The sequence below is a fragment of the Escherichia sp. KTE172 genome, from assembly GCF_000408845.1.
Lineage (GTDB): Bacteria > Pseudomonadota > Gammaproteobacteria > Enterobacterales > Enterobacteriaceae > Escherichia > Escherichia coli.
The window spans coordinates 463,604-517,866 of record NZ_KE137316.1 but is presented as its reverse complement, the minus strand read 5'-3'; the positions used below and the strand labels follow the sequence as shown (position 1 = coordinate 517,866).

The window sequence follows — 54,263 nt, the reverse complement described above, 5'->3', positions numbered from 1 at the left end:
CGCAGTCTCTGCAGCAAAGGCGGCAGAAGACAGACCCATAGCAGCGGCAACAACCAGAGCTAATACTTTTTTCATTGTCATACCCTCAATTTGTTTTTTCATTTAACCCCACTGCGGGGCCGTTGAAATAACTATATCCCTGGGAATGGCAGACTTCCGTGAGTGGTTGGTTTCAGCGTGTAACGATATGTACAAACGCTGAATAAATTACAGCGTTGATAATAACGTATTGTGACTTAAGGGAAATTTAGCTACCAATAATAGTAGTCTTGATCAGGTTAACTATTTTACTACTTACAAAGCGGTAGAATAACTGCGCATCAGTAATAAATGACACACAGCAAAATGAATCCGTTTATTTGGGTACTTATAGTCCTGATGACGCTAGATGCGCTGCGGGAATTGGCTGGCGCTTCGTCTATTTTAGGATGGCTATTAACGTTGGTTTGAGCAGGCAATAAGTCCGGATGGGTATTTACCGCAGTCCGGACTTATTTTTCAGGCGTGCAGACGACGATGCAAACGCGTCCCGACCAGCAGAGCAATGACCAGCATCAGAGCAATAAATGCGCCGACGCCGTTCCAGCCATAGTTATGCCAGAAAACACCACCCAGCGTCCCGGCAATACTCGACCCCAGATAGTAACTGAACAGATACAGCGAGGAGGCCTGGCCTTTAGCGCGTTTTGCGCGGGGGCCGATCCAGCTGCTGGCAACGGAGTGGGCTGCGAAGAATCCGGCTGAGAAGAATAACATTCCGGCAAAGATCAGCCACAGCGAGCTAAATAAGGTCATCAGTAAACCAAACAGCATAACCCCCGTCGAAAACAACATCACCGGACCGCGCCCATAGCGGGTGGTCATTGTTCCGGCTTTGGGTGAGCTCCATGTACCGGTCAAATAAGCCAGCGATAATAAGCCAACCACGGCCTGGCTGACATGCCAGGGGGAGAGCATCAACCGATAGCCGATGTAATTAAACAGCGTGACGAACGACCCCATCAGCAAAAAGCCTTCTGCGAACAATAACGGTAATCCCCGGTCACGCCAGTGCAGACGAAAGTTGATAAACAACGTCTTAGGTCGCAGCGAAGTCGGGCGAAAATGGCGTGATTCAGGGAGGATTTTCCAGAACATTAACGCCGAGGCCAGCGCGAAACAACCGATTGCCGCCAGCGCAATTCGCCAGTTGAAAAAGTCCGTGAAGACACCGCTAATTAAGCGTCCGCTCATGCCGCCAATTGAGTTGCCGCTGATATACAACCCCATCGAAAAGGCCACGAAACTGGGGTGGATTTCCTCGCTAAGATAAGTCATGCCAACAGCTGCCACGCCACTTAACGAAAGCCCAATCAAGGCGCGCATAATCAAAATGCCGTGCCAGCTGGTCATCATTGTCGAAAGTAACGTACAAATGGAGGCCAACAGTAGCGCCGTGACCATCACTGGTTTGCGACCAATGGCATCGGATAGCGGGCCAGTAAACAGCAAACCGATAGCCAACATCGCCGTTGAAATGGACAGTGAAATACTACTGTTAGCAGGCGTTAAGCCAAACTCCTGCGAAAGCACCGGAAGGATAGGTTGCACACAATAGAGAAGTGCGAAGGTTGCCAGTCCGGCAGAGAAAAGCGCCAGGGTGACACGCATAAATTGCGGCGTACCGCGTTTAATAAATTGATTTGGCTGAGAAATGCTTTGCTTGTCAGTGTCGCTTGCCGGAGCTCCATCAACAGTTGTAGTACGGCTCACTTGAAATCCTTGCTAAATATGCCTGTGGATCAGGCTTATGAATAGATTAGGAAAATCGAATTGTTCTGTCTAATATATTAATAATCTCAAATAAGATGTTTTAAATATGAATATTGAACTTCGTCATCTGCGTTACTTTGTTGCGGTTGCAGAAGAGCTGCATTTCGGGCGCGCCGCTGCCCGCCTGAATATTTCGCAACCACCGCTAAGTCAACAGATTCAGGCGCTGGAGCAACAAATTGGTGCCCGACTGCTGGCACGGACCAATCGCAGTGTATTGCTGACGGCAGCAGGAAAACAGTTTCTTGTAGATAGTCGGCAAATCTTGTCTATGGTGGATGATGCTGCCGCTCGCGCTGAAAGGCTGCATCAGGGCGAAGCGGGGGAGTTGCGCATTGGTTTTACTTCGTCCGCTCCTTTTATTCGGGCGGTGTCCGATACGTTATCGCTGTTTCGCCGTGATTATCCCGATGTCCATTTACAAACCCGCGAAATGAACACTCGCGAGCAAATCGCTCCGCTCATTGAAGGAACGCTGGATATGGGATTGCTGCGTAACACAGCGTTACCGGAGACGCTTGAACACGCAGTCATCGTCCATGAACCGCTTATGGCGATGATCCCGCACGATCATCCCCTGGCAAATAACCCGAGTGTAACGCTGGCTGAACTGGCGAAAGAACCCTTTGTCTTTTTTGATCCGCACGTAGGGACAGGGCTGTATGACGATATTCTCGGGCTGATGCGACGTTACAATTTGACGCCCGTCATCACTCAGGAGGTGGGTGAGGCAATGACCATCATCGGTCTGGTTTCCGCTGGTCTGGGTGTTTCAATTTTGCCTGCGTCATTTAAACGTGTTCAGCTCAACGAAATGCGCTGGGTGCCGATTGCTGAAGAGGATGCGGTTTCTGAAATGTGGTTGGTCTGGCCGAAACACCATGAACAAAGTCCGGCTGCGCGTAACTTTCGTATTCATCTGCTGAATGCTCTCAGGTGAGGGAAATTTCAGCGAAAAAGCCCGAAAAATGTGCTGTTAATCACATGCCTAAGTAAAAATTTGACGACACGTATTGAAGTGCTTCACCATAGCCTACAGATTATTTCGGAGCGCGAAAATATAGGGAGTATGCGGTGGTTGCTGAAAATCAGCCTGGGCACATTGATCAAATAAAGCAGACCAACGCGGGCGCGGTTTATCGCCTGATTGATCAGCTTGGTCCAGTCTCGCGTATCGATCTTTCCCGTCTGGCGCAGCTGGCTCCTGCCAGTATCACTAAAATTGTCCGTGAGATGCTCGAAGCACACCTGGTGCAAGAGCTGGAAATCAAAGAAGCGGGGAACCGTGGCCGTCCGGCAGTGGGGCTGGTGGTTGAAACTGAAGCCTGGCACTATCTTTCTCTGCGCATTAGTCGCGGGGAGATTTTCCTTGCTCTGCGCGATCTGAGCAGCAAACTGGTGGTGGAGGAGGCGCAGGAACTGGCGTTAAAAGATGACTCACCATTGCTGGATCGTATCATTTCCCATATCGATCAGTTTTTTATCCGCCACCAGAAAAAACTTGAGCGTCTGACTTCGATTGCCATTACCTTGCCGGGAATTATTGATACGGAAAATGGTATTGTACATCGCATGCCGTTCTACGAGGATGTAAAAGAGATGCCGCTCGGCGAGGCGCTGGAGCAGCATACCGGCGTACCGGTTTATATTCAGCATGATATCAGCGCATGGACGATGGCTGAGGCCTTGTTTGGTGCCTCACGCGGGGCGCGCGATGTGATTCAGGTGGTTATCGATCACAACGTGGGGGCGGGCGTCATTACCGATGGTCATCTGCTACACGCAGGCAGCAGTAGCCTTGTGGAAATAGGTCACACGCAGGTCGACCCGTATGGGAAACGCTGTTATTGCGGGAATCACGGCTGCCTCGAAACCATCGCCAGTGTGGACAGTATTCTTGAGCTGGCACAGCTGCGTCTCAATCAATCCATGAGCTCGATGTTACATGGACAACCGTTAACCGTGGACTCATTGTGTCAGGCGGCATTGCGCGGCGATCTGCTGGCAAAAGACATCATTACCGGGGTGGGCGCGCATGTAGGGCGCATTCTTGCCATCATGGTGAATTTATTTAACCCACAAAAAATACTGATTGGCTCACCGTTAAGTAAAGCGGCAGATATCCTCTTCCCGGTCATCTCAGATAGCATCCGTCAGCAGGCCCTTCCTGCGTATAGTCAGCACATTAGCGTTGAGAGTACTCAGTTTTCTAACCAGGGCACGATGGCAGGGGCTGCGCTGGTAAAAGACGCGATGTATAACGGTTCTTTGTTGATTCGTCTGTTGCAGGGTTAACATTTTTTAACTGTTCTACCAAAATTTGCGCTATCTCAATTTGGGCCAGGAAAGCATAACTTAGACTTTCAAGGTTAATTATTTTCCTGGTTTATATTTGTGAAGCATAACGGTGGAGTTAGTGATGCTGAAGCGTTTCTTTATTACCGGTACAGACACTTCTGTAGGGAAAACGGTGGTTTCCCGCGCATTGCTACAAGCGTTAGCCTCCCAGGGAAAAACGGTTGCGGGATATAAACCCGTAGCGAAGGGGAGCAAAGAGACACCCGAAGGGCTGCGTAATAAAGATGCCCTGGTGTTGCAGAGTGTTTCAACCATCGAACTGCCTTATGAAGCAGTTAATCCTATCGCGTTAAGCGAAGAAGAAAGTAGCGTGGCGCACAGTTGCCCAATCAATTACACCCTCATTTCAAACGGCCTGGCAAACCTGACCGATAAAGTCGATCATGTCGTGGTAGAAGGGACTGGCGGCTGGCGCAGTCTGATGAATGATTTGCGTCCGCTCTCTGAATGGGTGGTGCAGGAACAACTGCCGGTGTTGATGGTTGTCGGTATTCAGGAAGGTTGCATTAACCATGCACTGCTAACAGCTCAGGCGATCGCCAACGACGGGCTACCGCTCATTGGCTGGGTGGCTAACCGAATCAATCCAGGACTGGCGCATTATGCGGAAATCATTGATGTGCTCGGTAAAAAACTTCCGGCACCGCTCATTGGTGAACTGCCTTATCTGCCGCGCGCCGAACAGCGTGAACTGGGGCAATACATCCGCTTAGCTATGCTTCGCAGTGTGCTGGCGGTAGATAGAGTCACGGTGTAACGTCCGCGAAATTACCGACGCAATTACGCAGGCAATCAATAAACCGGGGAGTAGCTGATACTCCCCGGTCATTTCACATATCATCAACGTCGACATAATCGGCGCGTGCGTGGTTGCCGCCAACAGTGTCGCCATCCCGGTCAATCCGAGTAAAAGCGTAATTTCTTCGCCATCAGGGAACCATAATCCCAGGCTACGACCATACAACATGCCAATGGCAAGACCGATAAATAGCGTCGGTGTAAAGACACCACCGGGCGCGCCAGAACCACTACTCGCCAGCACGGCAAACAGTTTACAGAGGAAGATCCCGGCAATGATCATTAACAGTGGCGGAGCGGTTAAAAAGGATTGTACGGTGCTATAGCCGTTGCCCCACACTGCAGGTGTGAACAGGGAAAGCAGACCCACGATCAACCCGCCCAGTGCCAGTTGCCAGGGCGGCGCAAGCTTGAGACTTACAAATTCACGATGACAGGCGTTCATCAACGTTAACAACAGTGGTCCGCACAGACCTGCCAGCACACCTGTACTGATAATCAGCGCATAGTCACGAGCCTGAACCGTCACTGAGAGTTGTACACTGTAGAGTAACGCGTCGCTATGATTAATCAGATTGCTAACCAGCAATGCCACGACGGCGGAAATAATCACCGGGCCGAGAGAGGCCAACATCATAGTGCCAAACAGCACTTCGGCTATAAATAAACTGCCAGCAAGCGGGGCGCGATAGGCCGCAGCCATTCCCGCCGCAGCTCCACAGGCGATCCATAATTTCCACTCCTGGCGTGGCGTAAAACGTTGGGCAAAACAGGAGGCGGCAAGGGCAGCTAAAAGAATCATCGCACCTTCGCGACCAATTGCACTGCCGCTGGTTACTACCAGCAGAGAGGCAAGGGATTTAACCAGGCTTGCTGCGTAATCAAACTGCCCATCGGTTTGCAACGCTTCCATGTAATCGGTCGGCGCATGAGGGCGTTGCTGGGTAAATTTCTGCCAGCCCATCAGCAACAAACCCGCCGCCAGTCCGCCGAGCGCCGGAGTTAGCAGCCGTCGCCAGGGGGAAAGATTTGTCGCTGCATTGACCAGACTGCCCGAGTCATTATTGAGGAACAACCACTCCAGTAGCAGCATTGCATGACGAAACCCGGCAACGGCAAAGGCCGCAAGAATACCGACGACTGTTGCGATAAGCAGACGGCGGAACATAGTGCGCAGATCCGGATAGATGTGTAGATGATGCATGAGCAGAAATGGGCAATGAAATACGGGCGACTATTTTGCGGCAAAAGAAGCCAGACGCAAAAGCAGTGCGTGCTTTAAGAGATAAAAAACGTGACACTGTAACCTATTATTGCCGAATTGCGCCTAATCGACACCATCCGGCAATATTACGGTGATCCTATCGAAAGAGTGGTTTAACCGCGACAGGAATTAACAGTTGTGATTGCCATTGCGCCAGCGTTAAGCGAGCCAGTTCACCCAGTGCACGGTAGAAAGGGTGTTCTGCTTTTTCGATAAAAACGTCAAGAAAACGTGTTGACCACGGAAAAAGGTGCCATGCCAGCAATTCTTCGCATTCTGTCTGGCGACCATTCTCCGCCAACCACGCAGCCATCAACAGCAGTGAACCAAAATGATCTTCCGGTTCGTTTTGCTTCATTTCAAACTGAATGCCTTTCTCGCGCATCCACTGACGAAGTGCCAATGTTGAATCGCCAAACAGCACAGATTCGCGATCCAGCCAGACCGACCCCCACGGCGGTGATGGCAGAGCCCACGGACCGACAAACAAACGCTGCCAGGCCTGGGCGCGAGTCTCTTCACTCTGTGCCTGAAAAGCCGTCACCAGCGGCGCTAATGACGCTTCTGGTAGAGGCCACTGAGTTTCCCAGCCGTCACGGGTGAGTACCGCAACCAGAGGTGCGGCTTCCGCACTCTCTGGAGCGTAATAAAACAGCGCGCCCAACACGCGCGCCGCGACAGAAAAATTATCTTGCTGTGAAAAATGGGTCATTCCTAACATCCTGAAATGTGCGGGTTGCCCCGCACCAATTTGTTAACCTGCAATAGCCATTCCTACCGTCATGTGCAGGCCATAAAAGAGCACACGCCCGATCATCTCACCGCCAAGTATGAGGATTAGCCCCAGAACAAGTCCGGCAACGTGAGGTTCACGGCGACGAATGAGCGGACAAAGCCAGCATCCTAGACCTGCGCATAACAATACCACACGCCAGACCTGTAAGGAGGCGTAATCTGGTACCAGTGCGCTGGCTTGTTGTACGGATGAGTGAATAGACGCCAGAGACAAACCTTGCAGCACAATCACCCCGGCACAAGCGATCAGCGCCAGAACGCTAATGATGGCAAAGGGTGTGGTATTAAATGTAATGCGGGCTGCCCGCAGAATTGCGGCAGCAAGTATTGGACCGCTCAACAATACTGTCAGGAAGAAAGCCAGCGTAGTGTAACCGTTATGCCAGGTTGGCACTGTGTCGATTTGATACACGCAGGTCATCATCCAGACGAAAATGACGCCGAGCGCCATGCTGACAAGTAACCAGAGTTTCCCCAACGCTTGCGGCATCTTACCGATGACTGCCACCAGCCACCATAATCCGCCAACGGCAAAAAATATGGAACCGGCAGCAATCTCGTTACTCAGACCAGAAGCTCCGATTCGATTCAGCGAGTTAAACGCTCGCAGTGGCGATCCCAGGTGCATGACAGAGGCAATAAACCCGATGCCCATCAACAGCCAGAGGAAAAACATGCCACGGACAATACGCTGACGGTCTGCGTCATTATTGGCGGCGAACCAGCCAATTCCGCTAACAATCAGCGCGCCTACTACGCATTGACCCAATACGGTAAAGATAACCAGTGGCCATTCATGCCATCCATTTCCCATTTTACACTTCCTCCGGATTAGCCAGATAACCAGTGGTATCGCCGGTCGGGCGGCTGTTGGCGTTAGGTTTGATAACGATATTGGGTTTTGTGAAATGCGCGCGCGGTAGTGGCGCGACGGCAGCCAGAGTGCCGTGCTTCTGGCGCAGCTCTTCAATTGGACCGAACTCAAGTGCACGCAGCGGGCAGGATTCGACACATATGGGTTGTTTCCCCTCGGCGACGCGCGAATAACAACCATCGCACTTCGTCATGTGTCCTTTTTCAGCATTGTACTGTGGCGCGCCGTACGGACAAGCCATGTGGCAGTAGCGGCAGCCGATACAAACATCTTCATCAACCACCACAAAGCCATCTTCACGCTTATGCATTGCGCCGCTGGGGCAGACTTTTGTACATGCGGGGTCATCGCAATGGTTACAGGAGATGGAGAGATAATAAGCGAACACGTTCTGGTGCCAGACGCCATTATCTTCCTGCCAGTCGCCGCCAGCATATTCATAAATACGGCGGAAACTGACTTCCGGGCCAAGATCTTTAAAATCTTTGCACGCCAGTTCGCAGGTTTTACAGCCAGTACAGCGGCTGGAATCGATAAAAAATCCATATTGTGTGGTCATGGGCTACTCCTTAAACCTTTTCGATCTGGACAAGATTGCTGTGCGACGGGTTTCCCTTTGCCAGCGGTGAAGGGCGGTGAGAGGTCAGAATATTGATACTGCCGCCGTGATCGACCCGGTCACCAAACATATCCGCTTTAAGCCACGCACCTTGCCCGATGGCGGTAACGCCAGGCAGAATACGCGGAGTCACTTTTGCGGCAATCAGCATTTCTCCATTATTGTTAAATACCCGCACGGTATCGCCATGACGGATACCGCGTGCCTGAGCATCAATAGGGTTGATCCACACCTCTTGTGGGCAGGCCTGCTGTAACACATCAATATTGCCGTAGCTGGAGTGGGTACGCGCTTTGTAGTGGAAGCCCGTTAACTGCAGTGGATAGGTTTTCCGCAGGGGATCGTCCCAGCCATCAAAACCTGGGGTATACGCAGGAAGGGGATGAATAATTTCATCTTTTTTCAATTCCCAGGTATCCGCAATCGTCGCCAGTCGTTCAGAATAAATTTCGATTTTCCCCGAAGGTGTTTTCAACGGGTTTGCCTGTGGATCTTCACGGAATGCGCGGAAAGCGACGTAGTGTTCTTCCGGGCATTTTTTCTTAAAGATCCCGGTCGTTTTCATCTCCTCGTAGTCGGGCATCTCAGGGTTACGTTCCTTCGTTTTCGCATGGAGATATTTGATCCATTCATGCTGACTGCGACCTTCAGTAAAGGTTTGATAAACGTCTGGTCCTAAGCGTTTGGCAACTTCACTCAGCATCCAGTAGATGGGTTTGCGTTCAAATTTTGCTGAGGTTGCGGGTTGGGCGAGGATCACATAGCCCATATTCCCGGCAGATTCGTGAGAGATAAGGTCTTCTTGCTCTGTTGGCATCAGGTCGGGCAACAGGATATCGCAATACTTAGCCGAGGCAGTCATGAAGTGGTCAATGCCAACAATCATCTCGCACTTGCTGTCATCCTGAAGCACCTCATGGGTGTGATTGATGTCGCCATGTTGATTGATCAATGTGTTACTGGCGTAGCACCATAAAAACTTGATGGGGACATCCAGTTTTTCTTTTCCACGAACACCATCACGGGTCGCGGTCATTTCCGTACCGTGGTCGATGGCATCTGTCCATGTAAAGACGGAAATCTGCGTTTTAACAGGATTCTCAAGCATCGGGAACCATTCTACCCCCAGATCCCAGCTACCTTCGCGTACACCTGAGTTGCCGCCGTTTATGCCGACGTTACCGGTGAGAACGGAAAGCATGGCAATAGCGCGGGACGTTTGTTCGCCGTTGGAGTGTCGTTGTGGCCCCCAACCCTGACAAATATAAGCAGGTTTTGCTGAACCGATCTCTCGTGCCAAATGGATAATTTTTTCTGCCGGTATGCTGGTGATTTTTGCTGCCCATTCCGGCGTTTTAGCTATGCCGTCAGGCCCTTCGCCCAGAATATAGGCTTTATAATGCGCGTTACGTGGTGCGTTGGCGGGCAGCGTTTTTTCATCGTAACCAACACAATATTTGTCGAGAAATGGCTGATCGACCATGTTTTCAGTAATCAGTACCCAGGCAATCGCACAGGCCAGTGCTCCATCGGTGCCAGGGCGAATGGGCAGCCATTCATCTTCACGTCCGGCAGCTGTGTCGTTATAACGTGGATCGATGACGATCATGCGTGCATTTGAACGTTCTCGGGCTTGCTCGACGTAGTAAGTGACACCACCGCCGCTCATCCGAGTTTCTGCCGGGTTATTTCCGAACATAACGACCAGTTTCGTATTGGCGATATCATCCGGGCTGTTGCCATCATTGGCACCGAACATATAACTCATTGCGGCACTGATCTGTGCGGTACTGTAGCTGCCATAGCGACTGAGAAAACCACCGCAAGAGTTCATCAGACGGTACGGGACGTTTGAGTTGGTGATGTTTCCGCCATCTACGCCTGTTCCATAGAGAACATGTACAGCCTCATTGCCGTAATCTTTTAGGATCCGCCGAAGATTATCACTGATGGTATCCAGGGCTTCGTCCCAACTTATCCGTTCAAATTTACCTTCACCGCGCTTGCCGACACGCTTCATGGGATATTTCAACCTATCAGGATGATTCATCCGTCGACGGATAGAGCGTCCGCGTAAACACGCCCGAACCTGATGATTACCGTAGACGTCGTCACCTGTCGTATCAGACTCCACCCAGTACACGGTGTCATCTTTCACATGCAAACGTAACAGACAGCGGCTCCCGCAGTTAACGGTGCAGGAACTCCAGACCGCTTTCTCTTCTACCGGTACCTCTGCCGCTCGGACCATTTGGGAAAATGGCAGAGTGAAAGCACTGCTTGCCAGCGCGAGACTGCCAAGTGCGGAGGTTTTCATCAGACTTCTACGGCTGATTTCAGCCTTCATGAGCGCCTCTGTGGTATGGATTTTCATCATTACTCACTTATTGCTTTTCAAACAAAATGTCATGTCAGAATTTATGGTTGTAGTGGGTTATATTTTTTCGATCTCGACCAGATTAGTGTGCTGCGGGTTTCCCTTCGCCAGTGGTGAAGGGCGCAGAGTGGTTAGCGTATTCACACAGCCGCCATGGTCGATTTTATCGCCAGACATATTGGCCTCGTGCCAGGCTCCCTGGCCCATAGCGCTAACCCCAGGGAGAATGCGTGGTGTCACTTTGGCTGGTAGCCGAACTTCGCCACGATGGTTAAACACCCGCACCATATCGCCGTTGGCAATCCCACGTTTCTGTGCATCTATAGGGTTGATCCACACTTCCTGACGGCAGGCTGCCTTCAGGACATCAATGTTGCCGTAGGTCGAGTGAGTACGGGATTTGTAATGGAAACCAAACAGTTGCAGTGGAAAGGTACTACGTTCAGGGGAGTCCCAGCCTTCAAAGGTTGAGGCATAAACCGGCAGTGGGCTTATCACTTCATCTTTTTCCAGTTCCCAGGTACGGGCAATTTCCGCCAGCTTGCTGGAGTAAATTTCAATCTTACCGGAAGGCGTTTTAAGTGGATTTGCCTCGGGGTCGTCACGAAATGCTTTGTAGGCGACAAAATGACCATTGGGATCTTTACGCTTATAGATACCCATTTTTTTTAATTCGTCGTAAGACGGTAACGCCGGATCTTTGGCAAGCATTTTGGCGTACAGATGTTGTAACCATTGTTCCTGAGTGCGACCTTCAGTGAACTTTTGATAGACTTCAGGTCCAAGACGTTTCGCGACTTCACTCAGGATCCAGTAAATCGGTTTGCGTTCGAATTTTTCGCTGGTGACAGGCTGGAGGAAAATGAGATATCCCATGTTACCGGCGTAGTCGTTAGGAATAATATCTTCCTGCTCAACGGTCATCAGGTCTGGCAGCAGAATGTCGGCATATTTTGCCGATGAGGTCATAAAGTTTTCGATGACCACAATCATTTCGCATTTCGATTCGTCCTGCAGAATTTCATGCGTTTTGTTGATGTCAGAATGCTGATTAACGAGGGTATTTCCCGCGTAGTTCCAGATGAACTTAATGGGCACATCCAGTTTATCTTTGCCCCGGACACCGTCGCGGATTGCCGTCATTTGCGGGCCATGATCGATAGCATCTGTCCAGCTGAAGCAGGAGATTGACGTTTTGACCGGATTATCCAGCACCGGTAGGCGTTCTATGGTAATGGTATAGGTCGATTCACGCGCGCCACTATTTCCGCCGCTGATGCCGACATTGCCCGTCAGAATAGGCAACATCGCAATAGCGCGTGCAGTCAGCTCGCCGTTTGCCTGGCGTTGCGGTCCCCAGCCCTGGCAGATATAAGCGGGTTTTGCTGTGCCAATTTCACGCGCCAGTTTGATGATACGGTCCACCGGGATACCGGTAATTTGCGAAGCCCACTGCGGCGTTTTCGCTGTTTTGTCGTCTCCTTCACCAAGAATATAGGCTTTATAGTGACCATTTTTTGGTGCATCTGCGGGTAAGGTTTTTTCGTCATAGCCGACGCAGTATTTATCGAGAAAAGGTTGATCAACGAGATTTTCGTTAATCAATACCCAGGCAATACCCGCAACCAGCGCGGCATCGGTGCCCGGGCGAATAGGTAGCCATTCGTCTTCACGACCAGCAGCTGTATCGGTATATCGCGGATCGATAACAATCATTTTTGCGTTCGATTTCTCGCGCGCTTTTTCAAGAAGATAAGTGATGCCACCGCCGCTCATGCGGGTTTCTGCCGGGTTGTTACCAAACATCACGACCAGCTTGCTGTTTTCAATATCCGTGGTGCTGTTGCCATCATTACTGCCGTAGGTGTAGGGCATGGCACAGGAAATTTGCGCGGTGCTGTAGGAGCCATACTGGTTGAGTGAACCGCCGTAGCAGTTCATCAGGCGTTTGACCGCCGAGGCGGATGGCGAAGAGCGGGTCATATTGCCGCCAACGATCCCTGAAGAGTACTGAATATATACAGCCTCATTGCCATATTGTTCGACGGTTTTTTTCAGGCTACTGGCGATAGTATCCAGGGCTTCATCCCAGCTAATCCGTTCGAATTTGCCTTCGCCGCGTTTGCCCACGCGTTTCATTGGGTAATTCAAGCGATCGGGATGATTAATACGCCGACGGATGGAGCGACCGCGCAAACAGGCACGTACTTGATGATTGCCATACTCGTCGTTGCCGGTGTTGTCAGTTTCCACCCAGGTCACTTCATTATCTTTAACATGCAGACGAAGTGCACAGCGGCTACCACAGTTGACGGAACAGGCACCCCAGACCACTTTCTCGCTGGCCTGCTGTACCGCTGCCGCTGCACTGCGCAGGGTGAACGGTAAAGAAAAACCGCCTGCAGCCAGCGCCAGAGAACCTATCGCGGTAGATTTAACGAGTGTTCTGCGGCTGATGCCCACCATTTGTTCATTTTTGGACATAACTCACTCCCTGATCTTTATCGTTATATAAAAGTTTATATATTGAATATTTAGCGCGCTAACAATAGAGGGAGTCTACCCATTTTGGGTTAAGAATTATTAATCCATATCAATAGAAGGGTATGAGTAATAAGGTGGGATTATGTTGTATGTTCAAATCGCCGGATGTGTCGTATCCGGCGTTCAGTCGATAATGTGTTACTGCGGTTCGGCAGGCGCGCCATCCTGGGTAGACTGCGCGGGAGCAGAGACGTTACCGCTGGTGGTGCGGGTGTAGAGAATTTTATGCGTATCATTAGCGCAATGCCCGACGACCTGGGAATCAGGCTGATCAACCTGGTCATTGGGTACAATACTTAACGTGAAGCTGCTTTCGGGTACGCCATTATTGATAATGCGCTGTGATATATCGCTCTGTATGCGCTCACAGGATCCCGGCGCGGCGAGTACCGCGGGTGAGGCGAGGGCGAGCAGAAGCGCGGCACAGCAGGTTGAGAGTTTCATCATAAGCTCCTTACGCGAAGATAACTTCTTTAAGCATAGCATTTAACGTGTAAAGTACTGTATTTGCTACTATGATTGAGAATCATCTCTACTCTCTGGTGACTGTTGTGAAATACAAATTACTGCCATGCTTACTCGCGATATTCCTCACAGGATGTGACCGAACAGAGGTAACACTTTCATTTACCCCTGAGATGGCCAGTTTCTCTAATGAATTCGATTTTGATCCGCTGCGTGGTCCGGTAAAAGATTTCACTCAGACATTAATGGATGAGCAAGGTGAAGTGACGAAACGTGTTTCGGGGACTTTGTCGGAAGAAGGCTGTTTTGATTCACTCGAATTACTGGATCTGGAAAATAATACCGTGGTTGCCCTGGTACTGGACGCCAATTATTACCGTGATGCCCAGACACTGGAGAAAAGAGTTCGTTTGCAGGGAAAATGCCAGCTAGCAGAATTACCTTCTGCCGGGGTGAGTTGGGAAACCGATGATAATGGCTTTGTGATTAAAGCCAGCAGCAAACAGATGCAGATGGAATATCGCTATGATGATCAGGGGTATCCGCTGGGTAAAACCACGAAAAGTCACGACAAAACATTATCTGTTAGCGCCACGCCATCAACGGACCCGATCAAAAAATTAGATTACACAGCGGTTACTATACTGAATAATCAAAGAGTTGGTAATGTAAAACAGAGCTGTGAATATGACAGTCACGCCAATCCGGTGGACTGTCAGCTAATCATTGTTGATGAAGGAGTAAAACCCGCCATCGAACGGGTTTACACCATCAAAAATACTATCGATTATTATTAATGCTATTGTGCGGTCGGCTTCAGGAGAGTCTGACCCGGTGTTTTGTGCTCTGCCAGATACTGATGCTGGAATATGCACATGCGAATGGCATTCCGATATTGACCATTAATAAAGAACTCATGCATCAATTCACCTTCAACCGTAAAGCCAAGCTTGCGGTAAATGTGTATCGCTTTTTCATTCTCTTTATCGACGATCAGATACAGCTTATAGAGATTGAGAACGGTGAAGCCATAGTCCATTGCTAATTTTGCGGCACGCGTTGCCAGACCTTTCCCCTGATATTCCGGGGAGATAATTATCTGAAATTCTGCGCGGCGATGAACATGGTTAATTTCCACCAGCTCCACCAGACCGGCTTTTTCGCCGTCACATTCCACCACAAAGCGCCGTTCGCTCTGATCGTGAATATGCTTATCGTACAGATCAGAGAGTTCAACAAAGGCTTCGTAGGGTTCCTCAAACCAGTAACGCATCACACTGGCGTTATTGTCGAGTTGATGTACATAGCGTAAATCTTCACGCTCCAGCGGGCGTAGCTTAACACTGTGGGCGCTTGGCATAACGTGTCCTTACATTCCTTAAATCAATAACAGGTTAGGGGGTAATAACGCGGCCAGTTCGACGGTCCAGGCAGCGCAAAGTATTTGGCTCCCAGTAGGCATTGATGTTGGCGCTTTGCTCACATTTATCGCGGTTATCAAAAGCGGCGTCGGCTTTATCCCACTCTTTTTCAGTGCGTTTATTCACTTTCTGGCGCAGATTGCGCGTGTCATTCCATTGCTCTTTTTCCATAGCGGCGTGCTGGCGGCTTTGCGCACTGTCGCCAGACTCAATCACCAGTTTGTTAGTTTCGGCATGAACAGTTGTGCTCAATGCCAGTGCGCAAGGCAGCAGAAAAGCGAGCAGGCCAATTCGTTTGCTGAGAGTAATTTTCATAATTCATTCCCTGTATGAATGATTAAAGGTGATTCTACACCATCCACTGCGAACGCAAAACGTACCAGGAGGATGTTTATATTGATGATATTATGTCGTCCTATAACTATACATGATGTCAATAAGTGACAAAGATGATTAAAACAACGTTACTATTTTTTGCTACTGCGCTGTGTGAAATTATTGGATGCTTTCTGCCCTGGTTGTGGTTAAAACGAAACGCCAGTATCTGGCTGTTGCTTCCGGCGGGGATTTCTCTGGCACTGTTTGTCTGGTTGTTAACGTTGCATCCTGCGGCGAGTGGGCGTGTTTACGCGGCTTATGGTGGCGTTTATGTCTGCACGGCGTTGATGTGGCTGCGCGTTGTGGATGGCGTGAAACTGAGTCTTTATGACTGGACGGGGGCGTTGATTGCGCTTTGCGGCATGTTGATCATTGTTGCGGGCTGGGGGCGCGCGTAAGGACATAAATCCATTTTATCAATAAGATACAAGGAAGTGTCAGCTGACAAAAGGTATTCTATTTCATCTTTTGTCAACCATTCACGGCGCAAATATACGCCTTTTTTTGTGATCACTCCGGCTTTTTTCGATCTTCATACTTGTATGGTAGTAGCTCAGTTGCGTAGATTTCATGCATCACGACAAGCGATGCAAGGAATCGAACATGAAGATCGTAAAGGCTGAAGTTTTTGTTACCTGTCCGGGGCGTAATTTCGTCACATTAAAAATCACCACTGAGGACGGTATTACGGGCCTTGGGGATGCCACCCTCAATGGACGTGAGCTTTCCGTGGCCTCTTATTTGCAGGATCACCTTTGTCCGCAGCTTATTGGTCGCGATGCACACCGTATCGAAGATATCTGGCAGTTTTTCTATAAAGGTGCTTACTGGCGTCGCGGTCCGGTGACGATGTCGGCCATTTCAGCGGTTGATATGGCGCTGTGGGATATTAAAGCCAAAGCTGCCAACATGCCGCTTTACCAGTTACTCGGCGGCGCGTCTCGTGAAGGGGTGATGGTTTATTGCCATACCACCGGTCACAGTATTGATGAAGCTCTGGATGATTATGCCCGTCATCAGGAGCTGGGATTCAAAGCCATCCGCGTGCAGTGCGGAATCCCTGGTATGAAAACCACCTACGGCATGTCGAAAGGCAAAGGTCTGGCTTATGAACCCGCAACCAAAGGACAGTGGCCGGAAGAGCAGTTGTGGTCGACGGAGAAATACCTCGATTTCATGCCGAAATTGTTTGACGCGGTACGTAACAAGTTTGGTTTTAATGAACATTTGCTGCATGACATGCACCATCGCTTAACGCCTATTGAAGCGGCGCGCTTTGGTAAAAGCATTGAAGATTATCGCATGTTCTGGATGGAAGACCCGACGCCTGCGGAAAACCAGGAATGCTTCCGTCTCATTCGCCAACATACCGTCACACCCATCGCGGTGGGTGAAGTCTTCAACAGCATCTGGGACTGCAAGCAACTGATTGAAGAGCAACTTATCGATTATATCCGCACCACGCTGACCCATGCAGGCGGAATTACCGGTATGCGCCGGATTGCCGATTTTGCTTCGTTGTATCAGGTACGTACTGGCTCACACGGTCCTTCCGATTTGTCACCAGTCTGCATGGCTGCGGCGCTGCACTTTGATCTGTGGGTCCCCAATTTCGGTGTCCAGGAATACATGGGTTATTCCGAACAAATGCTTGAAGTCTTCCCGCACAACTGGACTTTCGATAACGGCTATATGCATCCGGGAGACAAACCGGGTCTTGGCATCGAATTCGATGAAAAGCTGGCGGCGAAATATCCCTATGAACCTGCTTATCTGCCAGTCGCACGTCTGGAAGATGGCACGCTGTGGAACTGGTAAGGAGTAAGATAATGAAAAGCATTTTAATTGAAAAACCGAATCAACTGGCAATTATCGAACGCGAAATACCCACCCCGTCAGCGGGTGAAGTACGAGTAAAAGTGAAACTTGCCGGAATTTGTGGTTCAGATAGCCATATTTATCGTGGGCATAATCCTTTTGCGAAATATCCGCGCGTCATTGGTCATGAATTCTTTGGCGTCATTGATGCAGTGGGTGAAGGCGTGGAAAGCGCCAGAGTCGGTGAACGCGTTGCTGTCGATCCGGTGGTCAGCTGTGGGCATTGCTATCCGTGCTCTATAGGTAAGCCGAACGTTTGTACGACACTGGCTGTATTAGGTGTGCACGCTGACGGTGGTTTCAGTGAATATGCCGTGGTGCCGGCAAAAAATGCGTGGAAAATTCCTGAAGCAGTGGCCGATCAATATGCGGTGATGATCGAACCTTTTACCATTGCGGCTAACGTTACCGGTCATGGTCAACCGACTGAAAATGATACCGTTCTGGTTTACGGTGCCGGTCCAATCGGCCTGACGATCGTTCAGGTATTAAAAGGCGTCTATAACGTTAAGAATGTGATTGTTGCCGATCGCATTGATGAACGACTGGAAAAAGCGAAAGAGAGCGGGGCAGACTGGGCGATTAATAACAGCCAGACACCGCTTGGCGAGATTTTCGCTGAAAAAGGCATAAAGCCGACATTAATTATCGATGCGGCTTGTCATCCTTCAATCCTGAAAGAAGCCGTAACGCTGGCTTCTCCAGCGGCACGTATTGTATTGATGGGCTTCTCCAGTGAACCGTCTGAAGTGATTCAGCAAGGAATTACCGGAAAAGAACTCTCTATTTTCTCTTCACGCTTAAATGCAAATAAATTCCCGGTCGTTATCGACTGGTTAAGTAAAGGGTTAATTAAACCAGAAAAACTAATTACCCATACGTTTGATTTCCAGCATGTTGCTGATGCCATTAGTTTATTTGAACAGGATCAAAAGCATTGCTGCAAAGTCTTACTCACTTTTTCTGAATAATACCAATAACGGCGAGTAAGTAGTACGCATCTTACCTCTTTTTTAGAGATAACCATTATGACAATAGAAAAACACGAAAGAAGCACTAAGGATTTGGTGAAAGCAGCAGTATCGGGATGGCTGGGCACTGCGCTTGAATTTATGGATTTCAAGAGTCATGAGTGTTAACTATTTGATAAATATTAAATTAATTTTTCATTGCTTCGTTATGGGGCATGGTTGGGGCAAACTCGCTTAACTGTGTATTTAACAAAGCTACCTGTGCATTATTGTTTTCAGACATCCATTTTCCGTATACCTGAAATACCATTTGCGCATCTGCATGGCCCATCTGGTTTGCTATAAATGCCGGGTTAGCACCAGCTGTCAGCGACCAGCAGGCATAAGTATGTCTCGACTGATATGATTTTCGATGGCGGAGTCCGGCACGTTTTATCGCTGCGTCCCACATCTGCCTTATTGAGTCAACGGTAAAATGGTCACCATAATTTTTTACTCTCGCTGACACTTCAGGTTGAAAAACAAAGGTGCATTTTTGTTTTTCTGTTCTGCCATACTCTCTGAGGTGAACATCAATGATATGCTCTTTGCTCAGTCTCGTTAATGTCATCTGACTCCGGAGAGCGTCGATTGCTGGCTTAATAAGATGAATGACCCGATTGGTTCCCGCCTGTGTTTTTGGTACCGTGAAACGGTCTTTTGCTAAATTTCTCCTGATCATCATTGTTCCATTTTTCAGATCTATGTCCTCCCATCCAAGTGCACACAGCTCACCAGGGCGAACGCCAGTATAAACAGAAACACACCATAAATTTTTGGCTTGCTGATTTCTGCACGCATCGATAAGACGGATGAATTCCTCCCGCGAAAGAGGATCCGGAATGGTTCTTGATTCCTTTAATGGCGAGATCCCCTTAAACGGGTTATCTACCAGGTAACCGTTATCAACACCAAACTGGAACACGGCGTTAAGATTTGTCATGTAATTATTTACAGTTACAGCCGATCTCCCTGGTTGTGTAACAATATAGTTACTTTTGGGGATCTGGTATCCAGTCAGTAGCTCTTTACGAACCTCCAGTAATTTTTCTTTATTAATCGATGAGGCAAGATTTTTTTCACCGATTATGCTCAGGATATTTTTGATGACGGCACGGTATGTGTTGAGTGATGTTTTTGCGACTTCAGTTTCTTTCAGTGCCAGAAATTTTTCAGCCAGTTCTTTTATGGTTAAATCTTGTCGGGCCTCACCAAATTTTTCCAGATTGCGTGAGGAGGGAAACTGTTTTGCATAGTCGAAAACACCAGTTTTTATTGCGTAACAAACAGAGGCGCGTAGCTCACCTGCAACGCGCCTGTTTTTTGCTGTGTCAGGAACCCCCAGGTTTTCCCTGACTCTTACGCCTTTATAAACAAACCAGATACGTAATTTCCCTCCATGGTTTTCCACGCCTGTCGGATATTTCATTTCAACTTCTCTCATTAGTTAGTGTGGCTTTTAGTCAAGTAAGATGACGTCTTGGTCTTGCTGATGCCTGGCGCTCAATCCAGCGATCAATTTCTTCCAGGTTGTAAAAGCATGGACTGTTATCCCATGGCATACCGTCATGAGCGACATGCTTATATTCCCTTCCTTCCATAAACGATTTTTCCCGGGCCTTTTTTAACGTACCTTTTTTTATTCCTTTCAGCGCAATTAACTGCTCTTCGGATACCCATTTGCCGGGAGAGACAATCATGATTACTTCGCTCATCGATTTCTTTATCTCTTATATTAGGGAAGGTGCGAACAAGTCCCTGATATGAGATCATGTTTGTCATCTGGAGCCATGGAACAGGGTTCATCATGAGTCATCAACTTACCTTCGCCGACAGTGAATTCAGCAGTAAGCGCCGTCAGACCAGAAAAGAGATTTTCTTGTCCCGCATGGAGCAGATTCTGCCATGGCAAAACATGGTGGAAGTCATCGAGCCGTTTTACCCCAAGGCTGGTAATGGCCGGCGACCTTATCCGCTGGAAACCATGCTACGCATTCACTGCATGCAGCATTGGTACAACCTGAGCGATGGCGCGATGGAAGATGCTCTGTACGAAATCGCCTCCATGCGTCTGTTTGCCCGGTTATCCCTGGATAGCGCCTTGCCTGACCGCACCACCATCATGAATTTCCGCCACCTGCTGGAGCAGCATCAACTGGCCCGCCAATTGTTCAAGACCATCAATCGCTGGCTGGCCGAAGCAGGCGTCATGATGACTCAAGGCACCTTGGTCGATGCCACCATCATTGAGGCACCCAGCTCGACCAAGAACAAAGAGCAGCAACGCGATCCGGAGATGCATCAGACCAAGAAAGGCAATCAGTGGCACTTTGGCATGAAGGCCCACATTGGTGTCGATGCCAAGAGTGGCCTGACCCACAGCCTGGTCACCACCGCGGCCAACGAGCATGACCTCAATCAGCTGGGTAATCTGCTGCATGGAGAGGAGCAATTTGTCTCAGCCGATGCCGGCTACCAAGGGGCGCCACAGCGCGAGGAGCTGGCCGAGGTGGATGTGGACTGGCTGATCGCCGAGCGCCCCGGCAAGGTAAGAACCTTGAAACAGCATCCACGCAAGAACAAAACGGCCATCAACATCGAATCCATGAAAGCCAGCATCCGGGCCAAGGTGGAGCACCCATTTCGCATCATCAAGCGACAGTTCGGCTTCGTGAAAGCCAGATACAAGGGGTTGCTGAAAAACGATAACCAACTGGCGATGTTATTCACGCTGGCCAACCTGTTTCGGGCGGACCAAATGATACGTCAGTGGGAGAGATCTCACTAAAAACTGGGGATAACGCCTTAAATGGCGAAGAAACGGTCTAAATAGGCTGATTCAAGGCATTTACGGGAGAAAAAATCGGCTCAAACATGAAGAAATGAAATGACTGAGTCAGCCGAGAAGAATTTCCCCGCTTATTCGCACCTTCCTTAGACGAGCGCCGGTTGCAGAATACCAGTCACAACCGGCGACAGTTGAACATTAAGAATCAGCCTGACTCGGGATCAGTTTTTGCCAGATAACTGAAACGTATTTTGCCTGGTAACGGGCGTCATCAAGTGCATTATGGCGCTCACCTTCGAATTGAATAGCCGTTCTGGCATCGAAGTCTATGGCTTTCCCCAGCTCAACGATTGTGCGTACATCGCGATCGTTGTAGTAACGCCACGGGCAGGGGATCCCCTGCCGTTCGTATGAACGGCGCAAAATCGTGTTGTCGAAGTTGGCTCCATTTCCCCAGACCTGAACAAAAAATTCACCGGAGTTTTCGTCGATAAATTCCCGCAATTGTAACAGTGCATCATCTAACGGGATTTCATCGGTCATAATGGCAGATTGCGCTTCGCGTGATTGCTTAAGCCACCATTTAATGGTGTCCCGATCAATGACTCCGCCAGCAGTTTCCAGATCGATAGTCTTAATAAATTCCGGTCCCATATCTCCGGTTTGCGGATCGAAAAATATTGCACCTATTGAGATGATCGGGGCATCAGGATTTTTTCCCATGGTTTCAAGGTCGATCATTAGATGGTCACACGTCCTGCTGGTGGATGTGATTTCGTGATGACCGTTCACCTTAATTGAGTGATCTGCCGTCTCGCCAGTTTCATTATCGCTATCGTGATGCTGATTGCCGCCAGTGTTCTCCTTGTGTGGATGTTCAGCGCCTTCCATTTTCTCCGGATCATCTTCCTGAACTTCAACCTGATACTCTTCATCGAATGTTTCCTGGTATGTTGCGTCGCCCATTACCGCGCCACAATCAGGGCAGTTGCCGCCGCCGGTCTGACCGCAGGCGGTGCAGACTTTTTCCACTTCCTGTTGCGCCACTGATTCAGGCTGTTTCGTTTCTGGCTCGTTTTGTAACGCATTTGGGCTGTTTTGTTCCGCTTTTTGGTAGTTCCGTTCCGATTCATGCTGGTTCTGGTTCACAGAATCGCGGGTCTGGATCCCCTTAACCCATTTCGGATCATTCGGGTCACTAATCCCTTCAACAAATTCACCACGTGATGCAGCAAGCAACTTATCGGCGTCAGGCTGGATGATATTGGCTGCCTGCATAATTTTGTTTACTTCGTCAGCGGTAACTTTTATCGGCTCTGGTTGTTCTGAATCTTCAGCGGTATCTACATTTTGCGGTAAGCCCGTGTATGTGCCATTTTTTCGGGCAAAATATTCTTCTTTTGTGATTTCAGTGGCGCCAGCAGCCAGTGCCTTATCCAGACCAGAAAGTTTGTTTGCGCGACCGTATTTTTCTCCGTCCTTATCTGCGAAGAGGAAATAGAACGGCCCCTCACGCTCTACAGATGGTTCAGCTTCCGGCGCGGTTTCATTTTTTGGGATATCAGATACCTCAGTTTCCACTGCATCAGTTTGTGTTTCTGATGACTGGAGAACATCAACAGTGCCCAGGTCTGTTTCTTCATTCTCAAACACGCCCTTTGTCGTCAGGTATTCGCAGATATATTTGTTCAGTGCTACGGGATCTTTGTGAATGTCGATCGGACGTTCACGGACAAGGCCAAAAATAGTTTGGCGGTCGTAGCGAAGGGCATCAGGCTGTTTGCGCATTGATGCCGAGATACGCTTCCAGTCTTCGCGGTCGTTATCGATAACTTCATTTTTTGCCCAGCGATGGATGCTGCCGTCAATGTTTCCGGCATCCACATCACCAGGCCAGAGAGCGTAGGCCAGTTCGTCATCCAGTGTTTTCCATGTCTGCTTGTATTCGCGATGAATGGCAGCAATGACCGGGCTGATTTTTCCTGTTGAATTTTCAGTGTACTGTTGATTGGCTCTGGCGCGGGCGAGATCAACAACAGACGTGTATTTTCCGGTTTCCTTGCGTTCACCTTCGCGACGTTTTTTCCAGATGCGCATCTCTGCCTGAATTTCGGGCCATTTGGCACCAGGCTTACATTTATGCTTAACCCACCCGATGGCATGCAGCTTAAGCTCCGGATACATGGCGTTAACTTCTGGCATTTTCATCAACGCTTCAACGATATGTCCGTCGAATGTTGCCATGTCTTCCTGCAACAATTCCTGTGCGCTAATAACCATATCAACGGTGATGTTTTCACATGTGTCGAACTTAACCATGACAGCGTTCTGTACTTCAGGGGCCAGCTTGTCAAAAGTGACGTTCATCGGATCTGATTCAGTCTCAACCGGGACAAAGGAAGCAGACTCCTCATCCCAGCGGTTTTCCTGCATATATTCAGCATCCCATGAATCGAGGGCAGGGCGGGGTATGCCAGGTTTATCCTCGCAGACAATAAATTTATAAGCGCAGTCCTGAGCAGCCGGATAATGTTCCAGGAATTGCCAGTGAAATTTTGCTCGAGCACGGCGTTCGTCGCCAGCTTCAATGGCTGTGGCTACAGCCACAGCGCCTTCTTCCCTTGTTGCCAGTTCGTCAGGAATAGCGGCGCAAATAAAGACTTTACTCATTTTGTTTTAACCTCATGACAGATTTAAGGATGAACAAATCCCTGCCATTGCTGGCATATAAGAATGAAACCGGATATTTATTACGGAACTGTTTTAAAGACCTGCCGGGATTTCGATATTATACTGGTGAATAACTTTATCGACCGGGTAACAGTTACCGGGAATTTTCTGTTCGGTTGCTGCAGTCATACACTCCTGCATTGTCCTGTGAACACTGACTGCAATATCAACTGGCTCTCCGGAAACAAGAAAAACTGTCAGAACAAGCGCAAATGCTGAATTCATTGTGCACATCCTTTTGGCATCAGACGTAAACGAGCCAGCATTGAAACAATGCATATTTTATTTAATAGCTCCCGTTCTTGTTTTCTCTTGTTAATGGCATCTTCAGTAAATACAGGGTTACTGATAGTGACACCAATTTCAAAACAACCTTCAGACGTATTAACGTTTGGTAATAACGTTTTCATTATCGCGTCCTCAACAATGAATTTTGTGATGCAGTGCCTGGTGCCTCCAGGTGACGTTAACCAGTTAACAATTAACGCCGGGTTAGTTGATGCTCGTTACGCCCGTAAAATACCGCCTTACTGCTTTAACTGTTCCGCGTGCGCATAGCCGCATTCACCGCATCACAAAATTCACTTTAAAAAGGGCGGCAGAGCAGTCACGGAGTAAAACTGATACCGCCAAATGTCACCAGAAAATTGATAACAGAGGGCGTTGTAGCGGGGTTGTCACTTAAGCGTATGGTCAACCTGACAACCCGGTGCATTTTCTGGAGCAATGGAGGAAACCCCAGCCATACTTACCGCCGCGCCATTTCGCGGAGTGCCACAACCGGAAGCGCACGGTCGAACTAAATTTAACGACACCGTACAGAGAGACCAATTTCGCCGTGCGCTTTCGCGTTATGCCCTGACTTTTCAGGGACATATCCTTTCAGTAAGCTGTCAGTGCCGGATGCTCACCCGTGTCCGGCGCACGCACTCCACCTGACCCGTGGAGAACTCCTTAATTACCAACCCTCAGGAGGGTGAAATGGATAAAAAGCAAATTGAGGCCCTGCAATCTATTATTGAAGAACAAGATGAAGCTATCAGGATTCTTTCATATCGCACTGATATGATACTAAATATGCTTTCTGCATTAACGGCTGCGCTTGGTGGTACAAAAACAAACGTATACCGCGAAGTTGTTATTCAACAGATAGATAAATTTGAAAAAACCATACCAGGTATTAATGCTCATCTTGCAGAACAAGAGAAAGACTATGCTCTTATGGCAATTTCTTCAGTAGCTCTCCCGAAAGTTGAGTAGTTTTAATTGTTGTTTTGAAATAATCACTGCTTTCACATTTGAGTGATTTCATGGCAATCCAAATGCGGGCCTCTGTGCCTGCATTTGGTTCCAGTTGCTGTAGACGTTTTGCGTCTTCCAAAAGTAAGGCGATAATGTGTTTCAGCTTCTCATCATTTGCTTGATTCTTGTTTTCAGGCGAATTCTGTCCGCCGAATAGGCGCTTCTCTTCATACAGACCTATAAAGGCACGACGCACGTTACCGGATATAGTATCGATGGTTTCCTTTTCTACGGTACTCAGGTCAAGAGTCGCCAGTTGAGAGCGAACCACATTCGATGCCATTTCCTGGAATGGTACTGGTAAATCTTTAAATTCCATCGTCAACCTCATCAGTCAGTGTTTCTGGTTAACCAGCGACGCGCGCCAGCTTCAGTTTTAAACGTTTTGCTTCTGGTATACGTCATCGCGGTGAACGTACCGTCCTGGTTGGGGAACACGCCACATACCAGAGATTCGCTGTTGCCAAGATCGATAGTATCCATGCTGACCTCATTTCCCCTTAACGCCGGGGTAGCGGAACAAAAACCTGCTGCATAGTTATTAAAGTTGAACCCTGCCGTCATGTTCTTACGCCTCGGGCTGGCTACTTAACCCCTGACCACTGCCTGGTAACTCGAAGTATTGCCCTGCATTCTGTGGGGCGGGGTGGGTTGGTATGAAAAGAAGGATACCCATAGGTATTTAAAAAGTAAATACCCATGGGTAAATTTTTGCGGTGTCTTAACTGGTGACTAGTTGTTTGGTGAGCTATGATGCGTTTTGTGCTTTCTTTTTACGGATTTCTTCGTAGATCATATTGTAATACTGTTTTTTCTCTTCAAGAGTTTTTAATAATTTATCCGCTTCACTTTCTGGCAGTTCGTCTAAGAGATCTAAAAAAATACGTTGTCGTGGCGTTAGAACCCTTGTTTCATAACTGGAGGCTGTGTTCGTTGATGATGAAACGATACCATCCATCCATCCCCGGGGTAACCCAAAGGACTCTTCGATAATCTCCACCATATCATCAGCGATCCGTTTTTTTCCCTTTTTCCCCTCTGGGTACAACATTCTTGATACATAAGAAGGCTCGCGCCCGATCTTTCTGGCCACGTTAACCGCTTTACCATCGCATTTCTCATCACGAATTTTGATGAGTTGCTGTCGTCTAAATTCATATTTGTCCATAGGTAAATAATAGATGCGATTACCGCAAGGTAAACAACCTGTGGGTATTGACTTTTGTTTACCTGTGGGTATTCTTTTGCTGTGTTTACTAAGGAGTAGCTATGGAAGAATTAAGAATATTTCTCAATTCTCTTTCGTCAGATGAACAGCGTATGTTTGCATGCGAGTGTGGTACCAGCATCGGTTATCTAAGAAAGGCATTGAGTAAAGGTCAAGTGTTAGGGGCATCGTTATGTGTCCTTATTGAGCGAGCCAGTAATGGTGAAGTTACACGTCAGCAACTAAGGCCTTTTGATTGGATGAATATTTGGCCCGAGCTGGAAGATACCAAAACGTTAACACAACCACTTTCTAGGAGCTTGATTCATGAAAATCAAGCATGAACACATCCGCATGGCGATGAATGCCTGGGCGCGTCCTGATGGCGAAAAAGTTCCAGCAGCTGGAATAACCCAGGCTTATTTTGAGTTGGGTATGACGTTCCCAGAACTGTATGACGACAGCCATCCGGAAGCCCTGGCTCGCAATACCCAGAAAATTTTCCGCTGGGTAGAGAAAGACACCCCTGATGCTGTTGAAAAAATGCAGGCTCTGTTACCGGCGATCGAAAAGGCGATGCCGCCTTTGCTGGTGGCCCGTATGCGCAGCCACAGTTCTGAATATTACCGTGAGATCGTCGAACGGAGGGATCGGCTGGTGAAGGATGTCGATGATTTTGTTGCGTCAGCGGTTGTTTTGTATGACCAGATGAATCGCGGCGGCCCGGCAGGGAATGCTGTGGTGATGCACTAAAAGCACGGTGTTCGGGGGTTTTATGAGCAGCAAGCTTCATGGTCTTGTCTGGGAAGGGTGCGCCTTCACCGGCATGATCTTATCCAGGGTGGCGGTTATGGCCCGTCTTGCAGACTACAGCAATGACGAGGGCGTGTCATGGCCTGCCATTGAAACTATCCGGCGTCAGATCGGTGCAAGAAGTGAATCCACAGTGAAATCGGCTATTGCAGAACTGGCGAAAGAGGGCTGGCTGACGAAGGAAGAGCGTAAGGTCGGTGGGCGTAATGTAAGCAATATCTATCGGCTTAATGTGGAAAAACTCGAAGCAGCTGCGGCGGCGGCGCGTGAGTCATATAAACCGAAAAGAAAAATTAGCCCGGCAAAAAATGACCCGTTAACAGTTGACCCGTCAAATATTGACCCCTCAACGGTTGACCCGTCAAATTTTGATGGATCAACTGTTGATAAAAAACTGCCGATTAGGGGGGCGATGATTGACCCCGATCCGTCAGTATTAAAACCTGATCCGTCAGATAAAAGATCTTCTTGTCCGGACGCTTCGCAACCGGACCCGCAGACGGCTGAACAGGATTTTTTAACCCGACACCCTGACGCGGTTGTGTTCAGTGCGAAAAAACGCCAGTGGGGAAGTCAGGAAGATTTGGTGTGCGCACAGTGGATCTGGGGACGAATCGTGAGTCTTTACGAGCAGGCGGCCAGCTATGATGGCGAGATCACTAGACCGAAAGAACCCAACTGGACAGCATGGGCCAATGACGTTCGCACAATGCGGATGCTGGATGGCAGAACTCACAGACAAATTTGTGAAATGTTTGGGCGTCTCCAGCGGGATTCGTTCTGGGTAAAAAACATCATGAGTCCGGCAAAACTCCGGGAAAAATGGGATGAACTGGTTATCCGCCTGGGGCGTTCGCCTGCGCAGCGTTGCGTGAATCACATTTCTGAACCGGACACTGAAATACCGCCGGGATTCAGGGGGTGACGTGTCATGAAAAACATTGCGGCAGTTGGGGTTCTTGAACGTATTCGCAGACTTGCACCACAGGGGTCGGTTCCACCGTACCGGACGGTGGAGGAGTGGCGGGAATGGCAACTTGCTGAAGGACGAAAACGCAGCGAGGAGATTAACCGCCAGAATCGCCAGTTGCGGGTGGAAAAAATCCTGAATCGTTCGGGCATCCAGCCTCTGCACAGCAAATGCTCGTTTGCAAATTATCAGGTGCAGAACGACGGGCAAAAATACGCGCTGAGCCAGGCCAAATCCATAGCTGACGAACTGATGACCGGGTGCACGAATTTTGTGTTCAGCGGTAAAACCGGCACCGGGAAAAATCACCTTGCAGCGGCGATGGGCAACCGGCTGATGGTGAAGGGGCGCAGCGTGATTATCGTCACCGTGTCTGACGTCATGAGCGTGTTGCATGACAGCTACGACAACGGCAAATCCGGGGAAAAATTTTTACAGGAGCTTTGCGGGGTTGATTTGCTGGTCCTGGATGAAATAGGCGTTCAGCGGGAGACGAAAAACGAGCAGGTGGTATTGCACCAGATAATTGATCGCCGGACAGCATCACTGTGCAGTGTCGGGATGTTAACAAACCTGAATCATGCCGCAATGAGTACGCTTCTTGGTGAGAGGATTATGGACCGCATGACCATGAACGGTGGTCGATGGGTGACGTTTAACTGGGATAGCTGGCGTCCAAATGTCAGCAATATGAGGGTTGTGAAGTAATTTTGTCCGGAGGAAATTTTAATGGAAACCGTATCTGACGCACTGAAAGCACTGAAAAAAGCCTCTTCACATGTGGTGGCAGCTCGCCTTGGAATCAGTCGTGAAGAGGCTGTCAACGAGCTGTGGGAACTCAAAAGAAAAGGCGTCGTTGATAAAACTGGTCACACCTGGTTTCTGGCTGGCGAAGGTGAATCCCGGGTAACCGAAGAGCGGCCAGTAAAATCTGAAGCACAGGATATGCTGACCGGGGAGGTCGAACAAAAAGTTACCGCAGACATGATGATTGAGTTTATCGGTCAGGATGGGGCTAAAACGTGTGAGGAACTGGCGGGTAAGTTCGGTGTCAGTACTCGCAAGGTTGCTTCCACGCTGGCGGTGGTAACCGCAACGGGGCGGCTGGCACGCGTTAATCAGAACGGTAAATTTCGTTACTGCATGCCGGGCGATAATTTACCAGCAGAGCCGAAAGCCGCGCTGGTAACGGAAAGTGATGGTAAGGCCTTTCCTCAGCCAGCAGGTGCTGCGTTACCAGTCCGGGAAGCCGCAACACAGGAAGAAATTAAAACAGAAACTGTGGCGGACATTGTGCAGCCGTTGCCATCGTTTACCGAAACGCAAGCAGATGAGCTGATTTTTCCGTCCCTTCGCAGGGCAAACCTGGCGCTGCGCAGGGCGAAAAGTGATGTTCAGAAGTGGGAGCGAGTCTGCGCCGCGCTGCGGGAGCTGAACAAGCACCGGGATATTGTTCGACAGATTACTGATTCTTCCCGCCGTGTTGTATCGGAAAAGTGATTGCCGGAGGCGCTTATGGCAAAAGTATTTACACAAGAAGAGCGGGAAAAAATTAAAGGGCAGGTTGTTGAACTTGTACGTCTGAGCGGTCGCGAGACGTTGCGGCAACTGGAAGCCAAGACAGGTGCGACAAGATATCTGATGAGTGTTCTCGCCAGAGAGCTGGTTGCCAGTGGCGATGTATACAACTCTGGTTACGGGTTATTCCCGTCTGAACAGGCGCGTAAGGACTGGCAAAATGCTCGCAAAAAACTCTCAAGGGCAAAGGTGAAGAAACCTGCAGTGGTTGATCCGGACCTTATCTGGTCGTTACCAGACGGCGAAATACGCCGCTACGACAGGCGCCTGAATATAATCTGTCGCGAGTGCCGGAAGAGCGAAGCTATGCAGCGTGTACTGGCATTTTATCAAGGAAATGTTAGGTATTTTAGACGTTACTAGATTAAAGAGCATTAGTTCAGATGTGAATTGACATTTTCATGGCGCAGGGTAGAGCCAGCGTGGTTGTCCGCTTTGCGTCAAAACCAGATATTACCAGATTTAGACATATATTCCCGATAGCCCTGCTCTGATGCTACACTCTGTGCTATTTTCATGACCCCAATAAAAATATTTATGACTATTGCTGATTTCAAACGGCCTAAATTGGAGCTCCCAAACGGGGCAAACAAACTACTACTGCACTCTTGCTGTGCTCCATGTTCCGGTGAAGTGATGGAGGCGCTTCAGGCCTCGGGAATCGACTACACCATCTTTTTCTACAACCCGAACATTCATCCTCAGAAAGAGTATTTAATTCGTAAGGATGAAAATATTCGCTTTGCTGAACAACACGGCGTGCCGTTTATCGATGCTGATTACGACACCGACAACTGGTTTGAACGTGCCAAAGGAATGGAATGGGAGCCTGAGAGGGGGATCCGTTGTACCATGTGTTTTGACATGCGTTTTGAGCGGACAGCGTTGTACGCTGCTGAAAATGGTTTCAGTGTGATCAGCAGTTCACTGGGCATTTCACGCTGGAAAAATATGCAGCAGGTTAACGAGTGTGGGCGGCGAGCTGTTGCGCATTATCCGGGTATGGTGTACTGGGATTATAACTGGCGCAAGCAGGGCGGCTCGTCCCGTATGATTGAAATCAGCAAGCGCGAAAAATTCTATCAGCAGGAATATTGTGGCTGTGTGTATTCTCTGCGCGATACCAATCTACACCGCAAATCTCAGGGACGCCCTCTTATCAAAATTGGCCAACTCCACTACGGAAAAGAAGAGAAGGAGTGATTTTATGGATCACCTTTCTGATTGATTTCATATTGGCGAGGTAACGGTAGTTAAGTAGAATGGCTGCGGGTGCTTGAGGCTATCTGCCTCGGGCATGAACACCAAAGGCAGATAGAGAAAAGCCCCAGTTAACATTACGCGTCCTGCAAGACGCTTAACATTAATCTGAGGCCAATTTCATGCTAGACACATGTAGGTTAGCCTCTTACGAGCCGAAAGGCAAGGAGAAGCAGGCTATGAAGCAGCAAAAGGCGATGTTAATCGCCCTGATCGTCATCTGTTTAACCGTCATAGTGACGGCACTGGTAACGAGGAAAGACCTCTGCGAGGTACGAATCCGAACCGGCCAGACGGAGGTCGCTGTCTTCACAGCTTACGAACCTGAGGAGTAAGAGACCCGGCGAGGGAGAAATCCCTCGCCACCTCTGATGTGGCAGGCATCCTCAACGCACCCGCACTTAACCCGCTTCGGCGGGTTTTTGTTTTTATTTTCAACGCGTTTGAAGATCTGGACGGTGCCGGAATAGAATCAAAAATACTTAAGTAGCGCGCAGGGATAAGAGGGATGGTCCCTTAAAGGGGAGAGCTAATTATCCGGAAGGATTCTGATGATGAACATCGAAGAACTGCGTAAAATTTTTTGTGAAGATGGCCTCTATGCTGTGTGCGTTGAAAATGGAAATCTTGTTAGTCATTACCGCATTATGTGTTTGCGAAAGAATGGGGCTGCGTTAATTAATTTTGTGGATGCTCGGGTCACGGACGGATTTATCTTGCGCGAAGGTGAGTTTGTCACTTCATTACAGGCATTGAAAGAGATCGGAATAAAAGCTGGCTTTTCTGCTTTTGCAGAAGAATAAACTCATCTACAATCTTGCGCGGGGCTGAACTCCCGCTGAGTAACACCGTGCCACCGGAGAAAACCGATGGCACGCAACGTAAAATATTACAATTCTGATAATTCGCCCGTTCTTGCCTGCACGCACGGGCGGTATTCTCACGCATTCAAGTCTGAATGGTTCCAGCACCCTCCATGCACTGCAGAACAGGCCGAATGGCTGATTCATTCTTACCGCAGGCGCGGGTTCGAGGTTAAGAAAGCTCTCAGTCTCGACTATCGGCACTGGATAATCTCTGTCAGGCTGCCTTATTCCGAACGCCCACCACGTGCGTCCCGCACTTTCCAGCAACGGATCTGGAGGTAACGTGCGGGTATTACTTAGACCTGTTCTGGTGCCTGAGCTTGGGCTGGTGGTCCTTAAGCCGGGCCGTGAATCCATACAGATATTTCATAATCCTCGAGTGCTGGTGGAACCGGAACCAAAAAGCATGCGAAATCTGCCATCCGGAGTCGTTCCTGCCGTTCGCCAGCCGCTGGCAGAAGACAAAACATTGCTGCCGTTTTTTAGTAACGAACGGGTGATTCGTGCTACTGGCGGCGTTGGCGCATTGTCTGACTGGCTATTACGTCATGTTACATCCTGCCAGTGGCCTAATGGCGATTACCATCACACTGAAACAGTCATTCACCGTTATGGTACCGGCGCAATGGTGTTGTGCTGGCACTGCGACAACCAACTGCGTGACCAGACATCGGAATCACTGGAGCTGCTTGCTCAACAAAATCTGACAGCATGGGTGATTGACGTCATCCGTCACGCAATAAGCGGTACGCAGGAGCGGGAATTATCTTTGGCTGAATTATCCTGGTGGGCGGTCTGCAATCAGGTGGTGGATGCACTACCTGAGGCTGTATCGCGTCGTTCGCTGGGATTACCAGCGGAAAAAATCTGCTCGGTGTACCGCGAAAGCGACATCGTACAGGGAGAGCAGACCGCCACCAGCATATTGAAACAACGCACAGAAAATCTTGCACCGTTGCCTTACGCCCACCAGCAACAAAAACCACCACAGGAAAAGACGGTGGTAAGCATCACCGTTGATCCAGAGTCTCCGGAATCTTTCATGAAGCTGCCTAAACGTCGCCGCTGGGTTAAGGAGAAATACACTCGTTGGGTTAAGACACAGCCGTGTGCTTGCTGCGGTATGCCAGCCGACGATCCGCATCATCTGATTGGTCACGGGCAGGGCGGAATGGGAACAAAAGCACATGATCTCTTTGTGTTGCCTTTGTGCAGAAAGCATCACAACGAGCTGCATACGGATACAGTGGCATTTGAAGAGAAGTATGGCTCCCAACTGGAGCTGATATTTCGTTTTATCGATCGCGCGCTGGCAACTGGCGTACTGGCGTAAGTGGAGAACGAGCATGAACCTTGAAGCCTTACCAAAATATTACTCCCCAAAATCTCCAAAATTGAGCGATGACGCTCCAGCGACAGGCACCGGTTGTTTAACAATTACGGATGTAATGGCAGCGCAGGGGATGGTGCAGTCGAAAGCACCACTTGGGTTGGCCTTATTTCTGGCAAAAGTTGGTGTTCAGGACCCTCAGTTTGCGATTGAAGGCCTGCTAAATTACGCGATGGCACTGGATAACCCGACATTGAACAAATTGAGTGAAGAAATCCGGTTACAGATTATTCCTTACCTTGTGAATTTTGCCTTTGCTGATTACTCCAGGTCTGCGGCAAGTAAGGCTCGCTGTGAGCATTGTTCAGGTACGGGATTTTATAATGTATTGCGCGAAGTGGTGAAACACTACAGACGCGGGGAATCTGTAATCAAGGAAGAATGGGTGAAGGAACTATGTCAGCATTGCCATGGTAAGGGCGAAGTCAGCACAGCGTGCAGAGGGTGTAAGGGTAAAGGGATTGTTCTGGATGAAAAAAGAACCCGGTTTCATGGCGTACCGGTATATAAGATTTGTGGGCGTTGTAATGGAAACCGATTTAGTCGTTTACCGACCACGCTGGCACGACGTCATGTCCAGAAGCTGGTACCAGACCTGACCGATTATCAGTGGTATAAGGGGTATGCGGACGTCATTGATAAACTGGTAACAAAGTGCTGGCAGGAAGAAGCATACGCGGAAGCGCAATTGAGGAAGGTGACGAGATAAATGATTTTTGCTGAAGATGGCGACATGATGTTTGCATTTTTCAAAAAATATGGATAAAATTTTTTCAACGATGGGCTTTGTATACCCGACGTTAAGAAAAAGTAGAAAACCCGCTGATGAGCGGGTTTTGTGCTTTAAATGGGGCAATGGTAATGTTGAATCTCATCCCGGGACTCATGTCTGTTAACTTATTATTTAGCTGGTGACTTGGTTATTTGCCTGATGTTTAAAATATTTTCTTCCAGTACAATGTCCCTAAACACAATGAGTCTGCTTATTATATTATTAGCAGAGCTATTACGGCCAAAGTACAGCATAAGCTTTTAAAGCCAATCAACCAGTCATCAAGACAGACGGGGTTATTCATAAAAACTCTCCATGTGTGATCCGATGGGGCCTGAAATTAAAGCTTTAATATAGCTCATGAAAGGTAAACATTGGCAGCTGAAGGGCCACGCAGACCATTTATCCGGCAAAATTCCACGCGTAATCCGGTGGTAATTTCTTCTGCATCGCGGAGATTGAGCGCTGAAACATGAAGCTGGACATCGATACGACCATCGGATGGGGTGATAAGACCCTTGCCGCTTTTGCCGTCAAAGGTTTTGACAATTCCTGTCATTTTACGGGACAAAAAAATTCCTTAATACTGATAACTTGGCGCACTATACACACGTTCCTGAAGAAAGCTATAGTTTTTTGATGGGGTTGAAGATGGCTGGATGTCTAAAATAAACATTGCTTCATATGTTCAACTATGCGTTAATGATTGCGTCGGTTTGAAGAACAGACGATATACGAAGTAGTTTACTAAAGCAGTTCTCATTTCAGGTGTTATTCACTTATTCCTTCTTTGAGTCTCTCCAATTAAGTACGAAGTCGTTTCTGTTATGCAAACCATTTATGCCGAAAGGCTCAAGTTAAGGAATGTAGAATGTCAAATAAAATGACTGGTTTAGTAAAATGGTTTAACGCTGATAAAGGTTTCGGCTTTATTTCTCCTGTTGATGGTAGTAAAGATGTGTTTGTGCATTTTTCTGCGATTCAGAATGATAATTATCGAACCTTATTTGAAGGTCAAAAGGTTACCTTCTCTATAGAGAGTGGTGCTAAAGGTCCTGCAGCAGCAAATGTCATCATTACTGATTAAAATTCATCGCTCGTCTGTATACGATAACGAAGAAGGCTGATGCCTGAGTAGAGATACGGACAGAGTAGTGAATATTGGATCTCTTTAATAAAAAGTAAGGAGGTCCAATACATGAAACAATGGCTAGCATATTTGGCAAAATCTTAATCAGGAAAAGTATGCTAACCATTGTGGTGAAGTGCAGGTTTGCTGCATGAATAGTTTTACAGCAGAAGCTAACTGCTGGCATGGCAAAACAAAGTGCGTAAGTGGATGACTCCCACAAAAAGCACCACAATCTCAAACCCGCTCAGGCGGGTTTTTTATTATCTGCTTTAAATATATTATTAAAATATAAAAAATACTTGTTACTAATAAAATCAATCAGGCTACAGCTTTAAGATTTGTCTGGAATACTTTGTTGCAATGAGGGCAGATCAAAAGGGCACCTTTTTGTACTCTTGAAAAACTGTGTTCTGACTCTTGGGTGCAGTTTGGGCAGGAACATTTAACGAGATAATTACGGCGTGATTTTGAGTTTTTACGTTCTGACATAGGCTTTTCCTGTATAAATGGCCGTATACAGTACACTAAATATGAAAACATTTCTCGTATTATTATTTTATATATGACTTTCTTTCAAAATAATTACCCACATTTTTAATGTGTATGTTTTTTTAGCGCCGTTGAGAACAACGTGTGCTGTCAAAACTACCCCGTAGACTCCGATCTTTTCAAACATATTGCACCATCCGTGTACATCGGGGTGAGGATATGAAATCAATGGATAAGTTAACAACAGGTGTTGCCTATGGCACATCGGCGGGTAATGCTGGTTTCTGGGCATTGCAGTTACTCGATAAAGTAACTCCGTCACAGTGGGCTGCAATCGGTGTGCTGGGTAGCCTGGTTTTTGGCCTGCTGACGTATCTGACAAATCTTTATTTCAAGATTAAAGAAGACAGGCGTAAGGCTGCGAGAGGAGAGTAATCCAACGACTCAAGACTATGAACTGGTTGTGAAAGGAGTCCGTAATTTTGAGAATAAAGTTACGGTAACTGTAGCCTTACAGGACAAAGAACGCTTTGACGGTGAAATTTTTGACCTGGATGTCGCCATGGACCGTGTTGAAGGAGCTGCGCTGGAGTTTTATGAGGCAGCAGCCAGAAGGAGCGTCCGGCAAGTCTTCCTGGAAGTAGCAGAAAAATTGTCAGAAAAAGTTGAGTCTTATCTGCAGCATCAGTACTCCTTTAAGATTGAAAATCCTGCCAATAAGCACGAGCGTCCTCATCATAAATATATATGAACACAAAAATCAGATACGGCCTGTCGGCTGCCGTTCTGGCGCTGATTGGTGCTGGCGCATCTGCTCCTCAGATACTTGACCAGTTTCTGGACGAAAAAGAAGGTAACCACACAATGGCATACCGCGATGGTTCTGGCATATGGACCATCTGTCGGGGTGCCACAGTGGTGGATGGAAAAACCGTTTTTCCCAATATGAAACTGTCGAAGGAAAAATGCGACCAGGTCAACGCCATTGAGCGTGATAAGGCGCTGGCATGGGTGGAGCGCAATATTAAAGTACCACTGACCGAACCACAAAAAGCGGGTATCGCGTCATTTTGTCCCTATAACATTGGCCCCGGTAAGTGTTTCCCGTCGACGTTTTATAAGCGGCTGAATGCTGGTGATCGTAAAGGTGCATGCGAAGCGATTCGCTGGTGGATTAAGGATGGCGGACGCGATTGCCGCATTCGTTCAAATAACTGTTACGGTCAGGTTATTCGTCGTGACCAGGAGAGCGCATTAACCTGCTGGGGGATAGAACAGTGAATCAGATATTCATGGTGATTTTTCTCGTGTTGTCAGGATTTATCGTCGGAAATGTCTGGAGCGACAGAGGATGGCAAAAAAAATGGGCGGAACGTGATGCTGCCGCATTATCACAAGAGGTAAATGCTCAATTTGCTGCTCGAATAATTGAACAGGGGCGAACTATAGCCCGTGATGAGGCTGTTAAAGATGCACAACAGAAATCTGCTGAAATTTCTGCCAGGGCTGCTTATCTGTCTGATAGTGTTAACCAGTTGCGTGCCGAAGCAAAAAAATATGCCATACGCCTTGACGCAGCGAAGCATACCGCAGATCTTGCCGCTGCCGTCAGAGGCAAAACAACCAAAACCGCCGAAGGAATGCTCACCAACATGCTCGGAGATATTGCAGCAGAAGCTCAGCTTTATGCTGAAATTGCTGACGAACGCTACATCGCAGGAGTGACTTGTCAACAGATCTATGAATCTTTAAGAGATAAAAAGCATCAAATGTAGGGTAATATTAAATCGGAACATTTACATCGCGGAATGTAAAATTTAAATAAAAAGGACTCTTCCATGAGCCAAAATTCCTGAAATCTTAAGGGTAAGATAAAAGGTCTTAATCAGAATGACACGTTATTATTAATAAATAAAGCTATTCTTTCATTGCTGTGTTTTTCTTTACAAAAGTAATCCTTGCTATGGGTGGTTAATCATGCGTTAATGGTGTTCTGGTTTGTTACAAATTTATCTGAAGCAGTCATTGTTATAATTTTATTATTTGTACCTCTTGAGATTTCCTTGTTGGTTTTTCTCTCTGATATTTTTTTTCGGACCATTCTGCCCAAGGGCTAATTTCTTCAAAAGGTAATAATTATGTCTAACAAAATGACTGGTTTAGTGAAATGGTTTAACCCTGAAAAAGGTTTTGGTTTCATCACGCCGAAAGATGGCAGCAAAGATGTGTTTGTCCATTTCTCAGCAATTCAGAGCAACGATTTCAAAACATTAACTGAGAATCAGGAAGTTGAATTTGGTATTGAGAACGGACCTAAAGGTCCTGCCGCTGTTCATGTAGTGGCGCTTTGAGGTAGACAATATTACAAACCATATTCACTTTAGATGCCCGTGTTGTCATGGTTCCCAGTATAGAACATCATCTTTTGATGTTTCTGACATGAATCCTTTCGGGGCAAAATGTATCTTTTGTAAATCAATGATGATTACATTTGATAATATTTCACAATACTTAAATGCCAGCCGTCTGTCGTTGGATTTAAAAAAGTGAAAATGAAGGCTCCTTCGGGAGCTTTTTTGCTTGGTATCTATTCGATGGATACTCACATACTACGGTAACATCATGAAAAAAATCATAGTTTTTTTTAACTCTGAACCAGCAGTGGTAGTGCCAGCGATGACTGGAGTTAACACCATCATGCGTGAATATCCAAATGGCGAAAAAACACACCTTACTGTAATGGCCGCAGGGTTTCCATCTCTGACCGGAGATCATAAAGTCATTTATGTAGCCGCGGATCGACATGTTACTTCAGAAGAAATTCTGGAAGCAGCAATAAGGCTCTTGAGTTGATTTGATGCTATTGTATTGATAATTCAGGAAAATTCTCTTTGTCTGTTTGTGTAAAATTTAGACTATCGTATGTTGATTATTGCGATGTTTCATCTTATCTTTTACACGTTTGCACCATATAATCGACTTACTGTGTAACTGGAAAGTCATAACAGACTAAAAGAGGAAATGATGAATATTGAAAACTTAAAAACAAAAGCAGAAGCAGATATTTCTGAATATATAACAAAAAAAATTATTGAACTTAAGAAAAAGACCGGGAAAGAAGTTACCAGTATTCAGTTTACCGCACGGGAAAAAATGACGGGTCTTGAAAGCTATGATGTCAAGATTAATTTAATCTGATGTATTCAATAATAAAATTTATCCATAAACCTCGTTTTTACGGGGTTTTGTTATATTTGAATGGTTCCGAATATCTAAATCACAATTGTTGATGGTTTTTATTAAACCAATGCAGTCCGGCTCAGGAGTGAGAGAAGCCGGACGTTATGGTTTAGCGTGGTAAGATCTGTGTAGTTTTCTGGATGCTTTCAGTAAATAGTAATGAGTTATCAAAGGCATAGTAATATCTTTGGTGTTCCTGGATATTTGTAACCCATCGGAAAACTCCTGCTTTAGCAAGATTTTCCCTGTATTGTTGAAATGTGATTTCTTTTGATTTCAACTTATTATAGGAGGTCTCTATAAGATGTTTGTTTCTGGAGAATTTAACATTTACAACCTTTTTGAGTCCTTTTACTAACACTATGTTGTCGTTTTCTAACACAATGTGAATATTATCTGTGGCTAAATAGTAAATATAAAGTGAGATATTGTGACGTTTTAGCTCAGAATAAAATAATTCACAGTTTAAATCTTTACGCACTTGATCGAATATTTCTTTAAAAATGGCAGCCTGAGCCATTGGTAAACCTTCCATGTGATACGATGGCGCGTAGTTTGCATTATCGTGTTTATTGTTTTAATCTGGTCTGACCTCTTTGTGTTTTGTTGATGATTTATGTCAAATATTAAGCCTGTTTTTAATGAATAGTGTTGATTGCGTAACAAAATTGAGCCTTGCTGGCATCCAGGAGGGATATGCAACCGACAGATGTATGTAAGGTCGATGTACTCAAACTTTCATACTTTTCCTCTTTTATGCAGTAAGATTTGAAGTAATATTTTAACCGCTAGATGACGAGCAAACGCATGGAGCGACAAAATGAATAAAGAACAATCTGCTGATGAACTCTCGTTGGATCTGATTCGTGTAAAAAATATGCTTAATAGCACCATTTCTATGAGTTACCCGGATGTTGTAATTGCATGTATAGAACATCAGGTGTCTCTGGAAGCATTCAGGGCAATTGAGGCAGCGTTGGTGAAGCACGATAAGAATTCGAAGGATTATTCCCTGGTGGTTGACTGAGCACCATAACTGCTAATCATTCAAACTATTTCACCTGTGACAGAGTCAATATCGCATTCTGTCACTGTCAGGCTAATACAGAGCTGCAATTCAACTACTGCAATGTCCTCGTAATTAGGTGAATTTACAATATCGTCCTGTTCGGATGCCGGCTGCATTGCTGAAGATGAGGCATTTATGGTTCGCATATTTTCCCCTCATGCTCGTCAGTCCTGTGCGTAGGAAGAAACAGGACACTCACACTAATTTGTGTGGGCATGCTGTGATGTCCTTCTGAATTATTCCTATGCCATTATGTAAAGCGCTGTATCAGATGCTCGTCACGGCTGTCAGGCTGTCAGGCTGTCGGGTCCTCCCGGTGGGGGCCCCTGCCACGGGGCGGGAGCGTCGCGGAAAAAGGCTAGTTTTTGAAATTTTATTCGTCATCACCACTACTGTAATTGATTGATATTACAGTGGATTTATTTTTATGGTGTCGATTCTGATTGTTTTTTGTTCATCACTAACACCGTTTGCCTAAAGTTGTTCGCAAGATGCATGTTTAAAACATTCTGGAGCGGGTATGGATCGAGAGTTAAAAAATCTGACGCTGAATATCAGTCAACTGGCGGCATTGTCAGGTGTACATCGCCAGACTGCTGCGGCAAGGCTGCAAAATCTACCCGTTGCAGGGGGGCATGAAAGCAACCTCAAGCTTTATCGGGTGGTTGATATTGTGTCGGCATTTCTGGCATTACCACCGCCGGTTGCAGAAGGCGAAATGGACGCGCATGAGCGCAAAGCCTGGTATCAGTCTGAACGTGAGCGTCTTAAGTTCGAACAGGAAACGGCACAACTCATTCCGGCCAGTGATGTCAGACGGGAGTTTGCCATCTGGGCAAAAGCGGTCGTGCAGGTGCTGGAGACATTACCGGATATTCTTGAACGTGACTGCGGTCTGCAGCCTGCCGCTGTGAGCCGTGTTCAGTCCATTATTGATGATCTGCGCGATCAGATAGCCCTGCGGGTGACTGAAGCAGGTGCGGATGATGAGGAGGAATTACAGCAGGAGGAGTAATGCTGAATCAGGAAACCGCAAAGGCAGCACGAACCGATTCAGGTTATATCCTTCGCGCACCGAGACGAATGCGGGTTGCTGATGCCGTTGCTCAGTATATGCGGGTGCCTATGGGGGCAGGGAACTCAGTCCCGTGGGATCCGCTGGTGGCACCGTATGTTATTGAGCCTATGAACTGCCTGGCCTCGCGTGAATACGACGCAGTGATATTTGTTGGCCCGGCACGAACCGGCAAGACTATCGGCCTGATTGACGGCTGGGTGATTTACAACGTGATTTGCGATCCTGCTGATATGCTGATCATTCAGATGACGGAGGAAAAAGCCCGCGAACACTCCAAAAAACGACTCGCCAGAACGTTTCGCGTCAGCCCGGAAGTGGTCAGTCGCCTGAGTCCGAACAAAAATGACAACAACGTTTATGACAGAACATTCCTTGCTGGCAACTACCTGAAAATCGGCTGGCCGTCAGTCAATATCATGTCTTCATCAGATTATAAATGCGTGGCGCTGACGGATTATGACCGTTTTCCGGAAGATATTGATGGTGAGGGGGATGCCTTCTCTCTTGCCTCAAAACGTACCACCACATTTATGTCCAGTGGTATGACGCTGGTGGAGAGTTCCCCCGGCAGGGATGTGAAGGATGTGAAATGGCGACGGACTTCACCGCATGAGGCTCCACCAACCACGGGGATCCTGTCGCTCTATAACCGTGGCGATCGCCGTCGCTGGTACTGGCCCTGTCCACACTGTGGTGAGTATTTTCAGCCCTGCGGCGATGTGGTTGCTGGTTTCCGTGATATTGCCGATCCTGTGCTGGCAAGTGAGGCGGCTTATATTCAGTGTCCTTCCTGTTCAGGACGGATTTTGCCTGAACAAAAACGCGAGCTGAACGGACGTGGGGTCTGGTTACGGGATGGTGAATCCATCAATGCAGATGGCAGTCGTTATGGTGATCCCCGGCGTTCACGTATTGCGTCATTCTGGATGGAGGGTCCGGCAGCTGCTTATCAGACACTCTCGCAACTCGTTTACAAACTGCTTACTGCAGAACAGGAATACGAGACAACCGGAAGTGAAGAGACACTCAAGACGGTTATCAATACCGACTGGGGATTACCTTATCTTCCCCGCGCCAGCATGGAGCAACGAAAAAGTGAATTGCTTGAGCAGCGGGCAGAGCCAGTTCCTTCCCGCAGTGTGCCGGATGGCGTTAATTTCCTTGTGGCGACAGTGGATGTGCAGGCGGGACGTCATCGCCGTTTTGTGGTTCAGGTAACGGGCTATGGCAGCCGTGGCGAACGCTGGATTATTGATCGTTACAACATCACGCAGTCATTGCGCGGTGACAGCGACGGGGAGAGCCAGCGAATTGATCCGGCCAGCTATCCGGAAGACTGGGATGTCCTGCTGACGGATGTTTTTCATAAAAGCTGGCCGCTGGCCTCCGATCCTTCTCAACAAATGCGACTGATGGCAATGGCGGTGGACTCCGGCGGTGAAGACGGGGTCACTGATAATGCCTATAAATTCTGGCGTCGTTGCCGTCGTGATGGCCTTGGTAAACGTATTTACCTGTTTAAGGGTGACAGCATCCGGCGCGCAAAACTGATCAGCCGTACATTCCCTGATAACACCGGACGAACGGGCCGCCGGGCGCAGGCCGCAGGTGATGTGCCGCTCTGGCTTCTTCAGACGGATGCCCTGAAAGACCGGGTGAATAACGCGTTATGGCGTGACTCGCCAGGTCCCGGCTATGTGCATTTCCCTGACTGGCTGGGGAGCTGGTTTTACGACGAACTGACGTATGAAGAGCGGAGCAGTGACGGGAAATGGAGTAAGCCGGGTCGCGGTGCCAACGAAGCTTTTGACCTGATGGTGTATGCCGAGGCTCTGGTCATTCTGCATGGATACGAAAAGATCCGCTGGCCGGATGCACCGGAGTGGGCGAGCCGGGAAACCTGGCTGGAGTGTGTCCCGGACAGTACCGAACCGTCACCCACACCGGAACCGGTATCCACGCCTGTTAAAAAACAAAAACGGAAGAAAACAGTAACTGACGATGTTAACCCCTGGCTGACTTCCGGAGGATGGTTATGAACCAGAATGATATCGAAGCCATGATTCAGCGTTATACGGAAGCTGAAATGGCGGTGCTGGACGGAAAATCCGTCACCTTTAATGGTCAGCAGATGACCATGGAAAACTTATCTGAGATCCGGCAGGGACGGCAGGAGTGGGAGCGCCGCCTTGCGGCTCTGATTACACGACGACGGGGGCATCCCGGGTACCGGCTGGCGAGGTTCTGATGGCAATTCTTGATGATGTGATTGGCGTTTTTTCACCAGGATGGAAAGCGGCAAGGCTGCGTTCCCGTGCGGTGATCCAGGCTTATGAGGCCGTAAAAACGACACGGACACACAAAGCCCGGCGGGAAAACCGAACTGCCGACCAGTTAAGCCAGTACGGGGCCGTGTCGTTACGTGAGCAGGCCCGTTACCTTGATAACAACCACGATCTGGTTATTGGTGTATTTGACAAGCTGGAAGAACGGGTGGTGGGGAAAAACGGGATTATTGTCGAGCCACATCCGGTATTACGCAATGGGGCCATTGCCCGTGATCTGGCAGCGGAGATACGCACCCGATGGAGTGAATGGTCTGTCAGTCCGGAAGTCACCGGGCAGTTTACCCGTCCGATGCTGGAACGTCTGATGCTGCGTACCTGGCTGCGCGATGGTGAGGTGTTTGCCCAGATGGTTTCCGGGCGCATAAACAGCCTGACGCCTTCTGCCGGTGTTCATTTCTGGCTGGAGGCGCTCGAGCCGGACTTTATTCCCATGACCAGTGATGAGAGCAACAGGCTGAATCAGGGCGTGTTTGTTGATGACTGGGGGCGTCCCGAAAAATATCTGGTGTATAAAAGCCGTCCCGTATCCGGGCGGCAGATGGAAACCAAAGAAGTGGATGCAGAGCGAATGCTGCATCTTAAATTTGTTCGCCGTCTGCACCAGATGCGCGGGACGTCTTTGTTGTCCGGTGTGCTGATCCGCCTCAGTGCCCTGAAAGAGTATGAAGATTCTGAGCTGACTGCAGCAAGGATCGCCGCTGCTCTGGGGATGTACATCCGGAAAGGCGACGGGCAGAGCTATGAACCGGATGGTAATGGCAGCAAGGAGAATGAACGCGAGCTTACCATTCAGCCAGGCATTATTTACGACGATCTGAAACCCGGCGAAGAAATCGGAATGGTGAAGTCGGATCGTCCCAATCCTAACCTTGAAACTTTTCGTAATGGTCAGTTGCGTGCCGTGGCGGCGGGCAGTCGTCTGAGTTTTTCCAGTACGGCACGCAACTATAACGGCACTTACAGCGCCCAGCGTCAGGAGCTGGTTGAATCCACTGATGGCTACCTGATCCTGCAGGACTGGTTTATTGGTGCCGTCACCCGCCCGATGTATCGTGCCTGGCTGAAACAGGCTGTGGCATCCGGTGTTATCAGGCTACCCCGCGATCTTGATCGTTCTTCACTGTATACCGCGGTGTATTCCGGACCGGTGATGCCGTGGATTGACCCTGTTAAGGAGGCTGAGGCCTGGAAAATTCAGATTCGTGGTGGAGCGGCGACAGAATCAGACTGGGTACGTGCAGGTGGTCGTAATCCGGATGATGTCAAACGTCGGCGCAAGGCCGAAATTGATGAAAACCGCAAGCTGGATCTGGTATTTGATACCGATCCGGCCAGTGATAAAGGAGGCAGCAGTGCCGCAACGAAACGACAGGAGCCGCAGCACACCGACGACCAGTCCGAAGAATAATTCCTGGTTCAGGATGCAGGCAGGTCACCAGAGTGACGCGGATATTTATATTTATGACGAGATTGGTTTCTGGGGTGTTACAGCGAAGCAGTTTATCAGTGATCTGAATGCACTGGGCGATATCACCCACATTAATCTCCATATTAATTCACCGGGTGGCGATGTCTTTGAAGGCATCGCCATTTTTAATGCACTGAAAACACATGGTGCGTCCATTACCGTTTATGTCGACGGTGTGGCGGCGTCAATGGCGTCGGTCATTGCGATGGTGGGAAACCCGGTCATTATGCCGGAAAACTCCTTCATGATGATTCATAAACCATTTGGCTTTACGGGCGGTGATGCGGAGGACATGCGCACCTATGCCGACCTGCTCGATAAAGTTGAGGCGGTTCTGTTACCCGCTTATGCACAGAAAACCGGGAAAACCACCGATGAAATTGCTGCCATGCTGGCGGATGAGACCTGGATGTCCGGTGCCGAATGTCTGGCACAGGGATTTGCTGATCAGGTGACACCAGCCGTTAAGGCAATGGCATGTATTCAGTCAAAACGTACAGAGGAATTTAAAAAGATGCCGGAATCCATTCGAAACATGATTACTCCGCCACGCAACAGTGCTCCACGCGTACAGGATGATGAACCTGCAGCCTCCCGGACGCCAGTGCAGGCAGCAGCACCCGTGGTGGATGAAAACAGTATCCGTGCGCAGGTACTGGCAGAGCAAAAAGCGCGTGTAAACGGTATTAATGATCTGTTTGCCATGTTTGGCGGGCGTTATCAGACGCTGCAGGCCCAGTGTCTTGCCGATCCTGAATGTTCGCTGGAGCAGGCCCGTGAAAAGCTGTTGAACGAGATGGGGCGCGAGTCCACGCCATCCAATAAAAATACCCCGGCTCATATTTATGCCGGTAACGGTAATTTTGTGGGGGACGGGATTCGCCAGGCGCTGATGGCGCGTGCCGGATTTGAAAAAACCGAACGTGATAATGTCTACAACGGGATGACCCTGCGTGAATATGCCCGTATGTCACTAACTGAACGGGGTATTGGGGTTTCCGGTTATAACCCGATGCAGATGGTCGGTGCGGCGTTCACACACAGTACGTCTGACTTCGGTAATATTCTGCTGGATGTTGCGAACAAAGCCATTCTGCAGGGCTGGGAAGATGCCCCTGAAACCTATGAACAGTGGACGCGGAAAGGTCAGTTGTCTGATTTTAAAATTGCCCATCGTGTGGGTATGGGGGGCTTCAGTGCTCTACGTCAGGTGCGTGAAGGGGCGGAATATAAATACGTCACCACCGGAGATAAACAGGCCACTATTGCACTGGCGACCTATGGCGAGCTGTTCAGTATCACCCGTCAGGCCATTATCAATGATGATCTGAATATGCTGACCGATGTCCCGATGAAACTGGGCCGTGCGGCGAAATCCACTATTGCCGATCTGGTTTATGCCATTCTGACGTCTAACCCGAAAATCTCCACAGATAATGTAAGTCTGTTCGATAAAGCGAAACATGCAAACGTACTGGAGAGCGCTGCAATGGACGTGGCATCGCTGGATAAAGCCCGCCAGTTGATGCGCGTTCAGAAAGAGGGGGAGCGTCATCTGAATATTCGTCCTGCGTTCGTACTGGTACCGACGGCGATGGAGTCTGTTGCTAACCAGGTCATTCGCTCCTCAAGTGTCAAGGGGGCTGACATTAACGCCGGTATTATTAACCCGGTGAAAGATTTTGCGACCGTTATTGCAGAGCCTCGTCTTGATGATAACAGCCAGACCACCTTCTACCTGGCTGCGTCAAAAGGCTCCGATACGATTGAAGTGGCTTATCTCAACGGTGTGGATACGCCATATATTGATCAGATGGAGGGCTTCAGTGTGGATGGCGTGACAACGAAAGTGCGTATTGACGCCGGTGTCGCGCCAGTTGATCACCGCGGTCTGGTGAAATGTACGGCGTAAACGTCGCAGACAACAACTCTGATGGCCCGTAAGGGCTTTTTTTGTACCTGAAATCAGCCCCTGAACGGGGCTGTGCGGAGACAGTTATGGCAAAGAATTTTGTAGAAGAAGGAAAAACGGTGGCGATTGTTGCCAGTGCAGCCATCAGCAGCGGAGATCTGGTGCAGGTGGGCGATGTTTTTGCGGTGGCGCTGACCGATATTCCACAGGGTGAAACAGGCGACGGCATGACCGAAGGTGTGTTTATGCTGCCTAAGCTGAAAACGGATGACATGAAAACGGGTAAGAAGGTTTATCTGAAGTCCGGAAAAGTTCAGCTGACTAACAGCGGCTCTGATCCGCTGGTCGGGGTTGTCTGGGCAGATGCCGGAACCAGTGCAGAAGAAGTGCCGGTAAAACTCAATGTCTGATCCCTTTTCCCGGCTGGCAGCGCGTATGGATGCTATCACGGTCAGAAAGATGGGAAAGACAGCCTCGATTAATGATGTCGATATGACTGTGATCCCGGGAGAAACACTGGCAGAGCTGAATGCTCTGTCCGGACCTGCGGTCTCTCTGGTGGTGTTTTCTTCGGGATACCGCCCACGGCGCGGGGATCGCGTTGTTTATGACGGACAACAATGGACGGTCACACGGCATGAACGTTTTAACGGTAAGCCAATGATCTTTATTGAGTAAAGAGGTGTGGGATGAAGGGGCTTGAGAATGCCATCCGTAATCTGAACAGCCTTGATACCCGTATGGTGCCACAGGCCAGCGCATGGGCGATAAACCGTGTGGCACAGAAAGCGGTCTCGGTCGCCACCCGGCAGGTTGCCGGGAATACCGTTGCGGGAGATAACCAGGTGAAAGGGATCCCCCTGAAACTGGTACGTCAGCGTGTCCGGGTGTTTAAAGCCAGTCCGTCAGGAAAAATGACGGCCAGGATCCGCGTTAACCGGGGCAATCTGCCCGCTATTAAGCTGGGGACAGCCCGGGTCAGACTGGCCCGGCGTGGTGGAAAACTGCAGTACCGTGGCAGTGTGCTGAAGGTGGGTAAATATCTTTTCCGGGATGCGTTTATTCAGCAACTGGCGAATGGTCGCTGGCATGTGATGCGGCGTATTGATGGCAAAAATCGTTACCCCATTGATGTGGTGAAAGTCCCGCTGTCCGGACCGCTGACACAGGCATTTGAAGATGCCCGCGACCGCATTATTGCTGCGGAAATGCCGAAACAGCTGGGGTATGCACTGAAACAACAACTGAGGTTATGGCTGACCCGATGAACCGACATACACAAATCCGCCAGGCCGTACTGGCACGCCTTCGGGAACAGTGTGGAGACAGCGCCACGTTTTTTGACGGGCTTCCGGCATTTATTGATGCGCAGGAACTGCCTGCCGTGGCGGTGTGGCTGAGTGATGCTCAGTACACCGGAAAAATGACGGATGAAGATGACTGGCAGGCTGTTCTGCATATTGCTGTCTTCATCCGGGCACAGGCACCGGATTCAGAGCTGGATATGTGGATGGAGAGCACCATTTTCCCGGCCCTGAATGATATACCGGCACTTTCCGGACTCATCGACACCCTGATCCCTCTCGGTTTTAACTATCAACGTGATAATGAGATGGCCACCTGGGCGATGGCGGAAATCACGTACCAGATCACGTACACGAATTAAAGGAGGTGGCAATGACCACACCAAATCCACTGGCAAAAACGAAAGGTGCGGGAACGACGTTCTGGATGTACACCGGCAAGGGCGATGCGTTTGCGAACCCTTTATCGGACACTGACTGGCTGCGTCTTGCGATGGTGAAGGATCTGCAACCTGGCGAAATGACCGCTGATGCAGAAGATGACACTTATCTCGATGATGAAGATGCAGACTGGAAAACGACAACCCAGGGGCAGAAATCCGTCGGTGATACTTCGGCGACGCTGGCCTGGCGTCCGGGTGACAGCGGGCAGAAAAAACTGGTTCAGTTGTTCGACTCCGGTGAAGTCTGCGCGTTTCGTATCAAATATCCCAACGGCACTGTTGATGTTTTCCGTGGCTGGCTGAGCTCACTGGGTAAAACCATTGCCTCAAAAGACGTGATGACCCGCACAGTGAAAATCAGCGGTGTGGGGCGTCCGTATCTGGCAGAGGAAGGCACTGAAACAGTGAGCGTTACCGGGCTGACGGTGGCACCGGCATCTGCCAGTGTAAAAGTGGGAGCAACCACCACGCTGACCTTTACAGTAAAACCTGACGGAGCCAGTGACAAAGCGATCAGTGTGCATTCGACAGATCCACAGACTGCCACGGTGACCCTGAACGGGCTTGTGGCCACGGTGAAAGGCGTGAAGCAGGGCAGTGTCAGCATTGTGGGCATGACTTCTGACGGCGATTTTGTGGCAGTGGCTGCGGTGGCTGTCAGCGCCGCAGGTTAACAGGACGATACTCATCATTTGCCCCGGTTATCCGGGGCTTTTTTGCAGGTGGAGAACATGATGTTTCTGAAACAGGGCACGTTTAATTATGAAAAGCAGTCCGTGGTGCTCAGTGAGCTGTCCGGGCTGCAGAGAATTGAATATCTGGCGTTTGTTCAGCAGCGAACGGCAAAGTTTGATGCCGAAGAGGGAGAACTGCCGGAGGCTGAACGACAGATTGCTTTTCTGCGGATGGGGATGGATATCAATGCCTGGCTGGTTTCCCGCTCACTGTGGAATGCGGAACAGTCTCAGGATGTTGAGACGCTTTGCGCATCCGTTATTACAACATGGTCGTATGATGCCCTGGGAGCGGGGGCGGAGATGGTTCTGTCGCTGAGCGGTATGGGAGTCATTGAGAATGCCGGGGATTTGGAGCATGAGGTGCTGACGCCGGAAAAGTCCTGACGCGGGAAATGCAGTTTGTCATGCGGCTTGCCCGGGAGTTCCGGCGGGCAGACTGGCGGCGGATGCTGTCGGAAATGTCGGCCACTGAGCTTGGTGAGTGGGGCGATTATTTCCGGATGCAGAGCTTCAGTGATGTGTGGATGGATGCGCAGTTTGCCTCGCTGAAGGCATTGATCGTGAGAATGGTGTCCGGTAGCAGTGATGCTGCGGTGGCTGATTTCAGCCTTTTACCGGAAGAGAACGGGATACCGGAGCGAACGGACGAAGAACTGATGCATCTTGGGGAAGGTATTTCCGGAGGTGTGCGTTATGGACCAGATAGCCAACCTGGTCATTGATTTGGGGATTGATGCGGCAGAGTTTAAAAATGAAATTCCCCGTATCAAAAACCTTCTGAATGGTGCAGCCAGCGATGCAGAACGGTCTTCTGCCCGTATGCAGCGTTTTATGGAGCGTCAGACTCAGGCCGCCCGGCAGACAATGCAGGCGGCTTCTTCGGCTGCAACAGCCGCATCCGTCCATGCGCAGACGGTGGAGAAGAGCGCACAGGCTCATGAACGCATGGCCCGCGAGGTGGAGCAAACCCGCCAGCGTATGGAGGCACTGAGCCAGAAAATGCGCGAGGAACAGGCGCAGGCCATGGCTCTGGCGGAGGCTCAGGATAAAGCGGCTGCCGCGTTTTATCGTCAGATTGACAGTGTGAAACAGGCCAGTGCGGGGCTGCAGGAATTACAGCGTATTCAGCAGCAGATCCGACAGGCCAGAAACAGTGGCGGGATTGGTCAGCAGGATTATCTGGCGCTGATTTCTGAGGTTACGGCGAAAACCCGTGTTCTTACGCAGGCTGAGGAAGAGGCTACCCGACAGAAAGTGGCGTTTATCCGTCAGCTTAAAGAGCAGGCAACCCGCCAGAATCTTTCTTCTTCTGAGTTGCTTCGTGCTAAGGCTGCCCAGCTGGGGGTAAGCAGTGCTGCAGAAGTGTATATCCGCAAAATGGAGCAGGCAGGAAAAGCCACGCATTCGCTGGGTCTGAAAAGTGCAGCGGCCCGCCAGGAGATTGGCGTTCTGATAGGTGAACTGGCCCGCGGCAATTTAGGGGCGCTGAGGGGATCCGGGATAACGCTGGCTAACCGTGCCGGATGGATAGACACTCTGATGTCACCGAAAGGCATGATGCTTGGCGGGGTTATTGGCGGTATTGCCGCGTCCGTCTATGGTCTGGGTAAAGCCTGGTATGACGGTCAGAAGGAGGGGGAAGAATTTAACCGCCAGTTGTCGCTGACGGGGCATTATGCCGGAGTCACTGCCGGGCAGCTGTGGACGCTCAGTCGTGCTATTTCCGGGAATGGTATCACGCAACATGCTGCAGCCGGTGCGCTGGCTCAGGTGGTGGGGAGTGGTGCATTTCGTGGAAACGATATCGGTATGGTGGCGAGAGCTGCCGCACAGATGGAGCGATCGGTTGGCCAGTCGGTCAGCGATACCATAAATCAGTTTAAGCGGCTGAAGGATGATCCTGTAAATGCCGCGAAGGCTCTGGACAATGAGCTGCATTTTCTTACTGCCACTCAGCTTGAGCAGATACGTGTCCTTGGGGATCAGGGACGGTCCAGTGATGCTGCACGGATAGCCATGTCTGCACTGGCAGAGGAAACCGGTCGGCGTACTGCGGATATTGATAATAACCTCAATGCGCTTGGCAGTACGCTGAAGTATCTGTCTGATTTGTGGAGTCGTTTCTGGGATGCGGCCATGAATATTGGTCGTGAAGACTCGCTGGATGAACAGATTGCCGCTTTACAGGAGAAAGTGTCGCGGGCGAAAAGACTCCCCTGGACGGCATCATCTTCTCAGGTTGAATACGATCAGCAGCGTCTTAACGATCTTCAGGAGAAAAAACGCCAGAAGGATTTGCAGGATGCAAAAGAGCAGGCAGAGCGGAATTATCAGGAGCAACAGAAACGACGTAATGCTGAAAATGCTGCACTGAACCGGATGAATGAAACGGAAGCAGCACGACATCAGCGTGAAATTGCGCGTATTAATTCCATGCAGTACGCCGATCAGGCTGTCAGGGATGCAGCGATACAACGTGAAAATGAACGTTACGAGAAAGCCCTGGCATCCGGTAAGAAAAAAACACGCGAACCCCGTAATGATGAGGCCACCCGGTTATTGCTGCAGTACAGTCAGCAACAGGCACAGGTGGAAGGACAGATTGCTGCTGCCAGACAGTCAGCAGGCATTGCCACGGAAAGGATGACAGAAGCGCATAAACAGCTTCTGGCTCTGCAGCAGCGCATCAGCGACCTGGACGGGAAAAAACTGACGGCAGATGAAAAGAGTGTGCTGGCCCGTAAAGATGAACTGATTCAGGCACTGACGCTGCTGGATGTAAAACAGCAGGAGCTTCAGAAACAGACGGCACTCAACGAGCTGAAGAAAAAAACAATTCAGCTGACCAGTCAACTGGCTGAAGAAGAGCGCGCTCAGCGTCAGCAACATGACCTGGATATCGCCACGGTGGGTATGGGTGATCAGCAGCGGCAGCGATATCAGGTACAACTGAGTCTTCGCCAGAAATACCAGCAACAGCTGGAGCAGTTGAGGCGGGATAGTGAGCAGAAAGGAACATATAACACGGATGACTACAGAAAGGCCGAGCAGGCGCTGACGGAGAGCCTGAACCGACAACTGAATGAGAATCGCCGTTACTGGCAACAGCTTGAAGTTGTGCAGGGTAACTGGAAAAACGGAGTCCTGCGTGCATTTCAGGATTTTACCGTGGATGCAGATAATACGGCAGGAACAGCAGAACAGGTGTTCTCGTCAGCCTTCAGCAACATGGGAAATGGCCTGGCAACTTTTGTCACTACCGGCAAACTCAATTTCAAATCCTTCACCTCTTCTGTGCTGTCAGATATGGCGAAAATCCTGGCGCAGGCAACCATGATGAAATCGATAAAAGGGATTGGCAGTGTGCTGGGATTTGATCTCAGCAGCCTTTCCCTGAATGCCAATGGGGGGATTTATCAGTCTGCTGATTTGAGTCGTTACAGTGGCACGGTGGTTAACCGTCCGACGTTTTTTGCTTTTGCAAAAGGCGCGGGTGTGATGGGGGAAGCGGGACCTGAAGCCATTCTGCCATTGCGTCGTGGTGCTGACGGTAAGCTGGGGGTTGTGGCGGATATTGGGGGTTCAGGTATGGCGATGTTTTCCCCGCAGTACAACATCGAGATCAATAACGATGGCACGAACGGGCAGATAGGTCCGGCTGCCCTGAAGGCGGTTTATGACCTCGGGAAAAAAGCGGCAGCGGACTTTATGCAACAGCAGGCCCGTGATGGTGGTCGGTTAAGTGGAGCATATCGGTAATGGAGACGTTTCACTGGAAAGTGCGCCCGGATATGAATGTGGTATCAGAGCCGAAAGTGGTGACAGTGAAGCTTGGCGATGGTTATGAACAGCGTCGTGCGGCGGGACTGAATAACCAGTTGTCGACTTACAGCGTGACGATACGTGTTCGTAAATGTGAACACCCATCTTTAAAAGCCTTTCTGGAACGGCACGGTGGCGTCCGCGCATTTCAGTGGACGCCACCTTATGACTGGAAGCCGATCAGGGTGGTTTGTCGTAAATGGTCGGCAAGCGTGGGGGCGTTGTGGGTAACCATAACGGCAGATTTTGAACAGGTCGTGGCATAGGAGGCTCTGATGCAGGATATTCCACAGGAAACACATCATGAGACGACACGCCTCACTCAGTCAGCCCAGGTGGTGCTCTGGGAAATCGATCTGACAGAGGTCGGTGGTGAACGTTATTTTTTCTGTAATGAGCAGAACGAAAAAGGTGAGCCGGTTACCTGGCAGGGGCGGCAGTATCAGGCATACCCCATTCAGGGGACGGGATTTGAACTGAATGGCAAGGGCACCAGTGCCCGTCCGACACTGACGGTTTCTAACCTGCACGGCATGGTCACCGGGATGGCGGAAGATCTGCAGAGTCTGGTCGGCGGAACGGTGGTCAGGCGTAAGGTTTACGCCCGTTTTCTGGATGCGGTGAACTTCGTCAACGGAAACAGTGACGCCGATCCTGAGCAGGAGGTGATCAGCCGCTGGCGCATCGAGCAGTGCAGCGAACTGAGCGCGGTGAGTGCCTCTTTTGTACTGTCCACGCCGACGGAAACGGACGGTGCCGTTTTTCCGGGGCGCATCATGCTGGCCAACACCTGCACCTGGACCTATCGCGGTGACGAGTGCGGTTATCACGGTCCGGCGGTCGCGGATGAATATGATCAGCCGACGTCCGATATCACGAAGGATAAATGCAGCAAATGCCTGAGCGGCTGTAAGTTTCGCAATAACGTCGGCAACTTTGGCGGCTTCCTTTC

71 protein-coding genes (1 of these 71 cut by a window edge) are annotated in these 54,263 nt (G+C 49.2%); 48 read left to right on the top strand and 23 right to left on the bottom strand.

Going from position 1 to position 54,263, the window contains the following annotated elements:
• On the bottom strand, positions 1 to 75 hold the start of the coding sequence (gene asr, locus G434_RS21125; protein ID WP_001513309.1) for an acid resistance repetitive basic protein Asr. Its footprint begins 234 nt before the window's first position; 75 of the gene's 309 nt are visible here — the first part of the coding sequence; it begins with the start codon at positions 73 to 75; the stop codon falls past the left edge of the window.
• Between the two features lie 255 nt (positions 76 to 330).
• Here asr and G434_RS31075 point away from each other — a divergent pair, with 255 nt between their 5' ends.
• Positions 331 to 450: a KPN_01571 family protein gene (locus G434_RS31075; protein ID WP_001323423.1), complete on the top strand. Its 120-nt coding sequence runs from the start codon at positions 331 to 333 to the stop codon at positions 448 to 450.
• Positions 451 to 498: 48 nt separating this feature from the next.
• On the opposite strand, the gene G434_RS21130 is transcribed toward G434_RS31075, so the two are convergent.
• Positions 499 to 1,752, bottom strand: a complete 1,254-nt coding sequence (locus G434_RS21130) for an MFS transporter (protein ID WP_000091836.1) — start codon at positions 1,750 to 1,752, stop codon at positions 499 to 501.
• 106 nt (positions 1,753 to 1,858) lie between these two features.
• Here G434_RS21130 and G434_RS21135 point away from each other — a divergent pair, with 106 nt between their 5' ends.
• The 3 genes from G434_RS21135 to bioD all read left to right on the top strand — a co-directional run bounded on the left by G434_RS21135 (position 1,859) and on the right by bioD (position 4,927).
• Positions 1,859 to 2,752, top strand: a complete 894-nt coding sequence (locus tag G434_RS21135) for a LysR family transcriptional regulator (RefSeq protein WP_001019558.1) — start codon at positions 1,859 to 1,861, stop codon at positions 2,750 to 2,752.
• Positions 2,753 to 2,886: 134 nt separating this feature from the next.
• Positions 2,887 to 4,107 (top strand): sugar metabolism global transcriptional regulator Mlc, encoded by a 1,221-nt coding sequence (mlc, locus tag G434_RS21140; protein WP_000225257.1) that lies wholly within the window; start codon positions 2,887 to 2,889, stop codon positions 4,105 to 4,107.
• A gap of 124 nt (positions 4,108 to 4,231) precedes the next feature.
• The gene (gene bioD, locus G434_RS21145; protein ID WP_000919226.1) at positions 4,232 to 4,927 is read left to right on the top strand and encodes a dethiobiotin synthase; all 696 of its coding nucleotides are present in this window, start codon (positions 4,232 to 4,234) and stop codon (positions 4,925 to 4,927) included.
• On the opposite strand, the gene clcB is transcribed toward bioD, so the two are convergent.
• The 7 genes from clcB to G434_RS21180 all read right to left on the bottom strand — a co-directional run bounded on the left by clcB (position 4,880) and on the right by G434_RS21180 (position 13,885).
• The gene (clcB, locus tag G434_RS21150; protein ID WP_000546460.1) at positions 4,880 to 6,172 is read right to left on the bottom strand and encodes a voltage-gated ClC-type chloride channel ClcB; all 1,293 of its coding nucleotides are present in this window, start codon (positions 6,170 to 6,172) and stop codon (positions 4,880 to 4,882) included. The two genes, bioD and clcB, sit on opposite strands and share 48 nt — an antisense overlap.
• Positions 6,173 to 6,329: 157 nt before the next feature.
• Positions 6,330 to 6,944 carry a Tat proofreading chaperone DmsD gene (dmsD, locus tag G434_RS21155; RefSeq protein ID WP_000148697.1) on the bottom strand — a complete coding sequence of 205 codons (615 nt, stop codon included), beginning with the start codon at positions 6,942 to 6,944 and terminating at the stop codon, positions 6,330 to 6,332.
• Between the two features lie 42 nt (positions 6,945 to 6,986).
• Complete coding sequence (ynfH, locus tag G434_RS21160) at positions 6,987 to 7,841, bottom strand: selenate reductase membrane anchor subunit YnfH (RefSeq protein WP_000526517.1); 855 nt, start codon at positions 7,839 to 7,841, stop codon at positions 6,987 to 6,989.
• Position 7,842: 1 nt separating this feature from the next.
• Positions 7,843 to 8,460 carry a DMSO reductase like molybdoenzyme iron-sulfur subunit YnfG gene (gene ynfG, locus G434_RS21165; RefSeq protein WP_000213028.1) on the bottom strand — a complete coding sequence of 206 codons (618 nt, stop codon included), beginning with the start codon at positions 8,458 to 8,460 and terminating at the stop codon, positions 7,843 to 7,845.
• Between the two features lie 10 nt (positions 8,461 to 8,470).
• Complete coding sequence (ynfF, locus tag G434_RS21170) at positions 8,471 to 10,894, bottom strand: selenate/tellurate reductase subunit YnfF (protein ID WP_012602795.1); 2,424 nt, start codon at positions 10,892 to 10,894, stop codon at positions 8,471 to 8,473.
• 60 nt (positions 10,895 to 10,954) lie between these two features.
• Positions 10,955 to 13,381 (bottom strand): selenate/tellurate reductase subunit YnfE, encoded by a 2,427-nt coding sequence (gene ynfE, locus G434_RS21175; RefSeq protein ID WP_000041650.1) that lies wholly within the window; start codon positions 13,379 to 13,381, stop codon positions 10,955 to 10,957.
• A 198-nt stretch (positions 13,382 to 13,579) separates the two neighbouring features.
• Positions 13,580 to 13,885, bottom strand: a complete 306-nt coding sequence (locus G434_RS21180) for a DUF1161 domain-containing protein (protein ID WP_001295396.1) — start codon at positions 13,883 to 13,885, stop codon at positions 13,580 to 13,582.
• Positions 13,886 to 13,992: 107 nt separating this feature from the next.
• Here G434_RS21180 and G434_RS21185 point away from each other — a divergent pair, with 107 nt between their 5' ends.
• Positions 13,993 to 14,703, top strand: a complete 711-nt coding sequence (locus G434_RS21185) for a YnfC family lipoprotein (RefSeq protein WP_001309527.1) — start codon at positions 13,993 to 13,995, stop codon at positions 14,701 to 14,703.
• 2 nt (positions 14,704 to 14,705) lie between these two features.
• Here the strand turns inward: G434_RS21185 and speG are convergent, their stop codons facing one another.
• Both speG and G434_RS21195 read right to left on the bottom strand, forming a co-directional pair.
• Entirely contained in the window at positions 14,706 to 15,266 is a 561-nt protein-coding gene (gene speG / locus G434_RS21190; RefSeq protein WP_001138584.1) for a spermidine N1-acetyltransferase, read from the bottom strand.
• 34 nt (positions 15,267 to 15,300) lie between these two features.
• A complete protein-coding gene (locus G434_RS21195) occupies positions 15,301 to 15,642 on the bottom strand; it encodes a DUF1283 family protein (RefSeq protein WP_000705197.1) in 342 nt (113 codons plus the stop codon).
• A 134-nt stretch (positions 15,643 to 15,776) separates the two neighbouring features.
• On the opposite strand from G434_RS21195, the gene G434_RS21200 reads away from it, so the two are divergent.
• From G434_RS21200 to G434_RS21210, 3 genes are all read left to right on the top strand, one after another.
• Positions 15,777 to 16,103, top strand: coding sequence for a YnfA family protein (locus G434_RS21200; RefSeq protein WP_001306081.1), 327 nt, complete (start codon positions 15,777 to 15,779; stop codon positions 16,101 to 16,103).
• 205 nt (positions 16,104 to 16,308) lie between these two features.
• The gene (gene rspA / locus G434_RS21205) at positions 16,309 to 17,523 is read left to right on the top strand and encodes a starvation-sensing protein RspA (protein ID WP_001295394.1); all 1,215 of its coding nucleotides are present in this window, start codon (positions 16,309 to 16,311) and stop codon (positions 17,521 to 17,523) included.
• 11 nt (positions 17,524 to 17,534) lie between these two features.
• A complete protein-coding gene (locus G434_RS21210) occupies positions 17,535 to 18,554 on the top strand; it encodes a Zn-dependent oxidoreductase (RefSeq protein ID WP_000836037.1) in 1,020 nt (339 codons plus the stop codon).
• A 187-nt stretch (positions 18,555 to 18,741) separates the two neighbouring features.
• On the opposite strand, the gene G434_RS21215 is transcribed toward G434_RS21210, so the two are convergent.
• The gene (locus tag G434_RS21215; protein WP_000876984.1) at positions 18,742 to 20,022 is read right to left on the bottom strand and encodes a tyrosine-type recombinase/integrase; all 1,281 of its coding nucleotides are present in this window, start codon (positions 20,020 to 20,022) and stop codon (positions 18,742 to 18,744) included.
• 34 nt (positions 20,023 to 20,056) lie between these two features.
• Complete coding sequence (locus G434_RS21220; protein WP_000005552.1) at positions 20,057 to 20,308, bottom strand: excisionase family protein; 252 nt, start codon at positions 20,306 to 20,308, stop codon at positions 20,057 to 20,059.
• 92 nt (positions 20,309 to 20,400) lie between these two features.
• Between G434_RS21220 and G434_RS21225 the strand changes: the two genes are divergently transcribed.
• On the top strand, positions 20,401 to 21,381 hold the full coding sequence (locus G434_RS21225; RefSeq protein ID WP_000019400.1) for an IS5-like element IS5 family transposase: 981 nt from the start codon (positions 20,401 to 20,403) through the stop codon (positions 21,379 to 21,381).
• Between the two features lie 198 nt (positions 21,382 to 21,579).
• Here the strand turns inward: G434_RS21225 and G434_RS21230 are convergent, their stop codons facing one another.
• The 3 genes from G434_RS21230 to dicB form a co-directional block, all read right to left on the bottom strand.
• On the bottom strand, positions 21,580 to 24,051 hold the full coding sequence (locus tag G434_RS21230; RefSeq protein WP_016249730.1) for a 3'-5' exonuclease: 2,472 nt from the start codon (positions 24,049 to 24,051) through the stop codon (positions 21,580 to 21,582).
• Between the two features lie 93 nt (positions 24,052 to 24,144).
• The gene (ydfD, locus tag G434_RS21235; RefSeq protein WP_001083276.1) at positions 24,145 to 24,336 is read right to left on the bottom strand and encodes a lysis protein YdfD; all 192 of its coding nucleotides are present in this window, start codon (positions 24,334 to 24,336) and stop codon (positions 24,145 to 24,147) included.
• Positions 24,333 to 24,521 carry a cell division inhibition protein DicB gene (dicB, locus tag G434_RS21240; protein ID WP_000854559.1) on the bottom strand — a complete coding sequence of 63 codons (189 nt, stop codon included), beginning with the start codon at positions 24,519 to 24,521 and terminating at the stop codon, positions 24,333 to 24,335. Before dicB ends, ydfD begins: the two co-directional genes overlap by 4 nt.
• Positions 24,522 to 25,092: 571 nt before the next feature.
• Here dicB and G434_RS21245 point away from each other — a divergent pair.
• Positions 25,093 to 25,371 (top strand): hypothetical protein, encoded by a 279-nt coding sequence (locus tag G434_RS21245; RefSeq protein WP_016239000.1) that lies wholly within the window; start codon positions 25,093 to 25,095, stop codon positions 25,369 to 25,371.
• On the opposite strand, the gene G434_RS21250 is transcribed toward G434_RS21245, so the two are convergent.
• From G434_RS21250 to G434_RS21260, 3 genes are all read right to left on the bottom strand, one after another.
• Positions 25,331 to 25,732: a hypothetical protein gene (locus tag G434_RS21250; protein ID WP_001339605.1), complete on the bottom strand. Its 402-nt coding sequence runs from the start codon at positions 25,730 to 25,732 to the stop codon at positions 25,331 to 25,333. The two genes, G434_RS21245 and G434_RS21250, sit on opposite strands and share 41 nt — an antisense overlap.
• A gap of 11 nt (positions 25,733 to 25,743) precedes the next feature.
• Positions 25,744 to 25,896 carry a DUF1391 family protein gene (locus tag G434_RS21255; RefSeq protein ID WP_001725971.1) on the bottom strand — a complete coding sequence of 51 codons (153 nt, stop codon included), beginning with the start codon at positions 25,894 to 25,896 and terminating at the stop codon, positions 25,744 to 25,746.
• Positions 25,897 to 26,161: 265 nt separating this feature from the next.
• The gene (locus G434_RS21260) at positions 26,162 to 26,581 is read right to left on the bottom strand and encodes a hypothetical protein (RefSeq protein WP_000362153.1); all 420 of its coding nucleotides are present in this window, start codon (positions 26,579 to 26,581) and stop codon (positions 26,162 to 26,164) included.
• 101 nt (positions 26,582 to 26,682) lie between these two features.
• Here G434_RS21260 and G434_RS21265 point away from each other — a divergent pair, with 101 nt between their 5' ends.
• The 12 genes from G434_RS21265 to G434_RS21315 all read left to right on the top strand — a co-directional run bounded on the left by G434_RS21265 (position 26,683) and on the right by G434_RS21315 (position 34,206).
• Entirely contained in the window at positions 26,683 to 26,964 is a 282-nt protein-coding gene (locus G434_RS21265; protein WP_000391950.1) for a transcriptional regulator, read from the top strand.
• Positions 26,948 to 27,373: a toxin YdaT family protein gene (locus tag G434_RS21270; protein ID WP_000693888.1), complete on the top strand. Its 426-nt coding sequence runs from the start codon at positions 26,948 to 26,950 to the stop codon at positions 27,371 to 27,373. The genes G434_RS21265 and G434_RS21270 overlap by 17 nt, the downstream gene beginning before the upstream one ends.
• A 22-nt stretch (positions 27,374 to 27,395) precedes the next feature.
• Positions 27,396 to 28,358 carry a helix-turn-helix domain-containing protein gene (locus tag G434_RS21275; protein WP_000095673.1) on the top strand — a complete coding sequence of 321 codons (963 nt, stop codon included), beginning with the start codon at positions 27,396 to 27,398 and terminating at the stop codon, positions 28,356 to 28,358.
• A gap of 6 nt (positions 28,359 to 28,364) precedes the next feature.
• The gene (locus G434_RS21280; RefSeq protein ID WP_000788950.1) at positions 28,365 to 29,111 is read left to right on the top strand and encodes an ATP-binding protein; all 747 of its coding nucleotides are present in this window, start codon (positions 28,365 to 28,367) and stop codon (positions 29,109 to 29,111) included.
• 21 nt (positions 29,112 to 29,132) lie between these two features.
• Entirely contained in the window at positions 29,133 to 29,903 is a 771-nt protein-coding gene (locus G434_RS21285; RefSeq protein ID WP_000450998.1) for a DUF1627 domain-containing protein, read from the top strand.
• 15 nt (positions 29,904 to 29,918) lie between these two features.
• A complete protein-coding gene (locus G434_RS21290) occupies positions 29,919 to 30,344 on the top strand; it encodes a DUF977 family protein (protein ID WP_001151161.1) in 426 nt (141 codons plus the stop codon).
• Between the two features lie 174 nt (positions 30,345 to 30,518).
• On the top strand, positions 30,519 to 31,184 hold the full coding sequence (locus tag G434_RS21295) for an epoxyqueuosine reductase QueH (RefSeq protein ID WP_000150294.1): 666 nt from the start codon (positions 30,519 to 30,521) through the stop codon (positions 31,182 to 31,184).
• Positions 31,185 to 31,420: 236 nt separating this feature from the next.
• Complete coding sequence (hokD, locus tag G434_RS21300; RefSeq protein ID WP_000813254.1) at positions 31,421 to 31,576, top strand: type I toxin-antitoxin system toxin HokD; 156 nt, start codon at positions 31,421 to 31,423, stop codon at positions 31,574 to 31,576.
• Positions 31,577 to 31,792: 216 nt separating this feature from the next.
• Positions 31,793 to 32,044, top strand: a complete 252-nt coding sequence (rem, locus tag G434_RS21305) for a protein Rem (RefSeq protein WP_000980991.1) — start codon at positions 31,793 to 31,795, stop codon at positions 32,042 to 32,044.
• Positions 32,045 to 32,110: 66 nt separating this feature from the next.
• Positions 32,111 to 32,389 carry a hypothetical protein gene (locus tag G434_RS0124795; protein ID WP_001309521.1) on the top strand — a complete coding sequence of 93 codons (279 nt, stop codon included), beginning with the start codon at positions 32,111 to 32,113 and terminating at the stop codon, positions 32,387 to 32,389.
• Position 32,390: 1 nt separating this feature from the next.
• Complete coding sequence (locus G434_RS21310) at positions 32,391 to 33,440, top strand: DUF968 domain-containing protein (protein ID WP_001513304.1); 1,050 nt, start codon at positions 32,391 to 32,393, stop codon at positions 33,438 to 33,440.
• Positions 33,441 to 33,453: 13 nt separating this feature from the next.
• Positions 33,454 to 34,206: an antitermination protein gene (locus G434_RS21315; RefSeq protein WP_001047132.1), complete on the top strand. Its 753-nt coding sequence runs from the start codon at positions 33,454 to 33,456 to the stop codon at positions 34,204 to 34,206.
• A gap of 277 nt (positions 34,207 to 34,483) precedes the next feature.
• Here G434_RS21315 and G434_RS29625 read toward each other — a convergent pair whose 3' ends face one another.
• Both G434_RS29625 and cspF read right to left on the bottom strand, forming a co-directional pair.
• Complete coding sequence (locus tag G434_RS29625) at positions 34,484 to 34,573, bottom strand: hypothetical protein (protein WP_120795389.1); 90 nt, start codon at positions 34,571 to 34,573, stop codon at positions 34,484 to 34,486.
• 54 nt (positions 34,574 to 34,627) lie between these two features.
• Positions 34,628 to 34,840, bottom strand: a complete 213-nt coding sequence (gene cspF, locus G434_RS21320) for a cold shock-like protein CspF (protein ID WP_000087756.1) — start codon at positions 34,838 to 34,840, stop codon at positions 34,628 to 34,630.
• Between the two features lie 300 nt (positions 34,841 to 35,140).
• On the opposite strand from cspF, the gene cspB reads away from it, so the two are divergent.
• Positions 35,141 to 35,356, top strand: coding sequence for a cold shock-like protein CspB (gene cspB, locus G434_RS21325; RefSeq protein ID WP_000066484.1), 216 nt, complete (start codon positions 35,141 to 35,143; stop codon positions 35,354 to 35,356).
• Positions 35,357 to 35,719: 363 nt separating this feature from the next.
• Here cspB and ynfU read toward each other — a convergent pair whose 3' ends face one another.
• Complete coding sequence (ynfU, locus tag G434_RS30440) at positions 35,720 to 35,890, bottom strand: putative zinc-binding protein YnfU (protein WP_211180497.1); 171 nt, start codon at positions 35,888 to 35,890, stop codon at positions 35,720 to 35,722.
• A gap of 219 nt (positions 35,891 to 36,109) precedes the next feature.
• Here ynfU and essD point away from each other — a divergent pair, with 219 nt between their 5' ends.
• The 9 genes from essD (at position 36,110) to G434_RS21355 (ending at position 39,088) form a co-directional block, all read left to right on the top strand.
• A complete protein-coding gene (essD, locus tag G434_RS21330; RefSeq protein WP_000839590.1) occupies positions 36,110 to 36,325 on the top strand; it encodes a phage lysis protein EssD in 216 nt (71 codons plus the stop codon).
• Entirely contained in the window at positions 36,309 to 36,641 is a 333-nt protein-coding gene (locus G434_RS21335) for a DUF1327 domain-containing protein (RefSeq protein WP_001309518.1), read from the top strand. The genes essD and G434_RS21335 overlap by 17 nt, the downstream gene beginning before the upstream one ends.
• Positions 36,638 to 37,171: a lysozyme gene (locus tag G434_RS21340; RefSeq protein ID WP_001092971.1), complete on the top strand. Its 534-nt coding sequence runs from the start codon at positions 36,638 to 36,640 to the stop codon at positions 37,169 to 37,171. The genes G434_RS21335 and G434_RS21340 overlap by 4 nt, the downstream gene beginning before the upstream one ends.
• Positions 37,168 to 37,665, top strand: a complete 498-nt coding sequence (locus G434_RS21345) for a DUF2514 domain-containing protein (RefSeq protein ID WP_001071769.1) — start codon at positions 37,168 to 37,170, stop codon at positions 37,663 to 37,665. The genes G434_RS21340 and G434_RS21345 overlap by 4 nt, the downstream gene beginning before the upstream one ends.
• Positions 37,666 to 38,028: 363 nt before the next feature.
• On the top strand, positions 38,029 to 38,241 hold the full coding sequence (cspI, locus tag G434_RS21350; RefSeq protein ID WP_000066495.1) for a cold shock protein CspI: 213 nt from the start codon (positions 38,029 to 38,031) through the stop codon (positions 38,239 to 38,241).
• 10 nt (positions 38,242 to 38,251) lie between these two features.
• A complete protein-coding gene (locus G434_RS26955; RefSeq protein WP_071524604.1) occupies positions 38,252 to 38,440 on the top strand; it encodes a cold shock small protein YmcF in 189 nt (62 codons plus the stop codon).
• A 2-nt stretch (positions 38,441 to 38,442) separates the two neighbouring features.
• Positions 38,443 to 38,508, top strand: coding sequence for a small protein YnfR (gene ynfR / locus G434_RS29620; RefSeq protein WP_122134696.1), 66 nt, complete (start codon positions 38,443 to 38,445; stop codon positions 38,506 to 38,508).
• 4 nt (positions 38,509 to 38,512) lie between these two features.
• Entirely contained in the window at positions 38,513 to 38,743 is a 231-nt protein-coding gene (gene ynfN / locus G434_RS0124790) for a protein YnfN (RefSeq protein ID WP_000720962.1), read from the top strand.
• A gap of 171 nt (positions 38,744 to 38,914) precedes the next feature.
• A complete protein-coding gene (locus G434_RS21355; RefSeq protein WP_001019606.1) occupies positions 38,915 to 39,088 on the top strand; it encodes a GnsA/GnsB family addiction module toxin in 174 nt (57 codons plus the stop codon).
• A 151-nt stretch (positions 39,089 to 39,239) separates the two neighbouring features.
• Here G434_RS21355 and G434_RS21360 read toward each other — a convergent pair whose 3' ends face one another.
• The gene (locus G434_RS21360; RefSeq protein WP_000035574.1) at positions 39,240 to 39,650 is read right to left on the bottom strand and encodes a DUF1398 family protein; all 411 of its coding nucleotides are present in this window, start codon (positions 39,648 to 39,650) and stop codon (positions 39,240 to 39,242) included.
• A gap of 300 nt (positions 39,651 to 39,950) precedes the next feature.
• On the opposite strand from G434_RS21360, the gene G434_RS21365 reads away from it, so the two are divergent.
• The 16 genes from G434_RS21365 to G434_RS21440 all read left to right on the top strand — a co-directional run.
• The gene (locus tag G434_RS21365; protein ID WP_001031431.1) at positions 39,951 to 40,157 is read left to right on the top strand and encodes a hypothetical protein; all 207 of its coding nucleotides are present in this window, start codon (positions 39,951 to 39,953) and stop codon (positions 40,155 to 40,157) included.
• 562 nt (positions 40,158 to 40,719) lie between these two features.
• On the top strand, positions 40,720 to 41,214 hold the full coding sequence (locus G434_RS21370; RefSeq protein WP_000373425.1) for a DUF1441 family protein: 495 nt from the start codon (positions 40,720 to 40,722) through the stop codon (positions 41,212 to 41,214).
• A complete protein-coding gene (locus tag G434_RS21375) occupies positions 41,214 to 43,316 on the top strand; it encodes a phage terminase large subunit family protein (RefSeq protein WP_000934101.1) in 2,103 nt (700 codons plus the stop codon). Before G434_RS21370 ends, G434_RS21375 begins: the two co-directional genes overlap by 1 nt.
• On the top strand, positions 43,313 to 43,525 hold the full coding sequence (locus G434_RS21380; RefSeq protein WP_001072975.1) for a hypothetical protein: 213 nt from the start codon (positions 43,313 to 43,315) through the stop codon (positions 43,523 to 43,525). Before G434_RS21375 ends, G434_RS21380 begins: the two co-directional genes overlap by 4 nt.
• Entirely contained in the window at positions 43,525 to 45,033 is a 1,509-nt protein-coding gene (locus tag G434_RS21385) for a phage portal protein (RefSeq protein ID WP_000985953.1), read from the top strand. Before G434_RS21380 ends, G434_RS21385 begins: the two co-directional genes overlap by 1 nt.
• Complete coding sequence (locus G434_RS21390; RefSeq protein ID WP_001136587.1) at positions 44,978 to 47,005, top strand: ClpP-like prohead protease/major capsid protein fusion protein; 2,028 nt, start codon at positions 44,978 to 44,980, stop codon at positions 47,003 to 47,005. Before G434_RS21385 ends, G434_RS21390 begins: the two co-directional genes overlap by 56 nt.
• A gap of 86 nt (positions 47,006 to 47,091) precedes the next feature.
• Positions 47,092 to 47,415 carry a DUF2190 family protein gene (locus G434_RS21395; protein WP_001097050.1) on the top strand — a complete coding sequence of 108 codons (324 nt, stop codon included), beginning with the start codon at positions 47,092 to 47,094 and terminating at the stop codon, positions 47,413 to 47,415.
• A complete protein-coding gene (locus tag G434_RS21400; protein WP_001283153.1) occupies positions 47,408 to 47,683 on the top strand; it encodes a DNA breaking-rejoining protein in 276 nt (91 codons plus the stop codon). Before G434_RS21395 ends, G434_RS21400 begins: the two co-directional genes overlap by 8 nt.
• Positions 47,684 to 47,694: 11 nt before the next feature.
• Positions 47,695 to 48,273, top strand: coding sequence for a phage tail protein (locus G434_RS21405; RefSeq protein ID WP_000677108.1), 579 nt, complete (start codon positions 47,695 to 47,697; stop codon positions 48,271 to 48,273).
• On the top strand, positions 48,270 to 48,671 hold the full coding sequence (locus tag G434_RS21410) for a phage minor tail U family protein (protein WP_001079398.1): 402 nt from the start codon (positions 48,270 to 48,272) through the stop codon (positions 48,669 to 48,671). The genes G434_RS21405 and G434_RS21410 overlap by 4 nt, the downstream gene beginning before the upstream one ends.
• Before the next feature lie 11 nt (positions 48,672 to 48,682).
• A complete protein-coding gene (locus G434_RS21415) occupies positions 48,683 to 49,426 on the top strand; it encodes a phage tail protein (protein WP_000211109.1) in 744 nt (247 codons plus the stop codon).
• 60 nt (positions 49,427 to 49,486) lie between these two features.
• Positions 49,487 to 49,873: a phage tail assembly chaperone G gene (gene gpG, locus G434_RS21420; protein WP_001297778.1), complete on the top strand. Its 387-nt coding sequence runs from the start codon at positions 49,487 to 49,489 to the stop codon at positions 49,871 to 49,873.
• A gap of 8 nt (positions 49,874 to 49,881) precedes the next feature.
• Complete coding sequence (locus G434_RS21425) at positions 49,882 to 50,211, top strand: phage tail assembly protein T (protein ID WP_001161009.1); 330 nt, start codon at positions 49,882 to 49,884, stop codon at positions 50,209 to 50,211.
• Entirely contained in the window at positions 50,183 to 53,248 is a 3,066-nt protein-coding gene (locus G434_RS21430) for a phage tail tape measure protein (protein WP_000372011.1), read from the top strand. Before G434_RS21425 ends, G434_RS21430 begins: the two co-directional genes overlap by 29 nt.
• Entirely contained in the window at positions 53,248 to 53,577 is a 330-nt protein-coding gene (locus G434_RS21435) for a phage tail protein (RefSeq protein WP_000447253.1), read from the top strand. Before G434_RS21430 ends, G434_RS21435 begins: the two co-directional genes overlap by 1 nt.
• 9 nt (positions 53,578 to 53,586) lie before the next feature.
• Positions 53,587 to 54,263, top strand: a 677-nt coding sequence (locus G434_RS21440) for a phage minor tail protein L (protein ID WP_016249729.1), incomplete at its 3' end; no start/stop codon positions are given.

What these genes read in the sequence shown, in the direction of transcription:
- G434_RS21355 (WP_001019606.1), top strand. Translation starts at nt 38,915, where the DNA reads ATGAATATTGAAAACTTAAAAACAAAAGCAGAAGCAGATATTTCTGAA.
- ynfF (WP_012602795.1), bottom strand. Translation starts at nt 10,894, where the DNA reads ATGAAAATCCATACCACAGAGGCGCTCATGAAGGCTGAAATCAGCCGT.
- bioD (WP_000919226.1), top strand. Translation starts at nt 4,232, where the DNA reads ATGCTGAAGCGTTTCTTTATTACCGGTACAGACACTTCTGTAGGGAAA.
- G434_RS21370 (WP_000373425.1), top strand. Translation starts at nt 40,720, where the DNA reads ATGGATCGAGAGTTAAAAAATCTGACGCTGAATATCAGTCAACTGGCG.
- G434_RS21380 (WP_001072975.1), top strand. Translation starts at nt 43,313, where the DNA reads ATGAACCAGAATGATATCGAAGCCATGATTCAGCGTTATACGGAAGCT.
- G434_RS21425 (WP_001161009.1), top strand. Translation starts at nt 49,882, where the DNA reads ATGCAGTTTGTCATGCGGCTTGCCCGGGAGTTCCGGCGGGCAGACTGG.
- dicB (WP_000854559.1), bottom strand. Translation starts at nt 24,521, where the DNA reads ATGAAAACGTTATTACCAAACGTTAATACGTCTGAAGGTTGTTTTGAA.
- G434_RS21275 (WP_000095673.1), top strand. Translation starts at nt 27,396, where the DNA reads ATGAGCAGCAAGCTTCATGGTCTTGTCTGGGAAGGGTGCGCCTTCACC.
- G434_RS21290 (WP_001151161.1), top strand. Translation starts at nt 29,919, where the DNA reads ATGGCAAAAGTATTTACACAAGAAGAGCGGGAAAAAATTAAAGGGCAG.
- G434_RS21200 (WP_001306081.1), top strand. Translation starts at nt 15,777, where the DNA reads ATGATTAAAACAACGTTACTATTTTTTGCTACTGCGCTGTGTGAAATT.
- G434_RS21280 (WP_000788950.1), top strand. Translation starts at nt 28,365, where the DNA reads ATGAAAAACATTGCGGCAGTTGGGGTTCTTGAACGTATTCGCAGACTT.
- G434_RS21195 (WP_000705197.1), bottom strand. Translation starts at nt 15,642, where the DNA reads ATGAAAATTACTCTCAGCAAACGAATTGGCCTGCTCGCTTTTCTGCTG.
- G434_RS21385 (WP_000985953.1), top strand. Translation starts at nt 43,525, where the DNA reads ATGGCAATTCTTGATGATGTGATTGGCGTTTTTTCACCAGGATGGAAA.
- ynfN (WP_000720962.1), top strand. Translation starts at nt 38,513, where the DNA reads ATGAAAAAAATCATAGTTTTTTTTAACTCTGAACCAGCAGTGGTAGTG.
- G434_RS21270 (WP_000693888.1), top strand. Translation starts at nt 26,948, where the DNA reads ATGAAAATCAAGCATGAACACATCCGCATGGCGATGAATGCCTGGGCG.
- G434_RS21250 (WP_001339605.1), bottom strand. Translation starts at nt 25,732, where the DNA reads ATGGAATTTAAAGATTTACCAGTACCATTCCAGGAAATGGCATCGAAT.
- G434_RS21415 (WP_000211109.1), top strand. Translation starts at nt 48,683, where the DNA reads ATGACCACACCAAATCCACTGGCAAAAACGAAAGGTGCGGGAACGACG.
- G434_RS31075 (WP_001323423.1), top strand. Translation starts at nt 331, where the DNA reads ATGACACACAGCAAAATGAATCCGTTTATTTGGGTACTTATAGTCCTG.
- G434_RS21260 (WP_000362153.1), bottom strand. Translation starts at nt 26,581, where the DNA reads ATGGACAAATATGAATTTAGACGACAGCAACTCATCAAAATTCGTGAT.
- ydfD (WP_001083276.1), bottom strand. Translation starts at nt 24,336, where the DNA reads ATGAATTCAGCATTTGCGCTTGTTCTGACAGTTTTTCTTGTTTCCGGA.
- G434_RS21285 (WP_000450998.1), top strand. Translation starts at nt 29,133, where the DNA reads ATGGAAACCGTATCTGACGCACTGAAAGCACTGAAAAAAGCCTCTTCA.
- G434_RS21395 (WP_001097050.1), top strand. Translation starts at nt 47,092, where the DNA reads ATGGCAAAGAATTTTGTAGAAGAAGGAAAAACGGTGGCGATTGTTGCC.
- clcB (WP_000546460.1), bottom strand. Translation starts at nt 6,172, where the DNA reads ATGCATCATCTACACATCTATCCGGATCTGCGCACTATGTTCCGCCGT.
- G434_RS21375 (WP_000934101.1), top strand. Translation starts at nt 41,214, where the DNA reads ATGCTGAATCAGGAAACCGCAAAGGCAGCACGAACCGATTCAGGTTAT.
- G434_RS21430 (WP_000372011.1), top strand. Translation starts at nt 50,183, where the DNA reads ATGGACCAGATAGCCAACCTGGTCATTGATTTGGGGATTGATGCGGCA.
- G434_RS29625 (WP_120795389.1), bottom strand. Translation starts at nt 34,573, where the DNA reads ATGAATAACCCCGTCTGTCTTGATGACTGGTTGATTGGCTTTAAAAGC.
- rspA (WP_001295394.1), top strand. Translation starts at nt 16,309, where the DNA reads ATGAAGATCGTAAAGGCTGAAGTTTTTGTTACCTGTCCGGGGCGTAAT.
- G434_RS21220 (WP_000005552.1), bottom strand. Translation starts at nt 20,308, where the DNA reads ATGAGCGAAGTAATCATGATTGTCTCTCCCGGCAAATGGGTATCCGAA.
- G434_RS21265 (WP_000391950.1), top strand. Translation starts at nt 26,683, where the DNA reads ATGGAAGAATTAAGAATATTTCTCAATTCTCTTTCGTCAGATGAACAG.
- G434_RS21180 (WP_001295396.1), bottom strand. Translation starts at nt 13,885, where the DNA reads ATGAAACTCTCAACCTGCTGTGCCGCGCTTCTGCTCGCCCTCGCCTCA.
- G434_RS21135 (WP_001019558.1), top strand. Translation starts at nt 1,859, where the DNA reads ATGAATATTGAACTTCGTCATCTGCGTTACTTTGTTGCGGTTGCAGAA.
- G434_RS21340 (WP_001092971.1), top strand. Translation starts at nt 36,638, where the DNA reads ATGAACACAAAAATCAGATACGGCCTGTCGGCTGCCGTTCTGGCGCTG.
- dmsD (WP_000148697.1), bottom strand. Translation starts at nt 6,944, where the DNA reads ATGACCCATTTTTCACAGCAAGATAATTTTTCTGTCGCGGCGCGCGTG.
- G434_RS21230 (WP_016249730.1), bottom strand. Translation starts at nt 24,051, where the DNA reads ATGAGTAAAGTCTTTATTTGCGCCGCTATTCCTGACGAACTGGCAACA.
- rem (WP_000980991.1), top strand. Translation starts at nt 31,793, where the DNA reads ATGATGAACATCGAAGAACTGCGTAAAATTTTTTGTGAAGATGGCCTC.
- G434_RS21365 (WP_001031431.1), top strand. Translation starts at nt 39,951, where the DNA reads ATGAATAAAGAACAATCTGCTGATGAACTCTCGTTGGATCTGATTCGT.
- ynfH (WP_000526517.1), bottom strand. Translation starts at nt 7,841, where the DNA reads ATGGGAAATGGATGGCATGAATGGCCACTGGTTATCTTTACCGTATTG.
- G434_RS21400 (WP_001283153.1), top strand. Translation starts at nt 47,408, where the DNA reads ATGTCTGATCCCTTTTCCCGGCTGGCAGCGCGTATGGATGCTATCACG.
- cspB (WP_000066484.1), top strand. Translation starts at nt 35,141, where the DNA reads ATGTCAAATAAAATGACTGGTTTAGTAAAATGGTTTAACGCTGATAAA.
- G434_RS21405 (WP_000677108.1), top strand. Translation starts at nt 47,695, where the DNA reads ATGAAGGGGCTTGAGAATGCCATCCGTAATCTGAACAGCCTTGATACC.
- G434_RS21295 (WP_000150294.1), top strand. Translation starts at nt 30,519, where the DNA reads ATGACTATTGCTGATTTCAAACGGCCTAAATTGGAGCTCCCAAACGGG.
- G434_RS21255 (WP_001725971.1), bottom strand. Translation starts at nt 25,896, where the DNA reads ATGGATACTATCGATCTTGGCAACAGCGAATCTCTGGTATGTGGCGTG.
- G434_RS21360 (WP_000035574.1), bottom strand. Translation starts at nt 39,650, where the DNA reads ATGGCTCAGGCTGCCATTTTTAAAGAAATATTCGATCAAGTGCGTAAA.
- G434_RS21215 (WP_000876984.1), bottom strand. Translation starts at nt 20,022, where the DNA reads ATGAAATATCCGACAGGCGTGGAAAACCATGGAGGGAAATTACGTATC.
- ynfU (WP_211180497.1), bottom strand. Translation starts at nt 35,890, where the DNA reads ATGTCAGAACGTAAAAACTCAAAATCACGCCGTAATTATCTCGTTAAA.
- G434_RS21245 (WP_016239000.1), top strand. Translation starts at nt 25,093, where the DNA reads ATGGATAAAAAGCAAATTGAGGCCCTGCAATCTATTATTGAAGAACAA.
- gpG (WP_001297778.1), top strand. Translation starts at nt 49,487, where the DNA reads ATGTTTCTGAAACAGGGCACGTTTAATTATGAAAAGCAGTCCGTGGTG.
- G434_RS21315 (WP_001047132.1), top strand. Translation starts at nt 33,454, where the DNA reads ATGAACCTTGAAGCCTTACCAAAATATTACTCCCCAAAATCTCCAAAA.
- G434_RS21225 (WP_000019400.1), top strand. Translation starts at nt 20,401, where the DNA reads ATGAGTCATCAACTTACCTTCGCCGACAGTGAATTCAGCAGTAAGCGC.
- hokD (WP_000813254.1), top strand. Translation starts at nt 31,421, where the DNA reads ATGAAGCAGCAAAAGGCGATGTTAATCGCCCTGATCGTCATCTGTTTA.
- G434_RS0124795 (WP_001309521.1), top strand. Translation starts at nt 32,111, where the DNA reads ATGGCACGCAACGTAAAATATTACAATTCTGATAATTCGCCCGTTCTT.
- G434_RS21210 (WP_000836037.1), top strand. Translation starts at nt 17,535, where the DNA reads ATGAAAAGCATTTTAATTGAAAAACCGAATCAACTGGCAATTATCGAA.
- essD (WP_000839590.1), top strand. Translation starts at nt 36,110, where the DNA reads ATGAAATCAATGGATAAGTTAACAACAGGTGTTGCCTATGGCACATCG.
- G434_RS21435 (WP_000447253.1), top strand. Translation starts at nt 53,248, where the DNA reads ATGGAGACGTTTCACTGGAAAGTGCGCCCGGATATGAATGTGGTATCA.
- ynfE (WP_000041650.1), bottom strand. Translation starts at nt 13,381, where the DNA reads ATGTCCAAAAATGAACAAATGGTGGGCATCAGCCGCAGAACACTCGTT.
- ynfG (WP_000213028.1), bottom strand. Translation starts at nt 8,460, where the DNA reads ATGACCACACAATATGGATTTTTTATCGATTCCAGCCGCTGTACTGGC.
- speG (WP_001138584.1), bottom strand. Translation starts at nt 15,266, where the DNA reads ATGCCAAGCGCCCACAGTGTTAAGCTACGCCCGCTGGAGCGTGAAGAT.
- G434_RS21410 (WP_001079398.1), top strand. Translation starts at nt 48,270, where the DNA reads ATGAACCGACATACACAAATCCGCCAGGCCGTACTGGCACGCCTTCGG.
- cspI (WP_000066495.1), top strand. Translation starts at nt 38,029, where the DNA reads ATGTCTAACAAAATGACTGGTTTAGTGAAATGGTTTAACCCTGAAAAA.